The following is a 57,671-nucleotide window of genomic DNA, read 5'->3' as shown; positions in this document are numbered from 1 at the left end:
GGAAGGATTTTTTTGATGTTCATTTTTTTGTGTTTTGTATTTTCGTTTCAATGGTTAAGAAACAATGTTCTTATTTATTCTTATTCATTTAGGAGCAACTCTAGATCAGGATTTGTAGCCATCATGTCTTCAATGGTTTTATCTTCCAGAGCAATTGTTGTATTTATATTATCAATATCTTCAGACTCTAATACGTTTATTAAATCAAATTGAGTCATATTAGTTTGATAGCTTAGGTAATTTTCCAAGGTAGCTTCGTCTAATTCTTTATTAGCCGTTGTGTTGTATAAGATTGGAACCATCAATGCCATAATTAAAATGGCTGCTGCAATCATTAAGGACTTTTTTCTTCTCTGGAAAATCGATATTATTTTTGGTTCATTCGCAGGCAAATTCTGCATTAACTTTTCTGAAAAATTTTCAAAGTAATGCTCTGGGGTTTTGAACCCAGATTCGATTTTTGGCTTATTTTCTAATTTAAATTCTTTCATAACAATGGTTAGACTTAATTATTGACAAAAGGTTTAATCGGCTATGATAAAGACTTCAATTTTTTTTACTGCATGATGATAGGAGGCTTTTAGCGCACCTACCGAAGTTCCTAAAATTTCTGATATTTCTTCGTATTTCAGTTCTTCAAAATATTTCATTTTGAAAACTAATTGTTGCTTTTCAGGAAGTGCCGCAATCGCTTTATGTAATTTAATTTGAACATCATCTCCATCAAAATAAGGATCAGATTTAAGGTTGTCTATTGTTTTATTCTGCAACGATTCAGATGAAATCCCATTTTTTTTAGCTTTTTGACTTAAAAAGCTAAGCGCTTCATTTGTGGCGATGCGATAGATCCATGAAAAAAGCTTGCTTTCTCCTTTGAATTTCTTTAAATGTTGGAATACTTTTATAAAGGTATTTTGCAAGACATCATCAGTATCGTCATGATTCAACACGATGTTACGTATGTGATTGTACAAAGGTTTTTGATAAGCTAACAAGAGTTTTTGAAACGCTTCATTTTGCGTTTTCGGATTCAATAGCTGTTGAATAAATTCCTCTTCTTCTGACAAAGCTTTTATTTATGTAGTTAGAATGGAATTTTTCAAATTGGTTTAATCAAATAAAAAATAATAATTAAAATTCGGATGGTTCTTCCTCTTTAACTTTAGGTGCAACTGGTTTTTTAGGCTCGCTGGTTTTTATGGGTGTTTTAATAACTTTTGCAGGTTCTGCCACGCTCGGCACTACTTGCTCCGCAGAAGGTTCTGCAGTTTTTGTTGCTACTGGAACATATGCTTTTACAGGAATAATTTTAGGAATCAGTGGTACGTAAATTTCGGTAACCCATTTTGAAGGGCTTTTTATATCAACTTTTGACGTAGAATAAATTTCGATATGTGAAAAAACAGGGTTTATTGTAAGTTGATTTTTACTCATGTATTCTATCGTCTTGTCATAGCCTTTTTTGTTATGTGATATGTCGCCAACCATAGTAGTTTTTACAGCTTCAAATGCTTCCAACTTTCCAGATAGAATATCGCTACCCGCACTTGTGAATATCTCACTTTTTATAGGAAGGCAAATGGATATTTTTGCTAACCCGCTTGTTAAGTCATAAGTGTGGTAAATCACGAACGGCTTTCCATTAATTTGGACATTGTTTTCTTGACAAAAAGCTTCGATTTTTGGGATTACAACTTTGAAGTTTTTATTGATCTTTGCAATTTCAGAGGTAAAAGTCTGACTCAAATAAAAGAGTTGTGGTTTTTTTACTAAACCGTCCACTTCTATTGAAAAGGTGTTTATTTCATAATCAAGAGCCTTATCTAAATTAGCTAGACTTTTTTCATACATTGTGCCTATAACTTTGTCTACGCCACCATTCAGAGCAGCATAGATCTTAAACATAAAACTCATTTTTCCAGCTGATCTCCAAGTCACTTTTGTTCCTCCAATAGTATCCTTAAATCTCCAAGAAACCTTAGCTTCGGTACCGTTAAAATTCATTTTTTGAGAAATACTGTCGTTCTCTTTTACAAAAAGGGTACGCATCTGACCTTCGCCTTCTTTTCCTTCCCAAGAATAAGAAGCCCCGGGACCAATTGTTTTTTGAGGGTATGATATTTTTATTTCAGGATCTTCAGTAGTCCAACTTCCAAAATCCTCCCAGTTTTTATAATCATTTACATAATTATAAACTACGGGTTTTGCTGAATTGATAAACTTACTTCTCTCAACATTAAAATCACCTTTTTGTGTAGCCATAAAAATAGACAAGGCCACTAAACTTAGTAATAATAAAAGAAATATGTATTTTAAAATTCTCATAATAAATTGGTTGTTTTCAGATGTAAAGTTAAAATTTTTATCAATATGTAGGACGAATCATAAAAAAATTATAGGGAAGCTGTTTTTATGGACAATTATTTTTTTAGAAAGTGGTTTTAACTTAATTAGCTGCATTCAATATAGTGAGTTTAAAAGGCATTAAATGAATGTGTAACGATTTTAATGGAAAATAAATTTTGCACTTTCCTTATTATTGGCGTGCTGATTGATATGTTTTTTATGGTTTATTTATAGAATGTGTATATTTGTTGAATAATAGTTTAATTAATCTTTAAAAAATATAATAATGAAATTACTAAGAATCACAGGCATTTTTATAGCTCTTGCGGTTTCTACTAGTTGTTCGGTACAAGTAGTTAAAACAGCAGACGTAGATAAAAAAGAAAATGCAGCCTTTGAATACGTTGTCGAGCAATTTTCCGACATAAAAGTATTACGCTACCAAATTCCAGGTTGGGAAGATTTAACGCTTAAAGAACAAAAACTGGTCTATTACCTTACACAAGCCGGAACATCTGGGCGTGATATCATGTGGGATCAAAACTATAGATACAATCTAACAATAAGAAAAGCGCTAGAGAATATTTATCAAAATTACAACGGGGATAAAAGCACTGAAGATTGGAAAAACTTTGAAATTTATCTTAAAAGAGTTTGGTTTTCAAACGGAATCCACCATCATTATTCAAACGAGAAAATTCAGCCTGATTTTTCAGAAGCCTATTTTGCTGTTTTGATGAAAGCAACCAATACGAAATTAGAACCGAGTATTGCTGCGGTATTATTTAATGACATCGATACCAAAAAAGTTAATTTGGATGAATCTAAAGGATTGTTAGCTGGATCTGCTATCAATTTTTATGAAAAAGGTATTAGCTTGAAAGAAGCGGAAGATTTTTACGCTAAAAAAACAAGTCCAGATGCTAAGAAACCGTATTCTTATGGATTGAACTCTAAATTAGTTCGCAACTCAGAAGGACAATTAGAAGAAAAAGTTTGGAAAAGCAATGGAATGTATGGAACAGCAATCGATAAAATCATTTATTGGTTAGAGAAAGCCCAAAGTGTTGCAGAAAATAAAAACCAAGGAGATGCTTTAGGGTTGTTGATTTCTTATTATAAAACGGGTAGTTTAAAAACTTGGGATGAATACAACATAGCGTGGTTAGCAGCTACTGAAGGAAATATCGATTATATCAATAGTTTTATCGAAGTCTACAATGATCCATTAGGATACAGAGGATCTTATGAAGGAGTTGTTCAGATTAAAGATTTTGACATGTCTAAAAAGATGGAAGTAGTGTCAGGAAATGCACAATGGTTTGAAGATAATTCTCCATTAATGCCACAACATAAAAAGAAGAATGTAGTGGGTGTTTCTTATAAAACGGTAATTGTTGCAGGTGAATCTGGCGATGCTTCCCCAAGTACACCAATTGGGGTTAACCTTCCAAATGCAGATTGGATTCGTGCCGGTCATGGTTCAAAATCAGTTTCATTAGGAAATATTATCGATTCGTATTCTAAAGCAGGTGGAAAAGGGAAGTTGCAAGAATTTGCAAATGATGAAGAAGAAGTTGCTTTAGCTGAAAAATACGGAGAGATAGGTGATAAGTTGCACACTGCACTTCATGAAGTTGTAGGTCATGCTTCAGGACAAATTAATCCAGGTGTAGGAACGCCTAAAGAAACTTTGAAAAGTTATGCGTCTACTCTTGAAGAGGGAAGAGCTGATTTAGTAGGTTTGTACTACTTATACAACCCTAAAATTCAAGAATTAGGTCTTGTAGATGATTGGAAGAAAACAGGAATGGAGTCTTATGATAGTTACATCCGTAATGGATTGATGACTCAATTATTCCGTTTAGAGTTAGGTGCTAACATCGAAGAAGCTCATATGAGAAATCGTCAATGGGTAAGTGCTTGGGCATTCGAAAAAGGATTAAAAGACAATGTAATTGAAAAGTTAAACCGTGATGGTAAAACGTATTTCAATATTACGAACTATGAAAAATTACATGATTTATTTGGACAGTTGTTGCGTGAAGTACAACGAATCAAGTCTGAAGGAGATTATGAAGCGGGTAAAGCATTAGTAGAAAATTATGGTGTAAAAGTGGATCAAAAATTACATGGAGAAGTTTTAGAGCGTAACAAGCAATTCTCTTCGGCGGCATATAGTGGTTTTGTAAACCCTATGTTAGTTCCAAAATTAGATGCAAAAGGAGCAATTATTTCGATAGATGTGAAACAGCCAAGTTCATTCGCTGAACAAATGCTGTACTACTCTAAAAACTTCGGTTTTTTACCTCTTACAAATTAAGGAGAATTAAATTGATTATATTACAAAAGGCCACATCACGTGGCCTTTTGTTTGTTTAAAAAAGAAAGATTATCTCTTAAAATACACTTTTATCACAAATAGAATCCCAATAAAAACGATGAAGGCGATCAGAATCTTGTAACTTCCTTTATAAAATAGCTTGTGTAATTTTACATCTTTTCGGTAGGCGTAAATCATTGCGATAGCAAACGCAACAAAAAAACAAGCTGCAAATATTAATTGTCCTTGACTAAACATAGTTTGAATTATTTTGGACAAATTTAGCTAATAGTTTAGAAATAGTTGCTAATTTGCCTTTTCATTTAATATAATTAGTTATGCAAAAGCAAATAAATTCAGTCAAGGAATTTCATACGGCATTTAAAATTGGACATAGTGAGACCCCAGTCGCATGTTTGGGCGAAAGCAAAAACACTCTTCGTTACAGTTTGATGAAGGAAGAGAACGAGGAATATTTAGAAGCAGTTCAAAATAATGATTTAGTCGAAATTGCAGATGCCTTGGGTGATATGATGTACATTTTGTGCGGTACCATTATAGAACATGGTTTACAACACAAAATAGAAGCTGTTTTTGATGAGATTCAACGAAGCAATATGAGCAAGTTAGACGAAGACGGAAATCCGATTTATCGTGAGGATGGAAAGGTAATGAAAGGGCCTAATTATTTTAAGCCAGACTTCTCTAAAATACTCAAATAGTATTCTGAAAACGTTTGTTTGATTATAATTTCTTAAAGTCCTTGAAGGCAAATATAGATCTTGCTGCAACAATTTTCTTTTTGGAAGTTAAAATAAGCAGAATAAAAAAAAGGTGATTTTCAAATTGAAAATCACCTTTTTTTATGGAATATTTAGAACTAAACTTTTACAGTCCAGCCAAAAGTATCTTCAGCTAGTTTGTGTTGTATGTTCGTTAATTCTTCTTTTAATTGAGAAGCATATGAGTTTTCAATTTTTGGCAATTCATAATATACATCCTGGTAAGAAAATCCAATGATAGGATTAACTACAGCAGCAGTACCTGCACCAAAAATTTCTTTTAGGGTTCCGTTTTTAGAAGCTTCAACCAATTCTGAAACTAGAACCGGACGAACTTCAACAGTAATACCATCTTTTTTGGCCATTTCGATAAGACTCTTTCTAGTGATTCCATCAAGAATTCTTTCGCTTGTAGGTGCAGTATATAAGGTGTCATTTATTCTAAAAAACACATTCATTGTTCCTGCTTCTTCTAGTTTAGTGTGAGTAGCATCATCAGTCCAAATCACTTGTTGGAAACCTTCTTTATTAGCTAAGCTTGTTGGGTAAAATTGCGCAGCGTAATTACCTGCAGCCTTTGCAGCTCCAATTCCACCATTTGCTGCTCTACTGAAATGCTCAGCAATCAATACTTTTACCTCACCTGAATAATAAGATTTAGCCGGTGAAAGGATAATCATAAATTTATAGTCATCTGATGGGTTTGCAATTACACCTTTACCGGTAGCAATCATAAATGGACGTATATATAAGGTGTTTCCTTTTCCTTTTTTAATCCAGGCTTCATCTAATTGTAATAATTGATTAAGACCATTCATAAAAACATCTTCTGGAACTTCTGGCATTGCCATTCTTACTGCAGAACTGTTGAAACGTTTGTAGTTTTCATCAGGTCTAAAAAGCCAAATCGCATCTTCATCATCTTTGTAAGCCTTCATTCCTTCAAAAATAGCTTGACCATAATGGAAAACTCTAGCAGAAGGATCTAATAAGAATGGCGCATAAGGTTTGATGACCGGTTTTTGCCATTCGCCATTTGTATAATCACATTCCATTAAATGGTCTGTAAATACGGAGCCAAAGCTTAAGTTTTCAAAATCAACTTCGTTTATTTTTGAAGTTGGGGCTTTTATTATGTCAATTTTGTTGGTGTGAGTTGTGCTCATAATACTATATAGGTTTTATTTTTATTATTGTATGAAAATTAAGCAAAAGCCTAAAAAGTTCATTTTATTGCAAATTGAACTTTAATTCATGCAAAATTAAATAAAAATCAATGAATTCCTTGTGAAAATATCATTAAATATAGCGTTTAATTGTGATTTAATTATATTAAAAAAACGAGACTGATTTATGTGAAATCTGTATAATTTGGGATATTTTGAACTTTCTATATTAGTTTTTGATTAGTTTTGACGTGCAGAGGAAGGATAAAATAAAAATAAGAATTAAAAATAATATTTTGGAAAGAGAAATAATACAAACACTAGATGGCTCGACCACTATACAAATAAAGGAATGGGATGAGTGTTACCATTCTAAACACGGCGCCATTCAAGAAGCGCAGCATGTTTTTATAAAGAATGGACTTTCCCTTTTTCAAAACAAGGAAGTTTCAATTTTGGAAATTGGATTTGGAACAGGCTTGAATGCGTTCATTACTTTTTTAGAAGGAAGAAAAATGAATCAGTCTATTGAATATGTTGGAGTAGAAGCGTACCCCATTTCGCCTGAGGAGTTAATTTCGATGAACTACGTGGATGAATTAAACGCTATCGATGACAAGGCGACTTTCGAAAAAATGCATCAGTGCAATTGGGAGGAAAAAATGGTGCTGAGTGCGGACTTTACATTAACGAAACGAAAACAATTATTTGAAGAAATTGATGATTTGAATCAATATGATTTAATTTATTTTGATGCTTTTGGATATAGAGTTCAACCTGAATTATGGAGTACTGCCATATTTAAAAAAATGTATGACGCCCTTAAAGACAATGGAGTATTAGTGACTTATGCTGCCCGTGGTGTAGTAAAAAGGAGTATGATTGAAGTTGGATTTACCGTAGAAAAACTAGCAGGACCTCCAGGGAAAAGAGAAATGTTTCGTGCGCGAAAAGCCCAATAAATGCTTTTTATTGGCTTAAATAATTCATCAAAAATAATTGCGAGTGATAAAATAATATTCAAAATTATACGTTAAATTAATAGATTCTAATTATAATAAATGTATTTTTACTAAAGAATAAGAATCATAATTTAACCTAAAAACCATAATTTATTATGTCGAAAATCATGTTTGATTACACAAAATCAATACTAGAAAGAGTAAGTTTCGATCCGATACTTTTTTGCAAGGAGTTAGAAAAAGCCATCAAATCATTATTACCCTATGAAATGGAGCAATTAAGAGAATGGTTGTCAAATTTTATAATTGAAAAACCAGAATTACAACAATGTTTACTAATTGTAAATCAATAGATAGAAAAAGGAACCCCTAAAAAGGTTCCTTTTTTATGTTCTTATATGGTGTTTTTTAAAAATTTTAAAAGTGATTTTTCTATTTAATTATTTGTAAGATTTTTTATAAAATAAATCTATAAAAGAGTGTGTTAACGTTGTTTTATGCATTTAATCGGATATTGTCATAGAATTAAGAGCATAAACCTTTATATTTATACTGTGCTTTATTAAGAAAACTTTTTAAACCGTATAATTATGTCTAGAATGATTTATGATTACACAAAAGAGATACTCGAAAGAGTTAGTTTTGATCCACAGCTTTTTATTAGGGAACTAAAAAAGGCGGTTAAAACTTTGTTACCCTATGAAATTGACCATTTAAGGAAATGGCTTTTATTTTATACCAATGAAAAACCAGAATTAAAAAAATGTTTGTTTATTATCAATGAATAAAAAAAAGGAACCTTTGTGGGTTCCTTTTTTAATTTATATGAATGATCTGAAAATGTGAAAAACTTTTAAGGATGAATGAAATACATTAATGAAAGACTAATGTTCTTTTAATATATCCAGTTACTGTTTATTACACTTTGGCCTCGCTTTTGCAATAGAGAAAATAAGTGATAATTATATTCATGCTATAATTAGATCAATAACTCTTTAAATAATATGCTATGTCAAGATTAATTTATTTTTACACCAAGGATTCTCTTGAGAAAGTCAGCTTTAATCCTGAATTATTCAGTAAAGAATTAAAAAAAGCAATAAGAAACTTATTGCCTTATGAAATGGAACATTTAAAAAATTGGCTCATGTTTTATACTGACAGCAAACCAGAATTAAAAAAATGTATTTCTTTAATCTGTGAATAAATAGAACATTGTAAAAGTCTATTTCTTCTGAATTGGACTAACTATTTGCACATTTTGAAAAACGATTGCTCCTTTTATAACTCCTGCTATTGTGCTTCTAAGGGCATCAATAATTTGGATTTTTAATTCGCTTTTAGGAAATATTAAGCTCACCTCTCGAGCAGGTTTTGGCTCTTTAAAGTGTCTTAACTTCAACTTATCTGCTTCTTTTAAGTCTAATGTGTGTAGGTAAGGCAGTAATGTTGTACCTAATCCTTCATCAGCTAGTTTTATTAAAGTTTCAAAGCTTCCGCTTTCTATTTGAAAATGACTAAATTCATTTTTCGGATTGTTTTTACACAAATTCAATATTCCATCACGAAAACAGTGTCCATCTTGCAAGAGCAGGATTTCGTCTAAATTTAAGTCGGATACTTCAATCTCTTCTTTTTCAAAATCACGGTGACTTTCTGGGATGTAAGCAACAAATGGTTCAAAGTACAAAACTACTTCCTTAATTTTCTCCTCCATCAGCGGGGTAGCTGCTATTGCTGCATCAAGATGACCGTTGTTTAGTTTTGTGATAATTTCCTCAGTATTTAATTCCTCAATGATGAGTTTTACTTTTGGATATTTTTTGATAAAATTATTTAAAAACATTGGTAGTAAAGTAGGCATGATAGTTGGGATTATCCCTAATCTAAATTCCCCACCAATAAATCCTTTTTGCTGTTCGACAATATCTTGTATCCTACCAGCTTCATTAACAATGTTCTTGGCTTGATTTACGATTTTTTGGCCAATATCAGTTAGTTGGATCGGCTTTTTTGATCGGTCAAAAATCAGAATATTTAATTCCTCTTCAATTTTTTGTATCTGCATGCTCAATGTGGGTTGAGTCACAAAACATTTTTCTGCTGCCAAAGTGAAGTTTTTATGTTCCGCAACTGCAAGCACATATTTTAATTGAGTAATAGTCATGTATAGTATTTTATGATGCAAATATAAAAACAATCAATTTACTTTATAGTGTAAAATCCTGTTTTCTTGCTTAAATTTGATAAAAATAAAAAACATGAAAACAAATATTTTAGGTTTACCAGTTAAAGAATCAGAATTAATAGTAACGGAATTAAATACTTTATTATCAAATTACCAAGTGTACTACCAAAATTTGAGAGGAATTCATTGGAATATTAGAGGAAAACGTTTTTTTGATTTGCATGTTAAATTTGAAGAGCTTTATAACGATTCGCAATTAAAAGTGGATATGATCGCTGAACGTGTTCTTACACTAGGAGGTACACCGCTTCATACTTTTGAAGATTATATCAAAAATAATAAATTAGAAGTAGGTAAGAATGTATCCAATGATGAAAAAGCAATTCATTTGATAGTAAGTTCATTGTCAGATTTATTGAGAATGGAAAGAGAAATTCTTAATAAAGCAGGCGCAATAAATGATGAAGGAACAAACTCTATGATGAGTGACTTTATAGTAGAACAAGAAAAAACCTTATGGATGATGCAAGCATGGCTTGAAGAATAAAGGATTTTCTTTGTTAAGATTAAACAGCAGTATACTAGTAAATTAGAATGCTGCTGTTTTTTTAAATGTTAAATTTTTATGAATTTTCGTAGAGTTCCTATTGGTTCTCTAAGTTAAAATTTACTTTTGTGCTAATGAAATTAATAGCTCGCATATTTTTATTCTTATTTATAGTCTTTTTGGCAACGCCTACGGTTGTGACTATGGTAAAAAAATCATGCGATACCTCAAGATTTTTTAGTCTCTCAGAAGAAGAGCACACTCAAAAAGAAATCAAAGTTTTTACTCGCTACGACGAAATTCAAGTTGGATTCTTAATTGGTAAAAACAATAAATCAAGCCTTATACTTTCAGAAAATTTATCTAAACACGATAATGTTACTGCTAGTATATTCTGTCCCCCGCCAGATTTGGCATAATACTTCCGATTATATTTCAAAAAAAATTAACTTGTTACATTTTTCAATGTAACAAGTTTACATATAATTTATTATAGTATTATGACAAAAAAAATTAATCTTTTTGCCAACCTTAAGTCTGATTTCGCATCTGGTCTAGTGGTTTTTTTGGTGGCGCTACCTTTGTGTTTAGGAATTGCAATGGCTTCTGGTGCACCGTTATTTTCAGGAATTATTTCAGGAGTTATTGGGGGGATCGTAGTTGGTTTCTTAAGTAAATCTCACATCAGTGTTTCAGGACCAGCAGCAGGTTTAACGGCAATTATATTGACCGCAATTACTGATTTTGGTGCTTTTGATATTTTTTTAACAGCCGTTTTTATTTCGGGGCTTATTCAGCTTGCTCTAGGGTTTATTAAAGCAGGAAGTATTTCAAATTATTTTCCTACTAATGTTATTGAAGGGATGCTTGCGGGTATTGGAATTATCATTATTTTAAAACAACTGCCACATGCTTTTGGTTATGATGCCGATTTTGAAGGGGATCAGTCCTTTATTCAAAGTAATGGAGATAATTCTTTTTCTTCCTTATTCGAAGTTTTTAATCACATTCAAATGGGAGCAATTGTGATCACTGTGATATCTTTAATTATTCTAATTTCTTGGGATAAAGTTCCTTTTTTAAAGAAATTAAAATTAATTCCAGGTGCTTTGATAGCAGTAATTTCTGGAATAGTTTTAAATGAAATTTTTATTAGTACAGGAAGTTCTTTGGCAATATCTAATGAGCACCTTGTTAGTTTACCTGTACCTACATCTTTGGATGAATTGAAGTCAATCATTGTAACGCCTAATTTTTCAGGTTTTCTTAACCCACAAGTTTGGATAGTAGGTTTAACAATAGCTATAGTAGCTTCTATAGAGACATTATTGTGTATCGAAGCTGCCGATAGAATGGACGTTCAAAAAAGATATACTGATACAAATGTTGAGCTTAAAGCTCAAGGTATTGGTAATATGTTAAGTTCGCTTATTGGTGGATTACCAATGACTTCTGTTGTTGTGCGCTCGTCAGCAAATAATAATGCTGGAGCAAAATCTAAAATGTCTACTATAATTCATGGTGTATTATTGTTAATCAGTGTACTAGCTATACCGGTTATGTTAAACAAAATTCCATTAGCAACCTTAGCTACGATACTAATTTTAGTAGGTTATAAATTAGCAAAACCAGCAACATTTAAGCACTTTTGGGAAAAAGGGAAATACCAGTTTATACCTTTTATTGCTACCTTAGTAGCTGTTGTAACAACAGATTTGTTAAAAGGGGTACTATTGGGAATTGTGATTAGTATTATTTTTATTCTAAAAGGAAATTTAAAAAGAGCTTACAGTTTCAAAAAGGAAGAGTATATAGATGGAGATATCATTCATATTGATTTAGCTCAAGAAGTGTCGTTCTTAAATAAAGCTGCAATAAAAAGTACTTTAAATGACATTCCAGAAAATTCTAAAGTGATTATAAACGCGCATGATACTGTTTATATAGCGCATGATATCTTAGATCTCATTAGAGAATTTAAAGAAACAAGGGCAATTGATGAAAACATCAAAGTGAAGCTTAAAGGCTTTAAAAATGCCTACGATCTTGACAATAGTCCTGATGTTGCAAACCATGTTTCTTTTGAGCATTATTATGATGTTGCTAAAAGAGTTATGGTTAAGAAAGAAGTTGTAAAAGAAGTTTTCCAAGAATAATATAAAAAAAGAAGAGGTCATGTAATTTAAACCTGAAAAAGGATTTTCTTTACACTGTTTTTAAGGTTAAATACTGACTTGGATATTTAAAAAATAAGCTAATGAGTGATTTTTATAAAAAAATATTAGATAATAATAAGGAGTGGGTTGAAAAGGCTTTAGAAAAAGACCCTAATTTTTTCGCAGACTTAGCCAAAGGGCAAACACCACCATTATTATGGATAGGATGTTCTGACAGTCGTGTTCCTGCAAATGAAATCATAGGTGCTAAACCAGGTGAAGTTTTTGTACACAGGAACATTGCTAACATGGTGGTACATTCTGATATGAATATGTTGAGTGTATTAGATTATGCTGTTAATATTCTGAAGGTAAAACATGTTATTGTATGTGGTCATTATGGTTGTGGTGGTATAAAAGCTGCAATGGGAAACCAGTCGATAGGAATTATTGACAACTGGATTCGTCATATTAAAGATGTGTATCGCTTGCATAATGCGTATTTAGATTCAATTGAAGATGAAACAGAACGTTTTAATACTTTTGTTGAAATTAACGCTAAAGAACAAGTTTTTGATTTATCAAAAACATCGATTGTACAGTCGGCATGGAAAAACGGTCAAGAACTAAGTATCCACGGTTGGGTTTACGGATTGAATTCTGGTTTTGTAACTGACTTGGGTGTTAACATAAGTTCCAATAAAGATTTAGATGAAGTCTTTCAATTACAGTTTTAAATAAAAAAAAATCCGCTGAAAAGCGGATTTTTTTTATTCTATATCTAAATTTTCGTTAAAAGCCGAAGGCAATAGTTTGGGTATAAACTTAATTAATATTGGGAGTAAAAGACTTCCTCCAGGCAATAGAAATATAGTTAATGAGGGAACAGATTTACAAATATCTAATAACTGCTTTTTTACTTTTTTCTTTTCTTTTTCGTCCAAATCTCGGCGTGTAGAAATAGCTAATAAAATCATTAACTCTTTACTTTGGATTATTTCTTTAACCAGTCTGTTTTTATTGCGGCTTATTGGTGTAATTACACTTTGTGTAGCCTGGTCATAGAAATGCTTAACGGGGTTAGAATAATTAAAGTAGGCAATCTCTTTTTTATGATTTGTAATAAATTCATCAGTGTTTTTTATGCTCTCGGTTACAAAGTCATCGGGTACTGAAATTTGTTCAGCCAATTTATGTAAAAAGTACACTTCCTCATTTTCAATTTTCCCATCACTCCATAACGCCATTCCGGCCATGTCAATCAGGTAAAACTTTTCCAGTTCGGAATTGAAATAGCTTAAATCAAGTTCTTCCAGATTTTGAGTGTTTATTTTTGAAAATTTACTGTAGCGAACTGAGGCTTCAAAAAGTTTAATTAATAAATCATCGTAATTTGATTTATTGGTTTTGGTTTTCAATGCAAGTGAAACAATACTGATAACAGCTTCCTCAATTTTTTTAAGGTATTTTTCAGGAATAGATCCATGAATTAAATATTGGCGAAAAGCCAAAACATCAATAAAGAGTAACGCATTAGTTACAATATGCGAAAAGTTCTTACTAATAATATCGATATTGGTTTGAACTCTTTCATCAATTATTTTTTCCAAATTTAAAGAAGGTGAACCATTAGGTAGTACTTTTTTGAACAAGCTAAATCCTTGTGGATTCATTTCGTCATAAAAACCCAAAACTTTTGCTATGAAGGCGGCGGGATTAGTTTCCTGGGTTGTTAAGCTATAAATGGCATTTAAGGTATTTAGTAATGCGACTTTAGGGATCTCATTTTGCACCCAACCTTTAGTTTCAATTGGGACGTTTGTCTCGAATGAAACAATATGACCATATATAAAACCTGTTTTTCTGATATTGTGATAAAACAGTTCGGGACTCTGGTATACAGTTTGTTCCGTTAGTTTTTGTTTAAGAAAATATTTGTCTATCCAACCTGTTGCCGAAGGGTTAATCATTGTTTTATTTTAAAAATGTAAAGCTAAGTCTATTTTTGAATTTATTTAAAAAAGGAAGCTTCAATTAATGTTTAAATTGCTGTTAATTTCTTGCTTTTATATTGTTTTTGCAGCAATTGATTATTTCTATAATTCTATTGTTTCTGGTTGCTTCTCGTTTAGCCTGATTGAGCCAGTATAAGTAGCTTTTCCGGTACGATGGACTAAAAGCCTGATAGTTTTCAAAGGCAATTTTGTTGTCGTCGAATGCGATTTTTAAATCGGATGGTACAATTAAATCTTCTACTTCATCTAGCGAAGTCCAAGAACCATTTATTTTGGCAGTTTCAATTTTGCTTAATCCACTTTCATGCATCAGATTTTCAAGAAGTAGTTTTTCGACGTATGATTTATTGAGTTTACTCCAAACACTTTTATCTTTTCTTGGTGTGAATACTTGCTTTCTCTTTTCGGAATCTAATCTTTTTACTGTAGAATCAATCCAACCGTAACAAATAGCGACCTGAACGGCTTCTTCCCAACGCATACTCTCAAATGGGCTGTCTACTTTATAAAAAATTAGATATATACCTGTGGAGTTCATATGATTTTCATGAAGCCAATTCCGCCATTCTATTGCGTTTTTGAAATAATGCAGTTCCTTTTCTTCCAAATCGTTTTTCTCTTTATTTAATAATTGCTGAACAAGCGACTCTTGCACCTGCATCTCCTGAGGGTTGCGAAACAAAATCATCTGCTCCTTTATGTACGATCAATCCTTTTCCTAGAATGTCTTTTGTAGGATCGCCAGAACCTATATTCCATTCGTCCGTTGTTAAGCTAATAGTTCCGTTTCCGTTTGCATCAGCGGTAAAATTACCAATATCTCCTTTGTGGTATTCTCCAATACCCCATTTGCCGTGCTTTTTGAATGTAGGATTCCAATGTCCTCCAGCAGAGCTTCCGTCTGCTGCTGAGCAATCTGATTTTTCATGAATATGGATCGCATGAATTCCTGGCTGTAAGCCTGCTAATTTCGCAACAAAAGTAACTTTACCGTTTTTTTCTACAAAAGTGGCAGTACCAGAAACATTACTATCGCTTTTAGGTTCAAAAGTGATTTCTAATTTTTTAGAATCAGTAGAGTTGCTATTTGTTTTACAACCAATAAGGACTGCAATGATAACTGCTGTCGAGAGTATGATTTTTTTCATGATTTTTGTGTTTTGCAATTTTTATATAAAATTACATATAAAATAGCATCATAAATTAAAATGTTGGGTTAAATATGAATTAAGAATGTAGAAAAACAACCTTTTTTAATTTTATAAGCCGAAAGGGAATTAGTTGTAGTTTTAGAACGATATAGGCCGTTTAAGTCAAAGTGAAATAGGGTTTGTTTTGACAATAGTTAAGGTAATTAGCTCAATTTGAAGTTTTTGATCTGTTATAATGTCTTTTTTTAATAAAATAAATGTAAATTACATAAAATTAGGTTTTTTTTAGTGTCATATTCTCTGAAATAACTGCTATTACGGAATTATGGCGGTTTAGGCTTCTTTTTTGACTAAATTTGCAGTCCAATATTTTGCTTTTTTAAGACTGTTTTTAATTAAACAGGTTGACATTGATTAAAGATCTTTAATCATTTACTCATTTAAGTTTTTTCTATATACACGCTAGGGCTTTTGGTCTTTAGTTATGCTGTTATTTTGCTTTTTTCGCAAAAAAGGTTCCTGATTTACTGTTTTTTATAAGAATGTAAGCAGAGATTTAGTCTCTGCAGGAAGTGTACATCCTTTTTTTGAATACTATGGGAGGCAGTTTTTTCTGCTTTTAGATTAATATTGGTTGGTTACTATTATTAGGTTTTATATATAAATGGAGGGTTTTAACCCCTCAGAGAGATTAAATTACATTAAATAACAAAATGATTTATGGCTAAGAAGATTATAAGAAGTGATGAGAGGAAATCCATATTTGGATTGGATGTTAATGGGCCTGTGTTTTTTACATCGGCGATTATCATCATCATCATAATAGCATTAACACTGATGTTTAAAGACGGTGCAGAACACGTTTTTACTGCAATTCAGAATTTTGTCGCTAACAAAGCAGGTTGGTTTTTTATCTTAAGTGTCAATATTTTCTTGATATTTATGGTTTACCTGGCCTTCAGTAAATTTGGTCACTTAAGAATTGGAGGGCAAAATGCTAAACCTGAGTTTAAAACGCTGTCTTGGTTCGCGATGCTTTTTAGTGCGGGAATGGGAATTGGATTGTTGTTTTGGAGTATTTCAGAACCCGTTTATCATTTTCTAAGCCCACCAATGGCAGAAGGCGGAAGTGCTGAAGCAGCCAAGGAAGCAATGAGATTTACCTTTTTGCACTGGGGCTTTCACGCCTGGGCAGTTTATGCACTGGTAGGATTATCCTTAGCTTATTTTACATATTCACGTGGGCTTCCACTTACGATCAGATCTATTTTTTATCCTTATTTAGGAGATAGAATTTACGGAAGAATTGGAGATGCCATTGACATCTTCGCTGTAATTGCTACTTTATTTGGTCTTGCTACTTCTTTAGGAATGGGAGTTCAACAAATTGCAGCAGGATTAAATCACCTTTGGGGAATAGATAGTGGTGTTCAAACTCAAATTCTTTTAATTGCAGGAATAACTGCAATTGCAACCGTTTCAGTTGTTTTAGGAGTGGATAAAGGGGTGCGAATCCTGAGTGAATGGAATATGAGAATAGCATTGACTTTTCTTCTAATAGTTGTGATATTAGGACCTACAATCTTTATTTTTAAATCATTCGTACAAAATACAGGAAATTACTTATCTAGTATTCTAGAACTTTCAACTTGGACAGAAAGTTATACGGGTGCTAACTGGCAAAATGCCTGGACCGTTTTTTACTGGGGATGGTGGATTGCATGGTCGCCTTTCGTAGGGATGTTTATCGCTCGTATTTCAAAAGGACGTACAGTACGTGAGTTTATTTTGGGAGTTTTATTAGTGCCTTCTCTTGTAACTTTTTTCTGGATTACAGCTTTTGGAAGCACAGCCTTACATATGACACTTCTGGGTGATGATACTATTGCAAATGCTGTGAATGATAACGTTGCTACTGCACTGTTTGTGTTTTTAGAAGATTATCCTTTCGCATTTTACCTTAACATTATCGCTATAATTTTAATTGCAGGATTCTTTATTACCTCTTCAGATTCAGGATCTTTAGTAGTTGATAATTTAACTTCTGGAGGTAAAATTGATGCACCAGTAGGACAAAGAATCTTTTGGGCACTTGCTGAAGGTGGTGTAGCTGCTGTTCTATTAATAGGTGGTGGATTACAGGCACTTCAAACCGCAACCATAGTTACCGGATTGCCTTTTGCCGTGATTTTAATAGTCATGTGTTTTTCACTTTACAAAGGTTTAAGTGAAGACCTGAAGAAATTACAAAAACGAGAATCGCAAAAAGACCTTGAGAATTACGAGGAAATAGTTTCGGATATCGTTAAAAAACAAAATAGTATTAGCAAAACAAAATTAAACAATCCCAATAATGACTGAAATTAAAAACATCTTGGTCGCCTTAGACCTTTCGGATATTGATAACGCCCTAATTGAGTATGCATCATTTATTGCAGATACGCTTAAGGTTAAAAAAGTGTACTTTGTACATAATATCAAAAAATATGAGATCTCAGAATTATTTGAAGAGCAGTTAAAGGATATTAACCTTGACGAAATAATAGGGGACGAGTTAAATGAAAAGGTAGAAGAAAAATTTAAGTCTTCAGTAGAATGGGAAGTGCTTATTTCTGAAGACCCTTATTCAGAATCTTTGATCAATTATATCGTCAACAAATATGAGGTTCAGTTGGCTTTGATTGGAAATAAAAATAAGGTAAAAGGTACTGGAGTAGTTAGTGGAAAATTATTGCGTTTGTTAAAATGTAATATTCTGTCTATTCCTAAAAATGCGAAACCAGTTATTAGCAATATTTGGGCTGGAACAGATTTTTCAAGTGCTTCAAATAAAGTTTTTGAAGTGGCTGAAAGCTTGCAGAAAAGTACAGCAGCTAAAGTAAAAGCAGTACACGTTTACAATGTGCCGTTGCAATTCTCTCCTTATATTCCAAAGGAACACCTTGATACGAAGATTGAGAATCACCTAAAGGAAAAATATGAGAAATTTATAAAAAAGGTGGGGTACAAAGGGGAACTAACTACTGAAATTATTCCTGGAAGAGATAGTGGGGTTGCCGAGAAACTGCGTGCTAAAGCTGCAGCTGCTAAGGTTGACCTTATCATTGTAGGAGATAAAGGTAGAAATACTTTCTCTTCTTTACTTGTAGGAAGTGTTACTGAGGAACTTTTTAATCAAGATCTGGAAGTGCCTTTATGGATTGTAAAGTAATAGATTAAAATAAGGGAGAGTTTGACATTGATATTAGTAAGTTTACGTTTTATAAAACAAGCTGAATTCAATAATAACATTCATGTCCTAATAAATATAATGAGCCCATGATTTTGATCGTGGGCTCATTTTTTTTTGAATAAACATGTTTCAATTCCGTTGAAAAAAACCGTCTACTATAGAAATTAAAAATCAGTAATCATCGGGTCGATTGCGGCTTTTTCAAATAAATTCAATTAAAAACTATCTTTTTGCTTAAAAGCAGAACGAATTTTTAGCTACTAATTTTGATGGTATTGCAATTAAATTTTAAAACGTCTTTTTTTTATAATAATGTACAACAGTTATGATTTTGGCAATGTTATTGCTTTAAATACTAAAAATAAATCTCATGAAAAAACTAATTTTGTCACTGACCATTTTCTGTTCGGTACTAATTTCTTGTAATTCTGTAAAAACATCTAGCAGTAAAATGACTTCACTTGAAGGCTTTTGGGAATTAAATTACATATCAGGGCCACGTATAGCTTTTGAAGGGTTGTATCCTAATGATAAGCCAACTATTGCTTTTGATTTGAAAGAGAGCAGAGTCTTTGGGAAAAACAGTTGTAACAGTTACTTCGGACCGTTGGCTGTTGACGGCAACAAAATTAATTTCAAAGGACCAATGGGAGCTACAAAAATGTTTTGCCCAGGCGAAGGTGAAAATGTTTATATGACAACACTTGAGAGAATAGATTCTTATTCTGTTTCAAAAGATGGAAAAGTATTAACTTTAATGATGGACGACATCGCAATGATGCGTTTTGAGAAAAAGTAAAGTTATGAAAAAAAGTATAGTTGCCTTGCTAAGTGTCTCATTGTTCTTTTTTAGCTGTAAGAAAGAAATAAAAACGGAAGAAGTAAAAATAGATACAGATACAATTACAAATGTTGTTGATGAAATTACAGCAGATATGCATAATTCTCAAAATGCTTTAGATTGGTCAGGAACCTACAAAGGAATGACTCCTTGTGCAGATTGTGAGGGAATTGAAACAGAACTAATCTTGAGTAAAGACCTGACTTTTGTTCTCAAAACAAAATATTTGGGTAAAGAGAAAGAAAATGTTTTTGAGGAAAAAGGGGATTTTACTTGGAATGAATCTGGCTCCTTTATTTCTTTAAAAGGAATACCTTATCAATATAAAGTAGGAGAAAATACGTTGACGCAATTGGATTTGGATGGAAAAGTAATTGCTGGTTTATTAGCAGATATGTATATTCTAAAGAAGTAAAATTAAATAAAAAAAATGAGCCCATGATTTTGATCGTGGGCTTATTTTTTTACAAGAAAGCAGTTCCAATTCAATTGAAATAAAAACCGTGGAGTTTAGAAATTAAAAAGCCGCAATCATCGGGTCGATTGCGGCTTTCTAAACAAATTTAACTAAAAACTATCTTTTTGCTTAAAAGCAATATTCATTTTCTGCCACTAATTTTGATGTAATAGTCTCTCTTAATCCAACAACATTTGGCATATTAGTATATTTTGTGAAACGTCTCAAGCCCATAAGCATCATACGTTGTTCGTCACCTTCAGCAAAAGAGATAATGCTTTCTTTTCCTTTTAGAGTCACAACATCCACTGCTTGGTACAAGTATAATTTTGCCATTGCAATTTGCTCTTGTATTTTGTCTTCACCTTCTTTTTTGGCCATTTTTTCAGTTCTTAAAATGGTACTTTCTGCCATATAGATCTCGATCAAAATATCAGAAGCCGCCATCAATAACTGTTGGTGTGCATCTAAGTCTGGTCCGTATTTTTGAACGGCACCACCTGCAACCATTAAGAATGCTTTTTTCAATTTAGCAATCATTTCTTTTTCTTCGGCGAATAATTGAGAGTAGTCAGGAGTTTCAAATGATGGTATTCCCATTAACTCTTCTTGTACTTTTGAAGCTGGTCCAAGTAAGTCAACATGACCTTTCATTGCTTTTTTAATCAACATTCCTACTGAAAGCATTCTGTTGATTTCGTTAGTACCTTCGTAGATACGAGCGATACGAGCATCTCTCCAAGCACTTTCCATAGGTGTGTCTTCAGAGAATCCCATTCCACCAAAGATTTGAATTCCTTCATCAGCACAGTTTTGTACATCTTCAGAAACCGCTACTTTAAGTACAGAACATTCGATAGCATATTCTTCAACCCCTTTTAATTCGGCATCTTGATGCGTAGCACCTTCAGCTTCACGAGCAGAGATTCTGTCTTCAATATTTTTTGCTGCTCTATAAGTAGCACTTTCACCAGCATAACAAGAAGTTGCCATTTCAGCTAATTTGGCACGAATCGCTCCAAATTGTGAAATTGCAGTGTTAAACTGGATTCTTTCGTTTGCATATACAGTTGCATTAGTAATTACTCTACGTTGTGCGTCAAGACAGGCTGCAGCCAATTTGATACGACCAACATTCAACGCGTTCATTGCAATTTTAAAACCATTCCCTCTTTCAGAAAGCATGTTCTCAACAGGAACTTTAGTTTCGTTAAAGAAAACTTGACGAGTTGAAGAAGCACGAATTCCTAATTTGTGTTCTTCTTCACCCATTGAGATTCCATTGTCATCAGAATTTTCAACGATAAAACCAGTGATGTTTTTATCATCTCCAATACGTGCAAAAACGATGAATACGCTACAGAAACCTGCATTCGAAATCCACATTTTTTGACCTGTGATAGAATATGATTTTCCGTCCTCAGATAAAACAGCTTTTGTTTTTCCTGAATTCGCATCTGATCCTGCACCTGGCTCAGTAAGGCAGTAAGCACCAAACCATTCGCCAGAAGCTAATTTAGGTACGTATTTTTGTTTTTGTTCTTCGGTACCGTATAAAGTGATTGGCATAGTACCAATTCCTGTATGTGCTCCAAAAGCAGTCGAGAATGATCCCGTTGCACCTGAAATATAATCACAAACCAAAACCGTGTTTACAAATCCCATTCCCATTCCACCGTAAGCTTCAGGAACTGCAACGCTTAAGAAACCTAAGTCTCCCGCTTTACGCATTGTTTCTTCAGTTAAGGCGTAATCTTTCTTTTCAAAACGGTCTTTATTAGGCCATAATTCTTTGTCTACAAACTCTTTTACAGAGTCACGCATCATTAATTGTTCTTCATTGAAATCTTCTGGTGTAAAGATGTCTTCACACTTGGTTTCTTTTACAAGGAATTGACCTCCTCTAGTTACGTCGCTCATTTTTTTTGTTTTTTTTAGATAAAAGATTTTAGAGTAAAGAATATAGAAAATAGATTAGTGAGTAGTGCCGACAGCATTATTTCAATCCATTTTGAAAACCCATAGTCATTCTTTGAAATTCTTCTATTTTTGTTTCTATTTTATTAAATTTTTTGTCGTTAATGTATTTTCTATGCTTTGCAACTATTAGTTGGGTAATGAGTTCAAATGAAGAGCCTAAAGAGATATCTATAAAGTGACTAAAAGATTTATCAGTTCTTGACGAACCTTCAGCAATATTGCTAGGAATTGAAACTGAACATCTGCTTAATTGAGAACTCAAATCAAATCGTTCATGTTTTGGGAACTCTAAAAGAATATCCGATACATCATTTGCGATTTCGATCCCTATTTGCCAAATTTTTAAATTCTTATAATTATGGCGCATACACTGTCTTTTTTAAACAATATCCTTTTCTCTATACTCTTTGCTCTGTTCTCTCTATTCTTTATTCTCTGTTCTATGATCTATATTCTTTACTCTCTACTCTTTGCTCTTTATTCTATACTCTTCTTTACAACAGTTCATAAACCCCGGCACTTCCTTGACCTGTACCTACGCACATAGTAACGATTCCGTATTTGTTACCACGACGTTTCATTTCGTCAAATAATTGAACGGATAGTTTAGCACCTGTACAACCTAGTGGGTGTCCCATTGCGATTGCACCACCGTTTACGTTGATGATATCAGGGTTTAAATCAAGTTCTCTTATTACTGCTAGCGATTGTGAGGCAAAAGCTTCGTTTAATTCTATTAAGTCAATATCATTTATAGAAAGTCCTGCTTGCTTCAATACTTTTGGTATTGCTTTTACAGGTCCAATTCCCATGATTCTAGGTTCAACACCTGCAGAGGCAAAGTTTACTAATCTAGCGATAGGTTCTAGATTCAATTCTTTTACCATTTCTTCGCTCATTACAAGTACAAAAGCGGCACCATCACTCATTTGTGAAGAGTTACCAGCTGTTACGCTTCCACCAGCTTCAAAAACGGGTCTTAAACCTGCTAATGCTTCTTTTGAAGTTCCAAATCTTGGTCCTTCATCTTTGTTTACTACGTATGACTTTGTTTCTTTTTTACCGTTTTCATTGATAAACGTTTGTTCTACCGTGATAGGAACAATTTGTTTGTCAAATTTACCATCAGCTTGCGCTTTCAAGGCTTTCATATGAGAGTTGTAAGCAAACTCATCTTGGTCTTCTCTAGATACTTTAAATTGTTGCGCTACTGCTTCGGCTGTTAAACCCATTCCCCAGTAGTAGTCTTCGTTTCCTGCTTTTGCAACAGCATAATCCGGAGTTGGCTTGTAACCTCCCATCGGAATGAAACTCATACTTTCAGCACCACCTGCAATAATACAATGTGCCATTCCTGATTGAATTTTGGCTGTAGCCATCCCAATTGTTTCCAATCCAGACGCACAGTAACGGTTAACCGTTACACCAGGAACATCTTCGATTTTCAATCCCATTAGGGAAATCAAACGCGCGATGTTCAATCCTTGTTCCGCTTCCGGCATGGCATTTCCTACCATAACGTCATCGATACGAGTCTTGTCAAAATCAGGCAGTTCATTCATCATAAATTCGATGGTTTCTGCTGCCAATTCATCAGGTCTTTTAAATCTGAACACTCCTTTTGGGGCTTTCCCCACGGCTGTTCTGTATGCTTTTACTATATAGGCTGTTTTCATAATGTTTTCTTTTTAAGAGTAGAGAATATAGAGAATAGAAAATAGACTTTCCGTGTCGTCTTTGATCTATATTCTATTCTCTTTTTTCTATTTTCTAATTTCTAAGTGGTTTCCCCTTGGTTAACATAAACTGGATTCTTTCTAGTGTTTTTCTTTCTGTACAAAGTGACAAGAAAGCTTCACGTTCTAGATCTAATAAATATTGTTCACTTACCATTGTAGGCTCAGATAAATCACCACCAGCCATTACATAAGCCAGTTTGTTTGCGATTTTCTTGTCGTGTTCTGATATGTATTTTCCAGCTTCCATTTGGTCTGTTCCTACTAAGAACATTCCCAATGCTTGTTTTCCTAATACCTTAACATCCGTTCTGTGAATAGGTTGTGTATAACCTGCTTCAGCCATAATCAACGCATGTTTCTTAGCTTCCGCAATCTGACGGTCTTTGTTTACTACAATGATATCTTTTCCTTTTTGTAAAAGTCCAGTATCAAAAGCTTCGTATCCAGAAGTAGATACTTTAGCCATAGCGATAGTCAAGAAATACTCTTGCAATACATTCAGCTCCACATCATTTTTGTGGAACAAATCAGAAGCACGCAAGGCTAGTTCTTTTGAACCTCCACCACCAGGAATTACTCCAACACCAAACTCAACTAATCCCATATAAGTTTCTGCAGCAGCGACTACTTTATCAGCATGTAAGCTCATTTCGCAACCACCACCAAAAGTCATTCCGTGAGGTGCAACCACTACTGGAATTCCAGAGTAACGCACGCGCATCATCGTGTCTTGGAACATTTTGATAGCCATGTTCAATTCGTCATATTCTTGCTCAACAGCCATCATAAATATCATTCCGATATTAGCACCAACAGAGAAATTCGCTGCTTGGTTACCTATAACTAGACCTTGATATTCTTTTTCGGCTAAGTCGATTCCTTTATTGATCGCTTGTAAAACATCACCACCAATAGTATTCATTTTAGACTGGAACTCTAAGTTCAAGATTCCGTCTCCTAAGTCTTGTATAATTGCACCGCTATTGCTCCATACTTTTTTGCTTTCGCGTATGTTGTTCAAGATGATAAATGAATCTTGACCAGGAACTTTAGTCTGTGCTTTTGTAGGGATATTGTAGAAATAAGTAGCACCTTCTTTAATAGTATAGAAACTTTTACTTCCGGCAGCTAGCATGTCATTTACCCAAGCAGCAGGAGCAAGGCCTTCCGCTTTCATGATTTCGATTCCTTTTTCGACACCTATAGCATCCCAAATTTCGAATGGACCATTTTCCCAACCGAATCCTGCTTTCATAGCATCATCGATTTTGTAAAGTTCATCTGAGATTTCTGGAATTCTGTTTGATACATAAGCAAACATACCAGCAAAACTTTTGCGGTAAAATTCACCTGCTTTGTCTTTTCCTTTTACAAGAACTTTAAAGCGGTCAATAGGTTTGTCAATTGTTTTGGTAAGTTCTAAAGTAGCAAACGATGCTTTTTTAGACGCTCTGTATTCTAAAGTGTTTAAATCCAAAGTCAGGATTTCTTTTCCTTCTTTTTTATAAAAACCCTGTCCAGTTTTGCTACCAAACCATTTGTTCTCCATCATTTTATTGACGAAATCAGGTAGTTTAAACAATTCGTGTTGCTCGTCATCAGGGCAGTTTTCGTAGATTCCGTTAGCAACATGTACTAAAGTATCTAATCCTACAACATCTACCGTTCTGAAAGTTGCTGATTTTGGTCGGCCAATAACTGGTCCGGTCAATTTATCTACTTCTTCAATAGTCAAGCCCATTTCTTTAACCAAATGGAACAAGCTTTGAATTCCGTAAATACCAACACGGTTCCCAATAAATGCAGGAGTATCCTTAGCAACAACCGAAGTTTTACCTAAGAATTTCTCTCCGTATATAGTAAGGAAGTCCAAAACCTCAGATGAAGTTTGTGGTCCAGGAATAATTTCAAATAATTTTAAGTAACGCGCAGGGTTGAAAAAGTGAGTTCCGCAGAAGTGTTTTTGAAAATCTTCGCTTCTTCCTTCACTCATAAAGTGAATTGGAATTCCAGATGTGTTTGAAGTAACCAAAGTTCCTGGCTTTCTGAATTTTTCGATTTGTTCGAAAACCATTTTTTTGATGTCCAAACGCTCTACTACCACCTCAATAATCCAGTCTACATTGGTAATTTTAGCCATATCATCCGTAGTATTTCCAGTCGTGATTCGGTTAGCGAATTTCTGACTGTAAATAGGAGAGGGCTTTGATTTCAGGGAATTAGCTAAATGCTCGTTTACCAATCTGTTTCTAACGATTTTACTTTCTAAAGTCAGACCTTTTTTAGTTTCGGCATCAGTAAGTTCTCTTGGAACAATGTCCAAAAGTAAAACTTCAACTCCAATGTTGGCAAAATGGCAAGCAATTCCTGAACCCATAATTCCGGATCCTATCACTGCAACTTTTTTAATTGTGCGTTTCATACGTGGTTTATATTTATTTTATATTAGATCCCAATAGGTATTGGGAGTATTGACATTCTTAATTTTATTTCAGACTGATAGTACTATCGCTTTCTGAATTTTCAGTTTGAGTAAATATGTTTTTCTCTTGAATCAATTCGTTGATCGTCTCGGCTACTTCAATGAAGTGTTGGAGTTTTTCGTCAGAGATATGTTGTTTCACAGTTTCATTAAATTTCAAAACGGTATTCTTTGACAATTCCCTTTTCTCTTTACCAAAATCAGTTAGGTAAATCAAAACACCGCGACCATCCTCTGGATTTTTCTTTCTAATGATCAATCCCTTATCTTCCATAGATTTTAAGGTTCTGGTCAAACTAGTGGCTTCCATACCCATTTTAGGTCCCAAAGCTGTCGAAGGAGTTCCTCCCTCTTTATCAATGCTCAGCAATGCAAAACCTGTGGCCATACTGGCATCGTATTTTGAAGCTTCTTCGTTATACATTCTTGCAACCGCTTGCCAAGTAGCGCGGAGGATGTAATCTATTGTTTTGTCTTTCATAGGTAACTATATCGATTTCAAATATAAGAAATAAAATACTATGCACGCATAATAAATTCAATTATTTTTTTATAAAAAGTATTAAATATAGAAAAATACCACTGAATAAGAGAAAATTAGGTGGTTTATTAACTTGTTTTTTGGGCATGTCCTTTCGTTAAAACTACAGGTCGGGCTGTCCGTTGTATCTTTTATATCGCTATCGCGCTATAAAAGGATGCCACTTCCATCCCTCATGCAGCTCTGGGTTCAAGGGAAAAAGAGTGCTAAACAGCTGAAAGAAATTACAGCGCTTATTTGAATGGCAAGAAAAGTTGTATACATTTGATGTTATATACTAGTTGTGCGACATTTAACCAAAAAACCAATGAAAATCAACATATTACTTTTATTTTTGATCACTTTTAACTCATTTTGCCAAACGAATACTGATAGTGTTATTGTGAAAAATAAGGTAAAAGAAGTGAGAATTTTTGATAACAAAAACAATCTAGTTTCTTTATCTAAATATGATTTAAAAGGTAATGTTTTATTTAAATCAATGGACAATTTTACTTCTGCTGTATTTTTAAAAACATCTGAATCTAACGAATACAATGACAATGGAAAATTAATTAAAAAAACATCCACGCATTCCTCATTTAAAGAACCAACAATATGGATAAAGGAATATGATAAAAATCAAAACCTTTTGAACATTAAAGATGAAAAAGGTAATTTAATATTTCAGTTTTTTTATGATGATTCAAATTTTAAGAATAAAGAAATAATGTATTCTGAAAACAAAATATCTCAAACTACGATATTTGAAAAGCGAAATAATGGAAATGAAATAATTTCGTTAATAAATGGAGATTTTCTAAAAAACAGAAAAAATATTTCGTTTTTTGATGAGAACAAAAATGAATTTAAAACAGAATCTTATAACAATGAAAAATTAAGATTTTCTTCAAATTCAACTTACACAAAAAATCGAATAACGAAAATTATTTATAATGAAACTAATGGTCAAAATGGAAACAATTTCTATTATGATTCAAAAAACAGGCTAATCAAAAGAGAATTATTTGACATAGAAAATGGGAAAGAAATAAATGGAAATTATGAAGTTTATGAATATTTAGAAAATGATTTAATCAAAAAGTACGTTGAAAATATATATTCATTATCTGGCTTAAATGAATATAGATATGAATACGATTACTACAAATAAACGTCGCACAACCGCTGTTTTGATATAGCTGGAATTTAGTGGAATTATCGTTTCGCACCAAGTTTTCGTTAAGCCGAAAATTGAGCGGTTACGAACTTTCAGCCATCTCAAAGTGGCATAACGTTGGCGGTCATTTAAAAAAACGGAATTAGAAATAACAATACTTTCATGAACGAAAAAGAACTTACCTTAAATATAGAGTGGAAATATGAAGACTATATTTATTCGCATAATTTTAGTTTAGAAAGAGTTGGCGGTTATATTTCTTCAATAACAAAACAAGGTGAACAATTCATAAACCCAGAACATTTATATAAATTTTATGGGAAAAATGAATTAAGTTTAAATTCACTTTTAGATGGCTATTTATATTTCTCAAGTCCAAAACATTTTAATGATCCTTTTGATTGTTTGAACAATAGAGAAGAATACATAATTAAAGGAGGTGAAGGCATAAAAAAACATCGCGAAAACATAGGTGTTTGTTGTTTTAGTCTTGTAAATAATAATCCATTAATGTGGGGACATTATACAAATAGTTATTCTGGATTTTGTTTAAAATTTGAAAACAAATCATTACTTCAAAATACAAATATTGCAATTAAAAGTCATGTTGCGTATCTAAAAGATTACAAACCTTCAAACGACAATATTTCGAAAGTTATTTCAGAATTAAAAAATGTGGCAATAAAAACTGATGTTAAGGAAATTATCCAAAAATCATTAACTATGGTATTTGAATATTGTTGGAAATATTATGATTGGAAATATGAAAAAGAATTTAGAGCAGTCTCTATAAATTCTAATTCATTTGACCGAAAAATAAAGTTTGATAAAAAGGATGTTAAAGAAATTTATATTGGACAACTTATGAAAAGTAAAGATCCTCATTATTATAATTTACTTATGCATATCCTAAAAAAAGAATACCCACATATTAAAATATATGAAGTAAAACCACATCCTTTAGTAGTAAAATTAGATTTTGAAGAGATAACTAACTAAGTAAACTATCTGCCAACACACGCTACAAGTAATTTGAGTATTAGGCTTAATTTGAAATTGGTTTTGTATTTGGGATGATTTGGCAAATCCGAAAATAGGGCTTAATTTAGTCCCAAACTGCTTGTAGCGCTGGAACGTTATACTAACCACTACTCAATAAATAGCATTAAACAAAATAAACAATGACAAACAAAGAGCTTTCAGAATTAACTGACCAAGAATTATTAGACGAAGCAAAAAAAACGAGATCATTTTCAATTACGAATGCTTTGATTATTGGGATTTTAGTAGGGGTAATATTTTATAGTATTGTTAAAAACAGTTGGGGAATGCTTACATTAATCCCTTTGTATCTTATCTACAAAATGATTAATGACCCTAAAAATAAAAGAAGTAAAGACTTAGAAGAACTTTTAAAGGAACGAAATTTGAAATGACCAATAATAGAAAGAGACTACTTATAGGACTTTTAACAGGTCGATAATTTACTGACAAAAATATGGCAACAGTATTTCATTATCAACTGGCTTAAAGGCGAAACATTAGCGGAGGTTTTATCTCTACCTTGGATTTCAAAAAAACTAAAATACACAAGGACTGAGGTGAATCCTTCGTCAGCATGACAACATTGAGGATAAATTTTTGGTGAGTTTTTAGTAAGCTATATCAAAATTTTTTTTTCTACTTTGAAATCCCCAAAAGCCTAGCAAACCAACTTTCAAAAAAAAACATAAAAAAACCACGAATTGCAATTCGTAGTTTTTCATTTTGTTTAATTATATATTTTATGGAATAGATCGATGTATTTTTCCATCACTATTTTTCGTTTCAGTTTCAAGGTTGGAGTCAATTGCCCTCCTTCAATAGACCAAATCTCTGGTGTGAGTTCGAATCGTTTTATTTTTTCCCAGTTTCCAAATTTCAAATTTAAGTGGTCAATTTCTTCTTGGATTCTTGCGATTACTTTTTCATTAGAAATGATTGCTTCATTGCTCACTCCCACATCGATTCCGTGAATGGTTGCCCATTCTTTTACAAAATCAAAATTAGGCTGAATGAAGGCAGCTGGCATTTTTTGTCCGTCACCTATAACCATGATTTGATCAATGAAACGAGATTGTTTCATCGTGTTTTCAATGATTTGTGGTGCAATATATTTTCCCCCTGAGGTTTTAAACATTTCCTTTTTACGGTCAGTGATTTTTAAGAAACCATCTTTGTCAAAAATCCCTATGTCACCTGTATGGAAGTAACCGTCGACGATTACCTCATTAGTTAATTTTTCGTCTTTATAATAGCCCATCATCACGTTAGGTCCTTTGCAAAGGATTTCTCCGTCTTCGGCAATTAGTACTTCCACGTTGTCAATCACTTTACCTACAGTTCCTACTCTAAAACCGTGATTTCTCATGTCATTTACAGAGATTACTGGCGAAGTTTCTGTTAATCCGTAACCTTCCATTACTGGAATTTCAGCTGCAGCAAAAATACGCGCTAGTCTAGGTTGTAATGCCGCACTCCCTGAAACCATCAAATCTAAATTACCACCTAAACCTTCTTTCCATTTACTGAAAATTAATTTACGTGCAATTTTAAGTTGCATTTCATACCACATACCATTTGCACCATAAGGCTCATAACGCAATCCTAAATCAATAGCCCAAAAGAAAAGGTTCTTTTTGATGCCAGTTAATTCAGTACCTTTTGCATAAATCTTGTCATACACTTTCTCTAAAAGTCTAGGAACAGCTGTGATAACGGTAGGTTTTACTTCTTTTAAATTGTCACTGATTTTATCAATGGCTTCTCCAAAATAGATTGATACACCATAATATTGGTATAAATACAAAATCATTCTTTCGAATATATGGCAAACGGGTAGGAAACTCAAAGCTCTGCTGCTTCCTGCCTCAAATGGAATTCTAGGAGCACTATTTAGTACATCAGAAACGATATTTTTGTGCGAAAGCATTACTCCTTTAGGTTTTCCTGTTGTCCCTGAAGTATAAATGATAGTCGCTAATTCGTCTGTTTTAACGTTGTTTTTTCGAGCTTCAACCTCGTCTTGGTTGCTTGTGTCAAGACCAAGAATTAGTAATTCGTTCCAGTTTTTACAGCCTTCAATGTTGTCAAAGGAATACACTTCTTTTAGATAAGGAACTTTATGTTTTATTGCATTTACTTTTGCTAATACTTCAACATCAGACACAAAACAATACATGGCTTCAGAATGATTCAGGATGTACTCGTAATCATCCTCAGTAATAGTAGGGTAGATGGGAATAGTTTGTGCTCCAGTTTGTAAAACACCAATATCCATGATGTTCCATTCCGTCCTGTTACTGGATGAAATAAGGGCGACTTTATCATTTTTTTGAATACCCATTCTCAAAAGTGCCCTCGAAACGGCATTTGCTTTTGCGATATATTCTTGTGTTGAAGTCTTTACCCAAACCCCATCGTGCTTTGTTACTAAAGCGTCAGGAATTGAAGTGAATTTATCTTGCTGATAATAAGGAAAATCAAAGAGTCTGGTTATAGAAGTCATTAATCAAAATGTTGAATTGACTCGCAAATTAAATAAAAAATAGTGAAATTTTTTGTTTTTGAAAAAATAAATGTAAAAAATTAACCACATTATCATATTTTAACGAAATCGATTTCTTTTACCACTGTTTAAGTAGTTGATTATCGTTATTATGGCTGTTTATGGACTAGTTAGCTATTTCTGTTGCCGGATCTGAGTAGTCTTTACTTCTTTCGCCTGAAATGAACATTTTCTTCTTTTGGAAGTGAATAGAGAAGTGGGCGTAAGTCCATTCGGCATCATTTTCCTCTCTGTTTTTGTACCAAAGTGAGTACACAGCATAATTAAAACCTTTTTGGTATTTGGGTGTGCCGTTTTCAAAACATTCCATTCCCCAGTCGATGTTGGTTTTTGACAAATCATGCAACTGAAAAATCCCTGTTCCATCTGGATTGAGTTGCACGATAGGTTCTGCTTCTCCTGAAAATAAATAAGTTCCCGTTATGGGATAATCAATTGATGTGGTGATGTAATGGATTCCGCCTTTGGCAGTGATTTTTTCTGCTTTTTGTGCATAACTAGCAGTAGCTAAAAGTACTAAGGCTACAATCAGGAAATTAAGGTTTTTCATACTAGATTTGATTTTAAAGAAGGAATCAAATCTAGGTAAAGCTATTTTTTTGAGCAAATAGTATCGCATAAAAAAAGGCGACAAGAAAGTTTTGTTCATTGAATTTCGGAATCTATTCTTTGCTGAGAGATTCCATCATGAGGACTAATTCGATCGTTTCCGGGATTGTGTTTGCAGTTTTTCTTGTTTTACCCTCTTTTTAATAAGGCGATTAAGATTTTTTTCTTTCAATGGCGCTCGATTCTGAATGCAATAGTCCGTATGGTAAACGTGTGATTGCAGGAAATTAATTTGCATTTCGTTCCATTCATCTAAGCTAAGATTAGGATGAAAATGTCTCAGTTCTAAATATAGAATATTTCCTAGGTGCTCAAAATTAGTGGTTCCCAAGTATTCAAGATCTGCATCAGCAAGGATACATTCTAATTTGGTTTTCGGTTGTTGAGGGATAATAGTGGCTCGTATCATATCAGCAATGATTTCAATTTCTTTTATGTTGTATCCGTAATCGGGTAATATATTTTCAGCCATTCGTACGCCTTCTTCCTCGTGTCCCACGTAAATGCCACTGATAAATCCAGCATCATGGAATAGTGCAGCCGTTTTTAGCAATAGAAGTTCATCTTCAGTAATATGCTCATGCTTTGCAATCTGTTCTGCTAATTCTATCACATGTTGTGTGTGTTTCCAGCGGTGATACATTAGAAATGGAGACAATTGCATTTTCAGACTTTCTAGGACGTTTGCGTACAAGGCATTCCAGTTTTTCATAATTTGATAGTATTACAAGGGGCTAAAAATTGATACGTAAACGGCTGATTTTATTGTGTTTTCTGGCTTCTCGATATTATTTAAAGAACTAATGTTTTTGCCTGTTCCTCAGAATGCCGCCACTTGCTTCTTTGATGTATTGAATAAACATAAATGCTCTGGGATCTAATTTTCGTATTTCATCTTTGATTCGAAGGAGTTCAAGTCGGGTGACTACAGTAACGATGATGTCACAATCTACTTTTTTGTCAAAAGTATCTGGCAAATAGCCGCGCTCGCCTTTGATAACTGTGATTCCTTTACCAAATTTTTGCACAATAATCGCTTTAATTTCGTCGCTTTTAGATGAAATAATGTTTAAGGAAGTGTATTGTTCTAAACCATGGGCGATATAATCAAGCGATTTAATGGCCGAAAAATAAGTAACTATTGAATATAAGGCAGTGGCAATCCCAAAGGACCAGGCTGCTGTCAAAAACAACAAGGTATTCATGGCAAAGATAACTTCAGATACGTTTAGACCAATTTTTCGTGTAGTTAACAAGGCCAGAATTTCTACACCATCAGCAGTTGATCCGCTGCGGATGCATAAACCCATTCCAATCCCAATAAGACAACCACCAAAAAGTGCAATCAAAAGACGGTCAGTGGTTACGGCATCAATATGAACAAAAGTCATACTTGCTGCTATTAGTAAAAACGTCATCAAACTTTGTATAGCAAATGTTTTGCCCAGCAACATTTTACCTAAATATAAAAACGGTGAATTTAAACCGAGTACCAGAATTCCAAAAGGTAAATGTGTGATTTCATGTACAAGAATTGAAATACCTATTATACCGCCATCAAGAAATTTATTAGGAATCATAAAGCCTTTTAATGCCAAGGTAATAAACGCCACACCCACTAAATTTAATAGAATATTTTTAGGATGAAGTATTTCTTTCCAGTCTATTGATTGATGGGCAATATTCATGAGGATTAATTTGGATTAAAATCCAATAAATATACCACTTTATTTTAAAAATAAATATTATATTTACCTCGTAATTAGACAGTTGAGTAATTTTTTACTCCTTGGTACCCCAGCCATTTTTAAATTAATAGTTTCTACAGCAGAATATATTAACCTTTAAATAGAGTAATCATGGCAGATGTAATCGTCACACTACATGTTGACACCAGTAAAATTTCAGAAAAAAATGTAGATTCTTGCAGCAATTTTGGGCAAGAACCGGGAATTAGTAACGAAGACTTTTCAACTTTGGCAAAAGTAGGGGATACTATTATCTGGAAAGGAGTATCCAGTAGCACCCCAGAAACGGATATAGTCAATATTACCAAAGTGCATCACCACAGTGGTAATAATGTTTTTAAAGAAGATAACATGAAAGGGCATGGCCATCCTGAAAAAGTTTCTGCAGCTGTGAAGAAAGATACCAATGGTAATCATGAAACGTATACTTTGTTTTTTACAGTTTATAATGGCGAAAAAAAGCGTGGAGGTCAGTACCATATAGACCCCAAACTAGCGATAAATCCATAATGAAACCGCGTGTTTTAAAATATTACTTTAAAGTCATCCTTTTTTTGTTTTCTTTTCATTCGTCTATGTTCGCGCAGGAACAAAAAGTGGCTGATAGCCTTGTTAAAATTTACAGGGAAGGGAACCTTGGAAATATTGAAAAACTCGAATTACTACGAAATTTATCTTTTAATGAAGTAAACGATCTCGACTTATCGCTACGATATGCTGAAGAGCTGATTAGACTATCAAAATTAGAAAACAACTATTTATACCTGCATCGAGGGTATTTTCAAAAAGGAACTAAACTTAGAATTACAGGGAATTTGAATAAGTCCTTAGATGCTTTTTTTAAAAGTGAAGAGGCTGCCACCAAAGCAAAATATATTGCAGGACAAGGAACTGCATTTTCCTCAATTGCTGATGTGTATTCCGTGATGGGGAATTCTAAAAATGCGATGGAATACTACGACAAAGCAATCAGCTTATTGCGAAAAACGAATAATCCTATTGGCTTAGCTTCGGTATTATTAAACGCTGGTGATGAATATTTAAAAGATAAGAAATATGATTTGGCCTTAGCCTATTTTGAAGAGTCAGGAGGTCTTTTTAAAAAGGCTGACTACTTAATTGGTTCTGCTTATAACCTTGGAAACATTGGGATGGTATATGCTGAGCAGGGGAAAAATGATCTAGCAGAAACCTACATAACTGAAGCCATAAAAATTCTGGAAGAGCTAAAGGATTATTACGCGATTTCAGATTATCTAACTTATATGTCAGATATTTATTTGAAGAAAAACGAATGGGTTATTGCAGTCAATTATGCGCAGAGGAGCCTGATACTAGCCCAAAGATATGGCTTGAAGGAACAAATAAGCAACTCTAATCTTAAACTTTCAGAACTGTATCAAAAAAAAGGAGATGACACGAAATCTTTCCAATATTATAAAGATCATATCGCTTATAGAGATAGTGTTACCAATATAAAGTCAGTGCAGCAAATGGCTGATTTAAGAACTGATTTTGAAGTTTCAAAAAAGCAGTCTGAAGTCGACTTACTAAATCAGGGAAAAAAAAACCGACAGATTTTAATGACTTCATCACTTATTTCGCTATTTCTTGTTTTTTTACTTGCACTAGGAATGTACAGGCGGTATAAGTTTGTAGAGAAAACCAATGTCATTATTGAAGAAGAAAAAAATCGATCAGATAGTTTATTGCTTAATATTCTACCGCTGGAAACAGCTTATGAGTTAAAGAAAAACGGAAAAGTATTAGCCAAAAAATTTGAATCAGTGACTGTTTTGTTTACTGACTTTGCAGAGTTTACTCATTATGCTGAAAAGCTTCCTCCAGAGAAATTAGTAGAAATTGTGGATTATTATTTTTCGAAATTTGATACAATTATTGAAAAGTATAATTTGGAAAAAATTAAAACGGTAGGTGACTGTTATATGTGTGCAGGCGGATTGCCTTTTCCAACGAAAGACCATGCTTTTAAAATGGTTTTTGCTGCTTTTGAAATGATTGAATTTGTTAGAGATTCAAGAAATAATAATCCATTAAATCACACCCGTTTTGAAATCCGTATCGGAATTAATTCAGGTCCAGTTGTTGCTGGAGTGGTGGGAACGAAGAAATTTGCTTATGACATTTGGGGTGATTCTGTCAACATCGCTTCCCGCATGGAATCAAACTCTGAGTCCGGAAAAATCAATATTTCTGAAAACACCTATGAGTTGATAAAAGATAGTTTTGATTGTGTTTATAGAGGTGAGGTTGAAGTTAAAAATAGGGGAATGATGAAAATGTACTTCGTAAATAATCCAAAAGCCAATCAATTAACTATTGTTTAATGAAGTAGAAATTTGATTGCTAGCAAGAATGCTTCTACTAAACATTTGTTTTGTCTGACGAAAATTAGGAAATGGAATTCAGGTGTCGTGCAAGATATACACCCATGCTAAAGCAAGATTGAAGTAAATAGCCTCCCGTGGGAGCATCTAAGTCTATCATTTCTCCAATACAATAGTGGTTCTCCATCATTTTCAATTGAAAATTGTCATCTAAGGCATTTAGTTTAATGCCGCCAGTCGTTGATATGGCTTCATCCAATAGTGCAGAAGCCGAGATTTCTATAGGGAGTTTTTTGATGTTTTGTGCTAAAAGTTCCGAGTTGAGGTAGGTTTCTTTCGAAAGAAATATTTTCAAAAGTCCAACTTGCGCAGGGGTCAATTTGAGCTCTTTTTGTAATTTCTCGCTCGTCTTTTTTATGTTTGACTTTTTTATCTTTTGAAGCAAATCATCATAACTCAATGTTGGTTTCAAATCCAGATAGACCGTTGCTTTTTGCTTGTTGTTAAGCTCTTCCCGTATTTGCGGGCTGATGGCATAAATAGCATTTCCCTCTAAACCAAAACGCGTAATCACCATTTCTCCCTTTTGACTTTTATCACCGCAGCTTATGGCTATATTTTTAAGCGCAGTTCCCTCAAATGTATCGATGAAATTACTTTCCCAGTTGACAGCGTAAGCGCAATTTGAGGCTTTAAAAGGAACAACATCAACCCCTTTATTATGGAATAAATTAAGCCAAGTTCCGTCAGAGCCAGTTATTTTCCAGCTGCCGCCGCCAAGGGCAAAAATAGTGTGGTCAGCCTTAATTGCTGTGGAATCATTAAAAACAAGATCATGGTTTGCATTCCAGCCCTTCCAACTATGTTGGTATTGAATAGCAACACCTCGTTTATTGAGGACATCAAGAATTGCGTTTAACACGGCAATTGGCTTGATTCCGCTTTCAGGATATACACGTTTGCTGCTACCTATGTAAGTAGGGATTCCCATGAGGTCAATCCATTTTTGAAAATCGTCATTATCAAAATCGAGTAGGGCTTCCTGAATAAAATCAGATGGAGTATAGCGTTCTATCAGTTGCGCTATGGGTTCAGAATGGGTAAGATTAAATCCGCCTTTTCCGGCCACAAGGAATTTTCTTCCAAGGGTTTTATTTTTTTCAAAAATGCTAACATTGAACTTCTGCGGATCGAGAAATGCGGCGAGTAAAAATGCTGCAGGTCCTCCTCCAATAATTGAGACTGATTTCTTCACCCTGCAAAAATACTCTTTGTTTAAGGATTAAAGCCGTAATCCTTTTTTTATTAGTTGATACGATAGCAAATCAGATATAATCGATCGTGGTTTTGTTTGAATAACTTAAATAGAATCAACGGAGAATTAATTAGTAGGCTCGCTGAATGAATGATGCGTGATAGGGAATTCTGCTGTATATGGAAGTGGTTTTTAGATATAAAATGGAAAGTACGGTCATTCACTGTGAATAGTAGTCGTAATTGGAACAATTGTTAATAATAAGTTAAAGAAATCTTCTTCAATCAATATATTGCCGTTAAAAGATATTTTTGATTCCGAAAACTATAAATAACCAGTAAGTGAATAAATTTCTCGTTTTAACCGCAGTCGCAGCAATTATGCTCGCGCCAACATCGCAATTTGCACAGTCAAAGCGCAAGAAAAATAAGAAAACGGAAGTGGCTGCACCAGCTCCTCCCGAAAAAAAGTCTGAAGTTACCATCAAAGAGTACAGTAAGGTAATTACTAAAGACGCAATTTCTGATCCGGGACTGTTTACAGTTCACAAAGTAGACAAGAAATATTATTTTGAAATCCCTAATGTTCTATTAGATAAGGATATGCTTTTAGTAAGTCGTTTGTCTAAACTCCCTTCTAATTTAGGTGGTGGTTATGTAAATGCAGGTTCAGAGACTAATGAACAACTAATTGTTTGGCAACGTTTTCAGGATAAAATACTTATCAAACTGAAGTCTTATAAATCAGTTGCTAATGATAGTTTGCCCATCAGTATTTCAGTCAAATCAAATAATTACGAACCTACCTTGTTTGCCTTTGATATTGCCGCTTTTAGCAAAGATTCAGCTAACACCGTAATTGATGTAACTAAATTTTACAGTACTGATATGAAATCGATCAGTGGGTTGTCAGGAGCTATGAGGGAGGCCTATAAAGTGAAAGGACTTGATGATTCGAGAAGCTTTATCAATACGATGCGCAGTTTTCCAATGAACATCGAAGTTGTTCAAGATTTTACTTATAATGCTTCAAAACCACCAGTTTTAGAAGATTCTGAAACGATAAGTATTCAGATGAATCAATCGATGATTTTGCTTCCTGAGAAGCAAATGCAACCTCGATTAGCTGACCCAAGAGTAGGATGGTTTACCATGAGCCAATTCGATTATGGAAGCGATGAATTAAAATCAGACAGTAAAACCTATATCCGTCGTTGGAGACTGGAACCTAAAGATCCTGAAGCGTATGCTCGAGGAGAATTAGTGGAACCTATAAAGCCAATCGTATATTATTTAGATCCTGCTACTCCTGAAAAATTGCGTAAATACATCAAACTGGGAATCGAAGAATGGCAAAAGCCTTTTGAAGGAGCTGGATTTAAAAATGCCATCATTGCCAAAGACGCACCAACAAAAGAGGAAGATCCTGATTTTAGTCCAGAAGACATTCGTTATTCAGTGATTCGATATGTTGCGAGCACAACTCGTAATGCGGTAGGTCCAAGTGTAACAGATCCAAGAACGGGAGAGATAATCGAGAGTGATGTGATTTGGTATCACAATCATTTGCGTTCGTACAGAAATAGATATTTATTAGAAACAGGAGCAGCCAATCCTTCTGCACGTACCTTACATACCAGTGACGAAGAAATGGGAGATATGATGCGCATGGTGATAGCACATGAGGTAGGGCACGCACTTGGTTTTCCTCATAATATGGGAGCCAGCTGCGCTTATGAAACGGAAAGCTACAGAGACGGAGCGTTTACGCAAAAAAACGGAATTGCAGCCAGTATAATGGATTATGCGAGATTCAATTACATTGCACAACCAGGTGACAAAAACATTCGTTTTATACGTCAAATGGGAGCTTATGATCATTATGCCGTTAACTGGGGATACCGTGTAATTCCAAATTCAAAATCGCCTGAATCGGAGAGAGCGACATTGGATAAATGGATTTTGGAAAAAACGGCTAATCCAATGTATAAATTCGGAAAACAGAGCAGTAGTTTTGATCCCACTTCACAAACAGAAGATATAGGTGACAATTCTATGAAAGCCAGTACCTACGGTATGAAAAACTTGCAGTTTGTTGCATCTCATTTGTCTCAATGGACTAGTGATGTAACCAATAACTACGAAGATTTAGACGAGTTGTATAAAGAAATGTTAGATGTATGGAGTAGGTATGTGGGGCATGTTGTGACTAATGTGGGTGGAGTACATGAAAACCTTCAAAAGCCGAACCAAAAAGGCAATGTATATGAAATTGTTCCCAAATTGCAGCAACAACAAGCGATGCAGTGGTTGCAGGACAATGCATTTAACGCTCCAACTTGGTTAGTCAATGTTTCGACTTTAAAAAACATAGATTATTCGGGCTATACTGAAATGTTCAGAAATCTGCAGGCACGCCATTTAAATAATGTTTTGAGTTTTGGCCGTATAGGCAGATTAATGGATGCAGAAGTAATGGGGGCCAGTAATTATAAGGCACTTGATTTGCTTCGTGATATGAGAAAGGGGATCTGGAAAGAAGCAATTACGGGAACAAATACGGTTATATACCGTAGAAACCTGCAACGTGCTTACATTGAAAGGATGAACTATTTAATGACCGAAGAAATAAAATCAGATAAATCAGAAGGATATTATAATGTATCGCAATCAGACCTTCAAGCATTAGTGAGAGGAGAACTGAATGTATTAAAAACGATATTAGTTAAAGCAAAAAGTGGCATCCTAAATACTGAAACTAAATACCATTATGAAGACATTATCAAACGAATTGAACTTATTTTAGACCCTAAGTAGTATAAATTGTACATCAATTTGTACAAGTGAATTGTTATTTAAGATTCATTTATTTGATAAATATATATATAAAGCACTTCTGCAAAGAAGTGTTTTTTTGCTTTATAGTTTAAAATAGATAGCGTATAAGCTTTATGTTTCAGTTTTTCTACTATTTTTGTGAGTTATAAAAATAAATTCGCAACAAAAAAAGATAATAATGAAAAAGTCAATTGTAATAGCTTGCTCGGTTCTGGCATTAATGAGTTGTAAAAAAGAAGATAAAGTTCAGGAAATGAAAAAGGAAGTGGCATACGCTACTTTTGGTGATAGTATTTCAGATGAAAATGCTTTGTCAAAAGAAGAGATGTTAGCCAAATTTGGTCAACTTGCTCAGGGAGATACAATTGATGTAAAATTCAAGTCTAAAATAAAAGAAGTTTGTAAGGAGAAAGGATGCTGGATGAGTTTGGATCTATCCAATGATAAAGAAGTGTTTGTTAAGTTTAAGGACTATGCTTTTTTCGTTCCTAAAAATGCTACCGATGAAGAAGTTGTAATTAGCGGAAAAGCGTATGTAAGTGTTGAAAGTATCGAAGATTTGAAACATTATGCCAAAGACGGCGGTAAATCTCAAGCTGCTATCGACAGTATCGTTGCGCCAAAAACAAAGTATTCACTTATGGCTGATGGTGTTTTAATAAAAAAATAATTGAAAAAAAGTATCGGATAATACGGATTTGCAATCAGTGAGCAGTTCAATAATCAATACCAAGATGTATTGATTATCAGTTTTCTTGAACTTTTTCGCTAAGCAGATTCCCTTGGTTTATATACTTAGTAAGCACGGATAAACAGATCCGTGCTATAAGATTAATTTTTATAAAACTTGTTCCTCGACCAGTTCTGCTTTATCTTTTGTTTTAACAATTTTATTTACTTTTATAAAATCAGGCTTCTTACTTTGTGATTCTTCTTTTTGATTTACTTTGAAATTAATCGAATTGAATTCAGTCTTTACAGCTTCTAATTTAGAGGGGCTTGTAAATAGCATTGCATATGCTTCTTTTAATGACCTACTTTTAATTACATCAGAGGAAATGTCCTTCCATTCGTGAAAATTTAAAGTAATCGGGTTATAAGAGTTAATTGGTACCGTAATTCCATAAAGGGTTTGTTCTTCCTCTGCTTCAAAAGTTCCAAAGATTCTGTCCCAAATAATAAGTGTTGACCCAAAGTTCTTATCTAGGTATTTATCATTTGTTGAATGATGCACTCTGTGATGAGAAGGTGTAACAAAGATGTATTCTAGGGGAGCCGGTAATTTTCTAATATATTCCGTATGAATCCAGAATTGATAGAGTACTTCGATTTGATGACATATAAAGAAAAGCACAGGGTCAAATCCCATTAAAACTATTGGAATAAAGAATATGAATTTGATGTGTTGTGTCCAACCCAGCCTAAAAGCCACAGACAAATTGTATTTTTCTGAATTGTGATGTGTAACATGAGTTGCCCACCAAAAACGATTAACATGGGTTAATCTATGTGACCAGTATCTAAAAAAATCTATAGTAATAATGCAAAGAATATATGCCCACCATTCACGTGGGATACTCCAGGGAACGACATTATAAAAAAATAGCATAGTTGCAAAAATCCCTATTTTTAATAAAGCGGAGATACCCACATTCACAAGACCAATAAATGTAGCCGATACAGTATCTAAGCTATTATAATAATCTTTTTTTTGAACAATTGTTAGAATCCACTCTAAGACGACAAGTAAAATCATTGGAATGGCTGCAAGTTCGATAATGTTCAATCCTATTAGTTGATCTAACAGCATTTCCATAGTTAATGGATTTTCTTTCATGTAGTAATATTATAATGGAGTTATTTGGGGTCTTGTTGAGCTTGCTCATTTTTTTAAGGATTCGAAATACGAAACTAGTGAGGGCTATCTGGCTGAATATCCTATTTTGTAAATAGTATGGTGTTTTGCTGTTTCTGCTATAAATTTCGGGCCAAAGCAAAAAAAAAGCTCTTATCTAACTGAATAGATTGATTTTTTCGAAGATAGTTTTTTATACTTTAATGCTACGACAATGTTACGTTAAATTAGTGTCAACGTTCTCAAGCCATTAATTATTGAGAGTTATGAAAACGGTGATTGCACTAAAATCCAGAGCTACGTAAACTACTGTTGGTGGTTTGCTTGCTGTTATTCGAATAATGAAATGCTAGGAGTAAATTAAGTATAATCTTGTCCTGCTGTTGAAGGAAGACAGTAGAGGTAAAGAGAATTAGTAAAGGAATCTCATAAAAAAGAGATCCCTTTTTTTATAAGCCAGTTACAAGTGCTGCGTATTGCTTTTTAATTTAAGTAGGAACTCACTGCAAGCAAGCAACAGAATGTACATTAAGTATAGAAAATAAAGCTTTTATTAAACACATAACACACGAAAAGATTCATTCGCCAGTGGGAGACCTGCTTAGTTCTTGTTATCTTCTGCGATAATTAATTTCAATGAGTTAATATAATCAGTGTCAAATTCGATTACTCTTATTTTGTTTAGCTTAAAATCCATTTCACCGTCAAATTTCCCTTCAGCTCCCAAGAAATCGATAATCAGTTCTTCATCATTGAGTTCAATAAGTTTACCAAGATAAACCGCTTTGTCAGATTTTTTTGCAATTTGGAAAATCTCGTACTTGTTTGCGAGAAAATTAATAATTGTAGGTAAATCATTAAGTGGAATTATTTCTTCAGCACTTGTTTTTAAACCTTTAAGTTTGATTACTCTTTCTGTGAATTCATAATCTTCATCTTGAATAATGGACTTCACATTTTTATTTTTCAAAATGGTGTAACCATCAATTATAAAATCAACGGGATTATTCTTTAGTAGTATCCAATCTTCGGTCCAGTCAATTAGAAAACCAGTAAAGACTTCTTTTTGATCTTCAAATACTATTGAAATTAATTGGCGCAAATATTTTTCCATGATGTTCTGGTGGTTCTAGCCGTTTTTCAAGTTATTAAAACGAGCCTTTTAAGTTTTACGAAAATACAAATTAAAACCGTAATTCTATTCAATTTACAAAGGGATAAATAGATGTTTTAGCTGTAGGTGGATAGCGAGTATTGGGGATTACTATCAATTCTAGCTGCATAAAGTTTCCTGACTTTGCGCTAATTTAAACATTCCAATGATCTATAACAATATGTTATCAGGAGTGTTTTTTGGAACTTTTTAGTTTATAGAATTTTTTTATCGACTTACTATTTCAGGCTAAAAGAAACCAATCTGTGTGGTTACCTTAATTATCAGCCATGTAAACGCTAGGTTTTCATTCTAATTGAAATAGATACTCGATACAATCGAGCATCAGAAGGGAGGAGTATTGTAATTACTTTTCAGAGTCTGCTAACTTCTTCGTATCTACATATTGCTGAAAGGCAGTAATTGCACCTTCGTCATTAAGCGTCCATAGATGTGCGGCTTGTGCATTATAGGTTTTTCCTGTTGCCTTTACTTTACCATCATATCGTAGGGTAGCTAAGACTTTATTATCACTCATGCTGTGAGTTTCAACATCTTTTAACGCAAAGTATTCGTGGTTCGCTCCAAGACGTGCAAATACGCCTTCTAAAATTGCATCTGGACCAATGTAGGGATTGCCGTCTGCAAGCGAATTACTTTCGGCTTCATTCCATTCGATTTTAGAATCCATTGATCCCAAAACAGTGGGCATATCACTAGTTGAAAAAGCTTTGTATAAATTGTCAATTACTTGAAGGTTTTGATTTGCTGTCATGATTTTGTTTTTAGTTTAATTATATTTTTCTAATTATTATTTAAGAACTCAATAATTGCCAGCTGGCTGTAGTAGATTTGTAAGTTTATGAAAGCTAATGTTTTAGGGTATGTAAAAATACGATAAAAAACTGGAATTAAACTAAACATGGAAATGGATAAAGAACTGTTCTGGTGGTAGTTTGGCAGTTTTTAGTTGAGTAATGTGGCGCAATGGGTAAATAGGGGAGATTTCAATGCAACTTTACCAAGCTGAATGAGGAAGCTACGAATGGCTACTAACTGGCAAAGTAATATCATCGGCCAAGATTCATTTTTTTAATGAGCCGCGTTGCAAACGCTATACTTTGTTTTCAAAAAAAAGTAGGTCCTCATTGTAAATGAGAACCAGAGGGGCATAATCATTTTATTGCGCTAGGGCATCACTTTCCAACTCAACAATAATCTCGTTTTTACGATTAAAAAATTCAAATGGAGGATTGTATCCTAAAAAGTAAAATCGATTTGTATAGGCTATTCCTTCGGCATCTAAAGCTGATTTTAATCGCTGTTTGTACTTTTCTATTTTTTCATCATTAGCCCAACCACCAAAGCTGATTGCAGCGACAGTTTTTGCAGGTTCTTCCCGAAATTTAATCTGTGATTGGTTAGGCTGTGGAAGCGTTTCTTTTTTAAATTTCTTTGGAACCATAAACATCATCGTCATGGAGTCGTCCAAAGACATAGCTACAGGCGAAGTCATCGCTATTTTTTCATTCTTTTTATTTCCGCCAAAAATGTATCCTGCTAAAATGGAAAACCCTTTACTAGAAGCATCTTTATATTTATTACCGGATAGTTGCACAGAAGTAAACAAAGTTGCTTCATAGCTGCGTATTTCAAAAGCATCATATTTTTTATTGACTACATAAGGATAGCTTTCAATATTTCTTTGTCCATTTATGGCATAGAGCTGTACAATAATAAAGGCCAAAACGACTACTGCGAGTATGATTAATATTGTTTTCATTGCTTAAATTTAAGTATAAAACTATTTTTGTTTTTAATGACTACCTACATTCTTGCTTCTCAATCAGTTTGCAGCTTATGTAACCGAGTATTTTCGGCTAAACGAAAATACGAATTAAAAATGGTGATTCTACTAAATTTCAATCTACAAGAACAACTGTATGTGCTTTTAGTCGAATAAAGTAGCGTAACGAGTAAATGTGAAGCAATATCTTTGGTCAAGATTCTCTATTTTGGAATGAGCCGCGTTGCAAACGCTACGATTTACCTTTTAATTTAAGTAGGTACTCGCTGCAAGCAAGCACCAGAGTTACGGACAAACGAGCGCCAGAGGGGACGAAGATTCCACTAAACCCGCAGTAAGTACAAACGTGTGTTACCATACATACGGTTTCTCTTTTCGGTTTGATTTTGTCACTTTTAAAAAACAATAATAATGAATAAAAAAGATTTAACACAATTAATTAAATTCTGCGTTGTTAGTTTTCTGTTTTGGTTTTTTTTCTAAGTCTTATTTCTCATTACTTTTAGTAAACCTAAAAGACATAGATATAAGGTTATTGCTAAATAACCACCAAAAACATATTTGTCTGATATTTTGCTTTCTGTCAAAAGATTATATGCAATCATTCTCTTTTCTTTTGGAATAGTTTTTTCAAGTATCGAAAAAGACTTTTCAAGAGTTGAATTATAAACATTTAAACATACAAAACTTGAAAATATTAAAAATAAAACAGAATCTATTTTTCTTGCGTAAAAATCAGGATGATTATATGCTATAAAAGCAAGTCCGCTTACAATCATTAATATTAATCCTGATATAATCGTTTCTAACATATTTCTGTTTTTTTTCGGTTTTCTAAACTTTATGGTAGCGTGTGTTATAGGGCGGTTGTTTTGTCGAAATTGCAATTAAATCGCAAATTTTATACGTTTGTTTGTAGAGTTACAATACTTCAAAATCGTTTATATAACTCTTTTAATATAGAAAAAACACCAATTAGAATCATTATTACAGCACCACGCAACCTAACTTTTGATAATAATTCTCTATATTCTCCTTCAATTTCACACTTTTTTGTTTCATACATATCCCACTTAACAATAAAAAAACAGATAATCACAAAAACAATGAAAGTAACAATTAACGTTGATGAATTTTCATCTTGAATATATTTCATTCTTGCTATTAATTAAAGTTTCGTCGAACAATTTATTGCTTCCTTTTCAAGTTCCAACTTTCACGCTTTAGTTTTTCGTATGTTTATGTTCAGATTCCAACTTTCCGACTTCTGTTGTCGATTCCAATTTTCACGCTTCTGCTTTGTAAACTTTCGGCGGAAACAAATGCTTATTTTCAAATTGGATATACCTGCGTAATTTCGGCACAACTGCCCTATAACTAGTATACAGGACTGGCTCTATCAGACCTATCATCCTTAAATTGGGTAGATAGGTCTGATAAACGGCAGACTTTAGTTATGTTCAAATATAATAATTATTTTCTGACAAATATTGTAATAGCCTTTAATTCACCCATAAAAAAAGCGCTCCTTTTCAGGAACGCTTTCTATATAGTAAATCAACGAAATTATTTTTTATCTATCCACAATCTTGCATTTACAAAAGCTTCGTGCCAAGGAGAAACTTCATCGTTTCTACCTGCCGGGTAATTCGCCCAGTTCCATTGGAAATTAGAACGCTCAATATGTGGCATCATAACTAGGTGACGACCTGTAGTGTCGCAAAGCATTGCTGTATTGTAATCAGATCCGTTTGGATTTGCTGGATAGCTATCATAACCGTATTTACCAACAATTTGGTATTGGTCTTCGGCTAATGGCAAGTTGAATTTTCCTTCACCATGTGATACCCAAACTCCTAATGTCGCTCCAGAAAGCGTAGACAACATCACTGAATTGTTTTCTTGCACCGTAACTGAGGTAAAGATGCTTTCGTGTTTATTGCTGTCATTATGAAGCATTTTTCCGTGTACTTCATGCTCTGGATTAATCACTTCTAATTCCATAAACAACTGGCAACCGTTACAAATTCCAACAGATAAAGTGTCCTCTCTTTTAAAGAAGTTTTTCAATGCTGTATTGGCTTTTTCGTTGTATAAAAATGCTCCTGCCCAACCTTTGGCTGAACCTAAAACATCTGAGTTAGAGAATCCACCTACAGCTCCTATAAATTGAATGTCTTCTAGAGTCTCACGTCCTGAAATCAAGTCAGTCATGTGAACGTCCTTAACGTCAAAACCAGCAAGGTACATCGCATTAGCAACCTCACGCTCAGAGTTACTTCCTTTTTCACGGATAATTGCCGCTTTTGGACGTGGTTTTGAGAAGTCGATTACGGGTTTCTTTCCTGTAAAATGTGCTGGGAAAGTAAACTGTAAAGCTTGGTTTTTATAATTGTCAAAACGCGCTTGCGCTGTTCCGTTTTTAGATTGCTTTTGGTCTAACAAAAATGAAGTTTTAAACCAAATGTCTCTGTATTGTGGGATGCTTAATCCACAAGGACCAAAGTCTAATCTTTCATCAGAGGTTACCGTTCCTAATTTATAGAAAGCAACATCGCTTTGTTTTAATTTATTTTCTAAAGTAGCATCGTCTTTCGCTTGGAAAACAATTCCTATGTTTTCAGCAAATAAATATTTGATGATGTCTTTTTCTTCAAAAACAGAGAAGTCAATTTTAGCTCCCAAATTCAAATCAGCAAAACACATTTCTAATAAAGTTGTGATCAGTCCACCACTTCCTATATCATGTCCAGCAAGAATTTGATCGTCAAGAATTAATTCTTGCATCGTATTGAAGGCTTTTTTGAAAAAAGCGGCGTCCTTAATTGTTGGTGCATCTTTCCCAATAGTATTCAACGTTTGTGCAAAAGACGAACCACCTAATTTGAAATCATCCTGAGAAAGATTGATATAATAAATAGAACCACCGTCTCTTTGTAAAACAGGCTCTACTACTTTGTTGATATCAGTACAATTTCCACCTGCTGAAATGATAACCGTTCCTGGTGCAATCACTTCTTCGTTTGGATATTTTTGTTTCATCGAAAGTGAATCTTTTCCTGTTGGGATATTGATTCCTAATTCAATTGCAAAATTAGAACAGCTTTCTACCGCTGCGTATAAACGAGCGTCTTCACCTTCATTTTTACAAGCCCACATCCAGTTAGCCGAAAGTGAAATTCCTTCCAAACCATTTTTGATGGGTGCCCAAACAATATTTGATAATGCTTCGGCAATGGCAGTTCTGCTTCCTGCAACAGGATCAATCAATGCCGCAACGGGCGAATGCCCTATTGAAGTCGCAACACCTTCTTTACCTAAATAATCCAAGGCCATTACACCACAGTTATTTAATGGTAATTGCAAAGGTCCGGTAGTTTGTTGTTTGGCTACTTTTCCACCTACACAACGGTCTACTTTGTTTGTTAACCAGTCTTTACAAGCCACTGCTTCTAACTGCAATACTTGTTCTAAGTAGGTTGATATTTTTTTAATGCTGTATTCTAAATCAGCGTAATTTCGATCGATTGTTTTATCAGTCATTACCACTTTAGGAGAACTTCCAAAAAAGTCTTCCAATGCAAAATCCATCGGTTTAGCACCAGTTGTTTTTGATTCGAAAGTAAAACGATGGTCGCCCGTCACGTCACCTACTTGATACATTGGAGAACGCTCTCTGTCAGCGATTCTTTGTAAAGTGTCAATGTCTTTTTGACCAATAACTAATCCCATTCTTTCTTGAGACTCGTTACCGATTATTTCTTTTGCTGATAGAGTAGGGTCACCCACTGGCAATTTGTCTAAATCAATTAATCCACCTGTATCTTCAACTAATTCCGAAAGACAGTTTAAGTGTCCTCCAGCTCCGTGATCATGAATCGATACAATTGGGTTGTTGTCGCTTTCTACCAATCCACGAATGGCATTAGCAGCACGTTTTTGCATTTCTGGATTCGAACGTTGGATTGCATTTAATTCAATACCTGAACTAAAAGCACCAGTGTCAGCAGAAGAAACTGCAGCACCACCCATTCCGATTCTATAATTTTCTCCACCCAAGATGACAATTTTGTCCCCTGTTTGTGGTTTTTTCTTGATGGCTTGGTCTAATTTTCCGTATCCAATTCCACCAGCTTGCATAATCACTTTATCGAAACCTAATTTACGAGCATCTTCTTCATGTTCGAAAGTCAGGACAGAACCTGTAATTAACGGTTGTCCGAATTTGTTTCCAAAATCAGAAGCTCCGTTAGAAGCTTTAATCAATATATCCATTGGGGTTTGGTACAACCATTTTCTTTCGGTCATTCCGTTTTCCCAGGGTCTGTTTTCTTCTAATCTTGAGTAAGAAGTCATATAAACCGCTGTTCCTGCTAATGGCAAAGAACCTTGTCCACCTGCTAAACGGTCACGAATTTCTCCTCCTGAACCTGTTGCCGCTCCATTGAAAGGTTCTACAGTTGTTGGGAAATTATGCGTTTCAGCTTTTAATGAAATAACAGAATCAAAATCCTTTACTTCATAAAAATCAGGTTTGTCAGCGCTTTTTGGAGCGAATTGTTGTACGCGTGGTCCTTTTACGAATGCCACGTTATCTTTATATGCTGAAACAATATCGTGTGGATTTTCAGCAGAAGTTTTCTTGATTAGTTTGAATAAAGAAGATTCTTTTTCAACACCATCAATTATAAATTTCCCGTTGAAAATCTTGTGACGACAATGCTCTGAATTGGCTTGTGAAAAACCAAAAACTTCAGAATCCGTTAATTTACGACCTAATTTAGTTGCTAAATTATCCAAGTATTCCACTTCTTCCGGGCTCAAAGCTAAGCCTTCGGCTTTATTATAAGCTGCGATATCATCAATGTCCAAAATAGGTTCTGGTTTGATATCGATGGTGAAAATATCTTGATTTAATTCGGAATATTTTTGAGAAAGCATCGGGTCAAAATCAGTGAAATCAGCCGTTGCTTTGTGAAATTCTTCGATTCGAATGATACCTGAAATCCCCATATTTTGAGTAATCTCAACAGCATTGGTACTCCAAGGCGTAATCATTGTGGCACGAGGACCAACAAAAAAATCCGTCAATACGGATTTTTCTATTTTATGGGAGTCGGCAAAAAGCCAATTGAGTTTTGAAATGTCTTGAGCCGAAATTTCGTTTTGCGATTGTACTGCAAAAACAGTTTTGCTTTGGTTTTCAAAGAAATGGATCATTGTTGTGTAGTTTGTTGTATTACGGTGCAAATTTAGTTTAAAAAAGTAGTAAGAGCAAATGTGAAATACAAAGTATTTAACAAAATCGAACAATTAAATAAATACTGAAAATCGCTTTATTTATCTTTGAGTTTTTAGCTTTTTAATTTTCGAATTTGCGGTCTTTTTTTTATTTTTCGTTTGTGAAAATCACTTTATTTCGGAAATGGTTTACTTTGATAGGCTCCCAAATCTGGAGGCAAAGTTCTGCTGTTTCCTATAATGTCAATTGGAATCAGGAAAGCCGAATTCCCTTTTGCGAAAGCGGCAGAAGCAGCTTCAATATTGAGTTTGTTCTGAGCTAGGTTATAAAACTTCGGACTTTCATTTAAAACGATGGCGTTGTAATGAACAGCGTCTGTTTGAAATTGATAGTCGGGATTCGTTGTAGCCGAATCATATTTAATCAAACAATTGTTGAATTGGTAGTTAAAAGCAGCGGTCGTTTTTTTGCTTAAAGCCAATTCGTTAGCATAAGAACCGTAAATAATGCAGTTGTTAAAAGTGGCTTGTGTCAAATCTTTAGCCTCAGGAATAGCACCAATACTGTAGTTATTTATGGAAACGGCAACTTGCGAGGAGCTGTTCCAGTTATTATTGAAGGTAGAATGGGTAAATTTATAATCTCCACCGTAAGAACAGCTTAATCCAGCCAAACCAGCAGAATTGATTACAATGTTTTCGCCTTCTATTTTTGCGGTCTGCGCCAAAATACCATAGTTGGATGAATCGTAAATTTGGGTGTTTTTAATCGAAACTTTCGTTCCGTTATTGTTTTGAATTAACAGTCCAATAGTGGCGTTTTTAATCGTTAAATGATTTATAGCATTGTTTGTGCTTCCGTCAGTAAGCCAGATTGTTCCCCATTGTCCAGGAACATTAGAATATTCTGGCTCCAGGCGGTCGCCTTCAAAAATCACTTCTTTTTCCAAGGCTTCAGTTATTGATTGGGTTCCGTTTACGTTTATAGTAGCATTGTTGCTTACAATGAGTCCTGAATTGGCGTGAAAATGAACGCGGCTTCCCGCTTCAAAAACAGCTTTTTTTCCTGAAGGAACAGCTGCGTAACCATAGATTACGTACGGTTTTTTATTGGTAAATAGGAGTTCGTTACCATTTACAGGATCATTTTCATCGAGGTAAAAACCTTCAATTTTTTGATCACCAATAGGAAGCGTTTCTTTAGTTCCATCAGCAAAACGTTTTGGATATAAGAAAACTGCATCTTGTATGAGTGTCACCAGTTCTACTTTTTGGAGATTAGTTCCGGCATCAAACTCAATCTGGTCTGTATAAAGAAAATCAGTTGGGTTTGCGTCAGTAATATCGGCGGTAGTTTCTATGAAAATATAAAGACTGTCTTTAGCTAAAAGAGTAATGTTATCGAAAAGCTTTCCTTGGGTACCTTGCATACCATCAACAGTCATGCGATATTTAGAGTTTAATCCCTTTGCTAGTTTTATAGTAGGAATGCTGATATCGTTTTTACTGTTATTATACACTTTTAGTCTGTAAGTGCTGGAACCAATATTTGTAAAAACGGTATCCAAGTATATGGTGTCTTTTGAAAAGGTCAAATCGCCCGAGCTGGCTACCGTTTCAAAATCAGAACGGCAAGAGCCAAGAGCTAGAAATAAGCCAATAAAAAGTAAAAAGGAGATGGAACGCATTTAGTTTCATTTTTTGTAAAAATAGGAAAAATCTATTTTGAAATCAGAATAACAATTGTAATTACTGTTATGTGTATCATCTTTTATTTATTTTTACATTCTATAAAATGAGACAAATGACATTAGACAAAGATAAAATGCTTCAGTATTGCAATGATTTTTCAAAAAACACGCTGATGCAAACCTTAAATATTGAGTTCATAGACGCTGGAGAAGGCTTTCTTGTTGCTAAAATGCCTGTTAATCCATCTGTTCACCAACCAATGGGATTATTGCACGGTGGAGCTTCAGTGGCTTTGGCCGAAAGTGTGGGAAGTGCAGCTTCCCATTTTTTTATTAATGATACCGAGCAGGAGGTACGCGGAATCGAAATTTCAGCCAATCATTTAAAAAGTATTCGAGAAGGTGTAGTTTACGGAACGGCTAGAATTATCCACAAAGGAAGAACGCTGCATCTTTGGGAAATTAAGGTTACTGACGAGGCTGGTAACTTAATATCGCTCTGTAAATTGACGAATATGGTTTTGACCAAAGAAAAAAAACAATAAAAAAGAGTCGTGAATTTGGTGAAATTTAATTTTAAACAAATTAATTATGATTGATTTTTTTATAAAAGTAAAACAGCAGGAATCGCAAAACTTACCTTTTGTGATTTACAGGAAACCCAGCAAAACAAAGTTAATTGGTCTTTTTCAGAAAAATGACCATTTGTATTTTGCGGAAGATTTTAAGGAAACGGGATTTGTATTTGCGCCTTTTAACGGCAATCAGAATATTCTTATTCCCAAAAAAGAGTCCGTATTATGGGAAGCTGAGTTAACTGCTTTTAAAGGGAATTGCGATGCAAATATTGAATATCCTGAAAATAATAAAGACCAAGAACATTTTGAATCACTGGTCCAAAAAGGAGTTGATGCTACAGCAAGCGGTGTTTTTAAGAAAGTAGTTTTATCAAGAAAGGAAATTATTGACCTGCCTAATTTTGATTTGGTTTCAGTCTTTAAAAAATTAATATACAGTTATCCTGATGCTTTTTGTTACTGTTGGTACCATCCTAAAATTGGTTTATGGATTGGCGCTACACCAGAACGGTTGTTGAAAGCCAGTAAGAAGAAGTTTTTTACAATGGCTCTAGCAGGGACACAAAATTATGAAGATACTATTGATGTTGCCTGGGAGAAAAAAGAAATAGAAGAACAGCAATTTGTGACTGATTTTATTTTGGATAATATAAAAACTCTAACAAGAGAAGTCGCAATTTCAAGTCCATATACTTTGAAAGCTGGTGGTGTATTGCATATTAAAACAGATATTGAAGGTAAACTAAATAAGGATTCTAATATGAAACAAGTAGTTTCTGTTTTGCATCCAACACCTGCCGTTTGTGGTTTGCCAAAAGAATCTTCCAGAAATTTTATTTTAGAAAATGAAAAGTATGATAGAGAATATTATACTGGATTTTTAGGAGAGATAAATAAGAAGGAGTTTTCTAAAGACACATCTAAAACTGATTTGTATGTGAATTTAAGATGCATGCAAATTACAAACAAAGAGGCTCATTTATATGTGGGCTGTGGTATTACTAAAGACAGTATCCCTGAAAATGAATGGAAAGAAAGTGTCAATAAATCAATGACAATGAAAAGGGTGTTGTAAAGGAGAGAATAAAGAAAATAGAGTATAGAGAAGAGAATATTGAGGAAAGAGAGTATAGAAAAGAGAGTAAAGACAATAGTTGGTCGTGAGAAGATATCATTCAACAATAATAGGAATCAATAATAAAAGAAGAATAAAATGAAACTAGATATATTAGCTTTTGGAGCACATCCAGATGATGTGGAATTGGGTTGTGCAGGAACTATTTTAAAAGAAATCTCCTTAGGAAAAACAGTAGGGATTGTAGATTTAACACGTGGGGAATTAGGAACACGAGGTTCAGCAGAAATTAGAGATCAAGAAGCTAATGCTGCTGCTAAAATTCTAGGGGTTTCTGTAAGAGAAAATCTAGAGATGCGTGATGGGTTTTTTGTAAACGACGAAGAACACCAATTGCAAATCATAAAAATGATTCGCAAGTATAAACCTGAGATTGTATTGTGCAACGCAATTGATGATCGTCATATTGACCACGGAAAAGGAAGTAAGTTGGTTTCTGATTCTTGTTTCTTGTCGGGGTTGATGAAAATAGAAACGGAACTAGAAGGGGAGAAGCAAACCGCTTGGAGACCTAAACTAGTTTATCATTACATTCAATGGAAAAATATTGAGCCTGATTTCGTAGTAGACATTACTGGATTTACCGATAGAAAAACGGAATCTATTTTGGCTTACGGCTCGCAGTTTTACGATCCGTCTTCAAAGGAACCGGAGTCGCCAATTTCGTCTAAAAATTTCTTAGAAAGCCTTAATTACCGTACTAGGGATTTAGGAAGGCTTGCTGGAGTAGATCACGCTGAAGGTTTTACTGTAGAAAGATATTTGGCAGTCAATAGCTTAGCAGATTTGAAGTAAATTTGCTGAATTTTTTTAAAAAAAATATTTGCAGAAGTAAACTTTAGTTGTATCTTTGCCACCGCTAAGCAAATGGTGGTTGTAGCTCAGTTGGTTAGAGCATCGGTTTGTGGTACCGAGGGTCGCGGGTTCGAGCCCCGTCTCCCACCCAGAAAGCAAAAGCTTCGAAGAAATTCGAGGCTTTTTTTGTACGCCTATTTTGAGCAATGGGCAGTCATAAAAAAACCTGCAACTAATTAAAGTTGCAGGTTTTTAGTTTTATAAAAGGGAGCGCTTATTTCAAGCTTCCTACCATATCTTCAGGTTTTACCCATAGATCAAAATCCTCTGCAGTTACATATCCTAAACGAACTGCCTCTTCTTTTAAAGTGGTTCCGTTTTTATGTGCTGTTTGAGCAATTTCAGCTGATTTGTAGTATCCTATTTTAGTATTTAAAGCGGTTACAAGCATCAATGAGTTGTCAACTAGTTCTTTGATACGTTTGTAGTTTGGTTCAATACCTTGAGCGCAATGTTCGTCAAACGACATACAAGCATCTCCTAATAAACGTGCCGATTGCAAGAAGTTAGCAGCCATTACTGGCTTAAACACATTCAATTCATAATGACCCTGCATTCCACCAACAGTGATAGCAACATCATTCCCTATAACTTGAGCGCAAACCATTGTCAATGCTTCACATTGTGTAGGGTTTACTTTTCCTGGCATGATTGAAGAACCAGGCTCATTTTCAGGGATGATTAATTCACCAATTCCTGAACGTGGTCCTGAAGCAAGCATACGGATATCATTAGCGATTTTGTTTAATGAAACGGCTAACTGTTTTAAAGCACCATGAGACTCAACAATAGCATCATGGGCAGCTAGGGCTTCAAATTTGTTTTCGGCTGTTACGAAAGGATGTCCTGTGAATTCAGCGATGTATTCTGCTACTTTCGCATCATATCCTGCAGGTGTATTCAAACCTGTTCCTACTGCAGTTCCTCCTAATGCTACTTCAGATAAGTGAGCTAAGGTATTTTTAACAGCTTTTAAGCCGTAATTCAATTGTGCTACATATCCTGAAAGCTCTTGACCAACAGTAAGCGGAGTAGCATCCATAAGGTGCGTACGACCAATCTTCACTACGTTTTTGAATTCAGTAGCTTTAGCGTGTAAAGTGTCTCTTAGTTTCTCCACTCCCGGGATTGTGATTTCAACCACTGACTTATAAGCAGCGATGTGCATTCCTGTAGGGAAAGTATCGTTTGAAGACTGTGACTTGTTTACGTCATCATTAGCTTTGATGAATTGCTCGCCTTCGCCAATTTCAAAACCTTTCAATACTTGGGCGCGATTCGCAACCACTTCATTTACGTTCATGTTACTTTGAGTACCTGAACCTGTTTGCCAGATAACCAATGGAAATTGATCGTCTAGTTTACCTGCAAGGATTTCGTCGCAAACTGCTGCGATTGCATCTCTTTTTTCTGCTGGTAAAACACCTAAATCACAGTTGGCGAAAGCAGCTGCTTTTTTTAGATAAGCAAAACCTTCGATAATTTCTTTTGGCATTGAAGCCGACGCACCTATTTTAAAATTGTTTCTAGAACGTTCTGTTTGTGCTCCCCAATATTTATCAGCTGGAACCTGCACTTCACCCATGGTGTCTTTTTCTATTCTGAATTTCATTTTACTGTTTATTTGTGTGTTTAATTTTTAGTTGAATTTCCATTGCTTCCAATGGTGTTTTTTAATGTTCGAATTTTTTTTTAGCCCCGATAGCAGTGGAAATCCCACGTTTTTACGTGGATTGAAACGAATAGCGGGAATAGCTCCTGAAAAAATCAGTACAAAATCCTTATAATTGAGCTCAAAAATACGGATAAATACTATTTTATGAAAATTGATTTCGATTTTTATTGCTAAGAAAAGATATTACACTTATATTTGTGGCTACATTCAAAAATTCCGGAAAACATGTTTGAATTTTCACAGTACTTAGGCTTTTTACTTTTTTTATCAATTCTAACATTAGGATTTTGGTTAATGTTTTTTTTAGTTAGTTTCGTATCCTATTGGGTAGGTGGCGCAACTTGGGAAGCATATAAAGAAAAGAGAGATAAAAAGAAGCAAGAACAATCAGTTTAGTTTGATTGTTACTTAAAAAAGGACCCGTTTACGCGAGTCCTTTTTTTTATGCCTTATTTTTAGATAAAAAAAATACGGGTCCGTAATGAAACGAACCCGCATTTATGATGAATTAATTAACCCAATTAAATCATTTATTATCCTGGAAAACCACCACCTTCTTCTTCGTTGTTTTTTGGAGCATTTTTATCTCTATCCGTTTTCTTTTTATTCAAACGGTAGGTAAATGACAAGTTAAATTGTCTTTTTCTCCACTGAAACTCGCTATAGTTACTTACACTTAGTAAATTAGTCTCCGATTTCATTTTACGTGAATTGAAGATATCACTTACGTTAAAAGCGATTGTAGCATTGTCTTTTAAGATATCCTTGCTAAATGCAGTATTTACCATGTATTGACCTAAACTTTTCCCTTGTGCCGTATTACTAGGTCCAAAGTACATTCCGCTTGCTTGCCATTCAATTTTGTATGGTAATGTTAAACGAGAGTTCACTCTTGCGAACCAAGAGAAAGCTTCGTTGTCAAGATTTTGAACAACCACTTCATTTTGTGAATTGGTGTACATGAAATCTCCAGTTGTGTTTGTGTTATAAAGATTGAAACTACTGTTTATTTTCCATTTTTTGATAGGAGAATAATTTAGGGTAAATTCAAATCCAAATTTTTGTTCTTTTCCAATGTTGATAGGAGTACTAAGAATTACCGGCGTACCATCTACAAACTCACCGCTCTCATAACGTACAAAAGAAAATACATCAGTTGTGTTTTCAAAATACATAGAAGTATTAAAAGTTACTTTGTCCCAACGTTTGA

54 protein-coding genes, 1 tRNA gene and 1 pseudogene (2 of these 56 cut by a window edge) are annotated in these 57,671 nt (G+C 34.0%); 26 read left to right on the top strand and 30 right to left on the bottom strand.

Features of this window, described 5'->3' with window-relative positions; all coding sequences use genetic code 11:
• The 4 genes from BLV91_RS02685 to BLV91_RS02670 all read right to left on the bottom strand — a co-directional run.
• Positions 1–23, bottom strand: partial view of a sensor of ECF-type sigma factor gene (locus tag BLV91_RS02685; RefSeq protein WP_175513936.1) — the 5' end (the start) only. It extends 436 nt beyond the left edge of the window; only the first 23 of its 459 coding nucleotides appear in the window; the start codon lies at positions 21–23; its stop codon lies beyond the left edge, outside the window.
• Between the two features lie 57 nt (positions 24–80).
• Positions 81–491, bottom strand: coding sequence for a hypothetical protein (locus BLV91_RS02680; RefSeq protein ID WP_091429358.1), 411 nt, complete (start codon positions 489–491; stop codon positions 81–83).
• Positions 492–524: 33 nt separating this feature from the next.
• On the bottom strand, positions 525–1,067 hold the full coding sequence (locus BLV91_RS02675; protein WP_091429355.1) for an RNA polymerase sigma factor: 543 nt from the start codon (positions 1,065–1,067) through the stop codon (positions 525–527).
• Positions 1,068–1,131: 64 nt separating this feature from the next.
• Entirely contained in the window at positions 1,132–2,325 is a 1,194-nt protein-coding gene (locus tag BLV91_RS02670; protein WP_091429353.1) for an SRPBCC family protein, read from the bottom strand.
• A 307-nt stretch (positions 2,326–2,632) separates the two neighbouring features.
• Here BLV91_RS02670 and BLV91_RS02665 point away from each other — a divergent pair, with 307 nt between their 5' ends.
• Positions 2,633–4,669 carry a dipeptidyl-peptidase 3 family protein gene (locus BLV91_RS02665; RefSeq protein WP_091429350.1) on the top strand — a complete coding sequence of 679 codons (2,037 nt, stop codon included), beginning with the start codon at positions 2,633–2,635 and terminating at the stop codon, positions 4,667–4,669.
• Positions 4,670–4,738: 69 nt separating this feature from the next.
• Here BLV91_RS02665 and BLV91_RS17165 read toward each other — a convergent pair whose 3' ends face one another.
• The gene (locus tag BLV91_RS17165) at positions 4,739–4,927 is read right to left on the bottom strand and encodes a hypothetical protein (protein WP_091429347.1); all 189 of its coding nucleotides are present in this window, start codon (positions 4,925–4,927) and stop codon (positions 4,739–4,741) included.
• A gap of 80 nt (positions 4,928–5,007) precedes the next feature.
• On the opposite strand from BLV91_RS17165, the gene BLV91_RS02655 reads away from it, so the two are divergent.
• Positions 5,008–5,391, top strand: coding sequence for a pyrophosphohydrolase domain-containing protein (locus BLV91_RS02655; RefSeq protein WP_091429345.1), 384 nt, complete (start codon positions 5,008–5,010; stop codon positions 5,389–5,391).
• Positions 5,392–5,549: 158 nt separating this feature from the next.
• Here the strand turns inward: BLV91_RS02655 and BLV91_RS02650 are convergent, their stop codons facing one another.
• Positions 5,550–6,617, bottom strand: coding sequence for a branched-chain amino acid aminotransferase (locus tag BLV91_RS02650; RefSeq protein WP_091429343.1), 1,068 nt, complete (start codon positions 6,615–6,617; stop codon positions 5,550–5,552).
• A gap of 296 nt (positions 6,618–6,913) precedes the next feature.
• On the opposite strand from BLV91_RS02650, the gene mnmD reads away from it, so the two are divergent.
• From mnmD to BLV91_RS02630, 4 genes are all read left to right on the top strand, one after another.
• Positions 6,914–7,579: a tRNA (5-methylaminomethyl-2-thiouridine)(34)-methyltransferase MnmC2 gene (mnmD, locus tag BLV91_RS02645; RefSeq protein WP_091429746.1), complete on the top strand. Its 666-nt coding sequence runs from the start codon at positions 6,914–6,916 to the stop codon at positions 7,577–7,579.
• Between the two features lie 155 nt (positions 7,580–7,734).
• On the top strand, positions 7,735–7,932 hold the full coding sequence (locus BLV91_RS02640; RefSeq protein ID WP_091429341.1) for a hypothetical protein: 198 nt from the start codon (positions 7,735–7,737) through the stop codon (positions 7,930–7,932).
• A 237-nt stretch (positions 7,933–8,169) separates the two neighbouring features.
• Positions 8,170–8,367: a hypothetical protein gene (locus BLV91_RS02635; RefSeq protein WP_091429339.1), complete on the top strand. Its 198-nt coding sequence runs from the start codon at positions 8,170–8,172 to the stop codon at positions 8,365–8,367.
• A gap of 221 nt (positions 8,368–8,588) precedes the next feature.
• Positions 8,589–8,786: a hypothetical protein gene (locus BLV91_RS02630; RefSeq protein ID WP_091429337.1), complete on the top strand. Its 198-nt coding sequence runs from the start codon at positions 8,589–8,591 to the stop codon at positions 8,784–8,786.
• Between the two features lie 18 nt (positions 8,787–8,804).
• Here BLV91_RS02630 and BLV91_RS02625 read toward each other — a convergent pair whose 3' ends face one another.
• Positions 8,805–9,746 (bottom strand): LysR substrate-binding domain-containing protein, encoded by a 942-nt coding sequence (locus BLV91_RS02625; RefSeq protein WP_091429335.1) that lies wholly within the window; start codon positions 9,744–9,746, stop codon positions 8,805–8,807.
• Between the two features lie 94 nt (positions 9,747–9,840).
• Between BLV91_RS02625 and BLV91_RS02620 the strand changes: the two genes are divergently transcribed.
• The 4 genes from BLV91_RS02620 (at position 9,841) to can (ending at position 13,207) form a co-directional block, all read left to right on the top strand.
• Positions 9,841–10,314 (top strand): Dps family protein, encoded by a 474-nt coding sequence (locus BLV91_RS02620; RefSeq protein WP_091429334.1) that lies wholly within the window; start codon positions 9,841–9,843, stop codon positions 10,312–10,314.
• Positions 10,315–10,448: 134 nt separating this feature from the next.
• Positions 10,449–10,733, top strand: a complete 285-nt coding sequence (locus BLV91_RS02615) for a hypothetical protein (protein WP_245709591.1) — start codon at positions 10,449–10,451, stop codon at positions 10,731–10,733.
• An 81-nt stretch (positions 10,734–10,814) separates the two neighbouring features.
• Positions 10,815–12,470, top strand: a complete 1,656-nt coding sequence (locus BLV91_RS02610; protein WP_091429332.1) for a SulP family inorganic anion transporter — start codon at positions 10,815–10,817, stop codon at positions 12,468–12,470.
• 101 nt (positions 12,471–12,571) lie between these two features.
• On the top strand, positions 12,572–13,207 hold the full coding sequence (gene can, locus BLV91_RS02605) for a carbonate dehydratase (RefSeq protein WP_091429330.1): 636 nt from the start codon (positions 12,572–12,574) through the stop codon (positions 13,205–13,207).
• A 33-nt stretch (positions 13,208–13,240) separates the two neighbouring features.
• On the opposite strand, the gene BLV91_RS02600 is transcribed toward can, so the two are convergent.
• The 3 genes from BLV91_RS02600 to BLV91_RS02590 all read right to left on the bottom strand — a co-directional run bounded on the left by BLV91_RS02600 (position 13,241) and on the right by BLV91_RS02590 (position 15,633).
• A complete protein-coding gene (locus BLV91_RS02600; RefSeq protein WP_091429327.1) occupies positions 13,241–14,440 on the bottom strand; it encodes an LETM1-related biofilm-associated protein in 1,200 nt (399 codons plus the stop codon).
• 82 nt (positions 14,441–14,522) lie between these two features.
• Complete coding sequence (locus BLV91_RS02595; RefSeq protein WP_091429325.1) at positions 14,523–15,146, bottom strand: YdeI/OmpD-associated family protein; 624 nt, start codon at positions 15,144–15,146, stop codon at positions 14,523–14,525.
• The gene (locus tag BLV91_RS02590) at positions 15,106–15,633 is read right to left on the bottom strand and encodes a superoxide dismutase family protein (protein ID WP_091429323.1); all 528 of its coding nucleotides are present in this window, start codon (positions 15,631–15,633) and stop codon (positions 15,106–15,108) included. The genes BLV91_RS02595 and BLV91_RS02590 overlap by 41 nt, the downstream gene beginning before the upstream one ends.
• A 469-nt stretch (positions 15,634–16,102) precedes the next feature.
• Here BLV91_RS02590 and BLV91_RS17315 point away from each other — a divergent pair.
• The 5 genes and pseudogenes from BLV91_RS17315 to BLV91_RS02570 form a co-directional block, all read left to right on the top strand.
• A pseudogene (locus BLV91_RS17315) lies at positions 16,103–16,159 on the top strand (GlyGly-CTERM sorting domain-containing protein); the annotation flags it as partial.
• 197 nt (positions 16,160–16,356) lie between these two features.
• The gene (locus BLV91_RS02585) at positions 16,357–17,997 is read left to right on the top strand and encodes a BCCT family transporter (RefSeq protein WP_091429320.1); all 1,641 of its coding nucleotides are present in this window, start codon (positions 16,357–16,359) and stop codon (positions 17,995–17,997) included.
• Positions 17,990–18,847 carry a universal stress protein gene (locus BLV91_RS02580; protein WP_091429317.1) on the top strand — a complete coding sequence of 286 codons (858 nt, stop codon included), beginning with the start codon at positions 17,990–17,992 and terminating at the stop codon, positions 18,845–18,847. The genes BLV91_RS02585 and BLV91_RS02580 overlap by 8 nt, the downstream gene beginning before the upstream one ends.
• Positions 18,848–19,238: 391 nt before the next feature.
• Positions 19,239–19,667 carry an META domain-containing protein gene (locus tag BLV91_RS02575; protein WP_091429314.1) on the top strand — a complete coding sequence of 143 codons (429 nt, stop codon included), beginning with the start codon at positions 19,239–19,241 and terminating at the stop codon, positions 19,665–19,667.
• A 4-nt stretch (positions 19,668–19,671) separates the two neighbouring features.
• Entirely contained in the window at positions 19,672–20,124 is a 453-nt protein-coding gene (locus tag BLV91_RS02570; RefSeq protein WP_091429312.1) for a copper resistance protein NlpE, read from the top strand.
• A gap of 171 nt (positions 20,125–20,295) precedes the next feature.
• Here the strand turns inward: BLV91_RS02570 and BLV91_RS02565 are convergent, their stop codons facing one another.
• From BLV91_RS02565 to BLV91_RS02545, 5 genes are all read right to left on the bottom strand, one after another.
• Entirely contained in the window at positions 20,296–22,086 is a 1,791-nt protein-coding gene (locus tag BLV91_RS02565) for an acyl-CoA dehydrogenase family protein (RefSeq protein WP_091429308.1), read from the bottom strand.
• 76 nt (positions 22,087–22,162) lie between these two features.
• On the bottom strand, positions 22,163–22,513 hold the full coding sequence (locus BLV91_RS02560) for a four helix bundle protein (protein WP_091429305.1): 351 nt from the start codon (positions 22,511–22,513) through the stop codon (positions 22,163–22,165).
• Positions 22,514–22,640: 127 nt separating this feature from the next.
• Complete coding sequence (locus tag BLV91_RS02555; protein WP_007138927.1) at positions 22,641–23,822, bottom strand: acetyl-CoA C-acyltransferase; 1,182 nt, start codon at positions 23,820–23,822, stop codon at positions 22,641–22,643.
• A gap of 94 nt (positions 23,823–23,916) precedes the next feature.
• Positions 23,917–26,307 carry a 3-hydroxyacyl-CoA dehydrogenase/enoyl-CoA hydratase family protein gene (locus BLV91_RS02550; RefSeq protein ID WP_091429302.1) on the bottom strand — a complete coding sequence of 797 codons (2,391 nt, stop codon included), beginning with the start codon at positions 26,305–26,307 and terminating at the stop codon, positions 23,917–23,919.
• A gap of 64 nt (positions 26,308–26,371) precedes the next feature.
• Positions 26,372–26,848 carry a MarR family winged helix-turn-helix transcriptional regulator gene (locus BLV91_RS02545; protein WP_091429299.1) on the bottom strand — a complete coding sequence of 159 codons (477 nt, stop codon included), beginning with the start codon at positions 26,846–26,848 and terminating at the stop codon, positions 26,372–26,374.
• Between the two features lie 442 nt (positions 26,849–27,290).
• On the opposite strand from BLV91_RS02545, the gene BLV91_RS02540 reads away from it, so the two are divergent.
• From BLV91_RS02540 to BLV91_RS02530, 3 genes are all read left to right on the top strand, one after another.
• Positions 27,291–28,061, top strand: coding sequence for a hypothetical protein (locus tag BLV91_RS02540; protein WP_139262258.1), 771 nt, complete (start codon positions 27,291–27,293; stop codon positions 28,059–28,061).
• Between the two features lie 168 nt (positions 28,062–28,229).
• On the top strand, positions 28,230–29,066 hold the full coding sequence (locus tag BLV91_RS02535) for a DUF2971 domain-containing protein (protein ID WP_091429292.1): 837 nt from the start codon (positions 28,230–28,232) through the stop codon (positions 29,064–29,066).
• Between the two features lie 182 nt (positions 29,067–29,248).
• Positions 29,249–29,503: an FUSC family protein gene (locus BLV91_RS02530; protein WP_091429290.1), complete on the top strand. Its 255-nt coding sequence runs from the start codon at positions 29,249–29,251 to the stop codon at positions 29,501–29,503.
• Positions 29,504–29,838: 335 nt separating this feature from the next.
• Here BLV91_RS02530 and BLV91_RS02525 read toward each other — a convergent pair whose 3' ends face one another.
• The 4 genes from BLV91_RS02525 to BLV91_RS02510 all read right to left on the bottom strand — a co-directional run bounded on the left by BLV91_RS02525 (position 29,839) and on the right by BLV91_RS02510 (position 33,971).
• The gene (locus tag BLV91_RS02525; RefSeq protein ID WP_091429288.1) at positions 29,839–31,614 is read right to left on the bottom strand and encodes an AMP-dependent synthetase/ligase; all 1,776 of its coding nucleotides are present in this window, start codon (positions 31,612–31,614) and stop codon (positions 29,839–29,841) included.
• Positions 31,615–31,780: 166 nt separating this feature from the next.
• Positions 31,781–32,224, bottom strand: a complete 444-nt coding sequence (locus BLV91_RS02520; RefSeq protein ID WP_091429285.1) for a hypothetical protein — start codon at positions 32,222–32,224, stop codon at positions 31,781–31,783.
• Between the two features lie 144 nt (positions 32,225–32,368).
• The gene (locus tag BLV91_RS02515) at positions 32,369–32,995 is read right to left on the bottom strand and encodes an HD domain-containing protein (protein ID WP_091429283.1); all 627 of its coding nucleotides are present in this window, start codon (positions 32,993–32,995) and stop codon (positions 32,369–32,371) included.
• Between the two features lie 88 nt (positions 32,996–33,083).
• On the bottom strand, positions 33,084–33,971 hold the full coding sequence (locus BLV91_RS02510) for a YitT family protein (RefSeq protein ID WP_091429281.1): 888 nt from the start codon (positions 33,969–33,971) through the stop codon (positions 33,084–33,086).
• Positions 33,972–34,142: 171 nt separating this feature from the next.
• Between BLV91_RS02510 and BLV91_RS02505 the strand changes: the two genes are divergently transcribed.
• Together BLV91_RS02505 and BLV91_RS02500 are read left to right on the top strand one after the other, a co-directional pair.
• A complete protein-coding gene (locus BLV91_RS02505; RefSeq protein WP_091429279.1) occupies positions 34,143–34,541 on the top strand; it encodes a hypothetical protein in 399 nt (132 codons plus the stop codon).
• Between the two features lie 86 nt (positions 34,542–34,627).
• Complete coding sequence (locus tag BLV91_RS02500; protein ID WP_317039672.1) at positions 34,628–36,379, top strand: adenylate/guanylate cyclase domain-containing protein; 1,752 nt, start codon at positions 34,628–34,630, stop codon at positions 36,377–36,379.
• Between the two features lie 64 nt (positions 36,380–36,443).
• Here the strand turns inward: BLV91_RS02500 and BLV91_RS02495 are convergent, their stop codons facing one another.
• Positions 36,444–37,634 (bottom strand): BaiN/RdsA family NAD(P)/FAD-dependent oxidoreductase, encoded by a 1,191-nt coding sequence (locus BLV91_RS02495; RefSeq protein ID WP_091429275.1) that lies wholly within the window; start codon positions 37,632–37,634, stop codon positions 36,444–36,446.
• Between the two features lie 341 nt (positions 37,635–37,975).
• Between BLV91_RS02495 and BLV91_RS02490 the strand changes: the two genes are divergently transcribed.
• A complete protein-coding gene (locus BLV91_RS02490; protein ID WP_091429272.1) occupies positions 37,976–40,450 on the top strand; it encodes a zinc-dependent metalloprotease in 2,475 nt (824 codons plus the stop codon).
• Between the two features lie 199 nt (positions 40,451–40,649).
• Positions 40,650–41,141 carry a DUF4920 domain-containing protein gene (locus tag BLV91_RS02485; protein ID WP_091429269.1) on the top strand — a complete coding sequence of 164 codons (492 nt, stop codon included), beginning with the start codon at positions 40,650–40,652 and terminating at the stop codon, positions 41,139–41,141.
• Positions 41,142–41,309: 168 nt separating this feature from the next.
• Here the strand turns inward: BLV91_RS02485 and BLV91_RS02480 are convergent, their stop codons facing one another.
• The 8 genes from BLV91_RS02480 to BLV91_RS02445 form a co-directional block, all read right to left on the bottom strand.
• Positions 41,310–42,308: a sterol desaturase family protein gene (locus BLV91_RS02480; protein ID WP_091429267.1), complete on the bottom strand. Its 999-nt coding sequence runs from the start codon at positions 42,306–42,308 to the stop codon at positions 41,310–41,312.
• A gap of 619 nt (positions 42,309–42,927) precedes the next feature.
• Positions 42,928–43,440: a hypothetical protein gene (locus BLV91_RS02475; RefSeq protein ID WP_091429265.1), complete on the bottom strand. Its 513-nt coding sequence runs from the start codon at positions 43,438–43,440 to the stop codon at positions 42,928–42,930.
• A gap of 406 nt (positions 43,441–43,846) precedes the next feature.
• Entirely contained in the window at positions 43,847–44,254 is a 408-nt protein-coding gene (locus BLV91_RS02470) for a nuclear transport factor 2 family protein (RefSeq protein ID WP_091429261.1), read from the bottom strand.
• Positions 44,255–44,659: 405 nt separating this feature from the next.
• Positions 44,660–45,262, bottom strand: a complete 603-nt coding sequence (locus tag BLV91_RS02465) for an SOUL family heme-binding protein (RefSeq protein ID WP_091429259.1) — start codon at positions 45,260–45,262, stop codon at positions 44,660–44,662.
• 503 nt (positions 45,263–45,765) lie between these two features.
• Entirely contained in the window at positions 45,766–46,098 is a 333-nt protein-coding gene (locus BLV91_RS02460) for a hypothetical protein (protein WP_091429257.1), read from the bottom strand.
• 119 nt (positions 46,099–46,217) lie between these two features.
• Positions 46,218–46,442 (bottom strand): hypothetical protein, encoded by a 225-nt coding sequence (locus tag BLV91_RS02455; RefSeq protein ID WP_091429255.1) that lies wholly within the window; start codon positions 46,440–46,442, stop codon positions 46,218–46,220.
• A gap of 410 nt (positions 46,443–46,852) precedes the next feature.
• Positions 46,853–50,506, bottom strand: coding sequence for a phosphoribosylformylglycinamidine synthase (purL, locus tag BLV91_RS02450; protein WP_091429253.1), 3,654 nt, complete (start codon positions 50,504–50,506; stop codon positions 46,853–46,855).
• Positions 50,507–50,700: 194 nt separating this feature from the next.
• Entirely contained in the window at positions 50,701–52,215 is a 1,515-nt protein-coding gene (locus BLV91_RS02445) for a hypothetical protein (RefSeq protein ID WP_091429250.1), read from the bottom strand.
• 116 nt (positions 52,216–52,331) lie between these two features.
• Here BLV91_RS02445 and BLV91_RS02440 point away from each other — a divergent pair, with 116 nt between their 5' ends.
• From BLV91_RS02440 to BLV91_RS02425, 4 genes are all read left to right on the top strand, one after another.
• Positions 52,332–52,763 (top strand): PaaI family thioesterase, encoded by a 432-nt coding sequence (locus BLV91_RS02440; protein WP_091429248.1) that lies wholly within the window; start codon positions 52,332–52,334, stop codon positions 52,761–52,763.
• 46 nt (positions 52,764–52,809) lie between these two features.
• Positions 52,810–53,871, top strand: coding sequence for an isochorismate synthase (locus BLV91_RS02435; RefSeq protein WP_091429245.1), 1,062 nt, complete (start codon positions 52,810–52,812; stop codon positions 53,869–53,871).
• A 138-nt stretch (positions 53,872–54,009) separates the two neighbouring features.
• Positions 54,010–54,726, top strand: a complete 717-nt coding sequence (gene bshB1, locus BLV91_RS02430) for a bacillithiol biosynthesis deacetylase BshB1 (protein ID WP_091429243.1) — start codon at positions 54,010–54,012, stop codon at positions 54,724–54,726.
• 74 nt (positions 54,727–54,800) lie between these two features.
• Positions 54,801–54,876, top strand: a tRNA-His gene (locus BLV91_RS02425).
• A 124-nt stretch (positions 54,877–55,000) separates the two neighbouring features.
• Here BLV91_RS02425 and fumC read toward each other — a convergent pair.
• Together fumC and BLV91_RS02410 are read right to left on the bottom strand one after the other, a co-directional pair.
• Positions 55,001–56,398, bottom strand: a complete 1,398-nt coding sequence (fumC, locus tag BLV91_RS02420) for a class II fumarate hydratase (RefSeq protein WP_091429241.1) — start codon at positions 56,396–56,398, stop codon at positions 55,001–55,003.
• A 596-nt stretch (positions 56,399–56,994) separates the two neighbouring features.
• Positions 56,995–57,671 carry the 3' portion of a TonB-dependent receptor gene (locus BLV91_RS02410; RefSeq protein ID WP_091429238.1) on the bottom strand. 1,798 nt of this gene lie beyond the right edge of the window, so 677 of the gene's 2,475 nt are visible here — the last part of the coding sequence; its start codon lies beyond the right edge, outside the window; the stop codon is at positions 56,995–56,997.

The organism is Flavobacterium degerlachei, from assembly GCF_900106645.1.
GTDB lineage: Bacteria > Bacteroidota > Bacteroidia > Flavobacteriales > Flavobacteriaceae > Flavobacterium > Flavobacterium degerlachei.
This window is presented reverse-complemented; position numbering and strand designations above follow the sequence as displayed.

Bases quoted from the DNA above. Each gene is read 5' to 3' on its own strand.
- BLV91_RS02610 (WP_091429332.1), top strand. From the start codon at position 10,815: ATGACAAAAAAAATTAATCTTTTTGCCAACCTTAAGTCTGATTTCGCA.
- BLV91_RS02460 (WP_091429257.1), bottom strand. From the start codon at position 46,098: ATGTTAGAAACGATTATATCAGGATTAATATTAATGATTGTAAGCGGA.
- BLV91_RS02480 (WP_091429267.1), bottom strand. From the start codon at position 42,308: ATGAAAGAAAATCCATTAACTATGGAAATGCTGTTAGATCAACTAATA.
- BLV91_RS02535 (WP_091429292.1), top strand. From the start codon at position 28,230: ATGAACGAAAAAGAACTTACCTTAAATATAGAGTGGAAATATGAAGAC.
- BLV91_RS02580 (WP_091429317.1), top strand. From the start codon at position 17,990: ATGACTGAAATTAAAAACATCTTGGTCGCCTTAGACCTTTCGGATATT.
- fumC (WP_091429241.1), bottom strand. From the start codon at position 56,398: ATGAAATTCAGAATAGAAAAAGACACCATGGGTGAAGTGCAGGTTCCA.
- purL (WP_091429253.1), bottom strand. From the start codon at position 50,506: ATGATCCATTTCTTTGAAAACCAAAGCAAAACTGTTTTTGCAGTACAA.
- BLV91_RS02445 (WP_091429250.1), bottom strand. From the start codon at position 52,215: ATGCGTTCCATCTCCTTTTTACTTTTTATTGGCTTATTTCTAGCTCTT.
- BLV91_RS02640 (WP_091429341.1), top strand. From the start codon at position 7,735: ATGTCGAAAATCATGTTTGATTACACAAAATCAATACTAGAAAGAGTA.
- BLV91_RS02475 (WP_091429265.1), bottom strand. From the start codon at position 43,440: ATGGAAAAATATTTGCGCCAATTAATTTCAATAGTATTTGAAGATCAA.
- BLV91_RS02485 (WP_091429269.1), top strand. From the start codon at position 40,650: ATGAAAAAGTCAATTGTAATAGCTTGCTCGGTTCTGGCATTAATGAGT.
- BLV91_RS02650 (WP_091429343.1), bottom strand. From the start codon at position 6,617: ATGAGCACAACTCACACCAACAAAATTGACATAATAAAAGCCCCAACT.
- BLV91_RS02520 (WP_091429285.1), bottom strand. From the start codon at position 32,224: ATGAAAAACCTTAATTTCCTGATTGTAGCCTTAGTACTTTTAGCTACT.
- BLV91_RS02530 (WP_091429290.1), top strand. From the start codon at position 29,249: ATGACAAACAAAGAGCTTTCAGAATTAACTGACCAAGAATTATTAGAC.
- BLV91_RS17165 (WP_091429347.1), bottom strand. From the start codon at position 4,927: ATGTTTAGTCAAGGACAATTAATATTTGCAGCTTGTTTTTTTGTTGCG.
- BLV91_RS02525 (WP_091429288.1), bottom strand. From the start codon at position 31,614: ATGACTTCTATAACCAGACTCTTTGATTTTCCTTATTATCAGCAAGAT.
- BLV91_RS02455 (WP_091429255.1), bottom strand. From the start codon at position 46,442: ATGAAATATATTCAAGATGAAAATTCATCAACGTTAATTGTTACTTTC.
- BLV91_RS02680 (WP_091429358.1), bottom strand. From the start codon at position 491: ATGAAAGAATTTAAATTAGAAAATAAGCCAAAAATCGAATCTGGGTTC.
- BLV91_RS02510 (WP_091429281.1), bottom strand. From the start codon at position 33,971: ATGAATATTGCCCATCAATCAATAGACTGGAAAGAAATACTTCATCCT.
- BLV91_RS02575 (WP_091429314.1), top strand. From the start codon at position 19,239: ATGAAAAAACTAATTTTGTCACTGACCATTTTCTGTTCGGTACTAATT.
- BLV91_RS02465 (WP_091429259.1), bottom strand. From the start codon at position 45,262: ATGAAAACAATATTAATCATACTCGCAGTAGTCGTTTTGGCCTTTATT.
- BLV91_RS02565 (WP_091429308.1), bottom strand. From the start codon at position 22,086: ATGAGCGACGTAACTAGAGGAGGTCAATTCCTTGTAAAAGAAACCAAG.
- BLV91_RS02545 (WP_091429299.1), bottom strand. From the start codon at position 26,848: ATGAAAGACAAAACAATAGATTACATCCTCCGCGCTACTTGGCAAGCG.
- BLV91_RS02630 (WP_091429337.1), top strand. From the start codon at position 8,589: ATGTCAAGATTAATTTATTTTTACACCAAGGATTCTCTTGAGAAAGTC.
- BLV91_RS02590 (WP_091429323.1), bottom strand. From the start codon at position 15,633: ATGAAAAAAATCATACTCTCGACAGCAGTTATCATTGCAGTCCTTATT.
- can (WP_091429330.1), top strand. From the start codon at position 12,572: ATGAGTGATTTTTATAAAAAAATATTAGATAATAATAAGGAGTGGGTT.
- BLV91_RS02625 (WP_091429335.1), bottom strand. From the start codon at position 9,746: ATGACTATTACTCAATTAAAATATGTGCTTGCAGTTGCGGAACATAAA.
- BLV91_RS02560 (WP_091429305.1), bottom strand. From the start codon at position 22,513: ATGCGCCATAATTATAAGAATTTAAAAATTTGGCAAATAGGGATCGAA.
- BLV91_RS02440 (WP_091429248.1), top strand. From the start codon at position 52,332: ATGACATTAGACAAAGATAAAATGCTTCAGTATTGCAATGATTTTTCA.
- BLV91_RS02600 (WP_091429327.1), bottom strand. From the start codon at position 14,440: ATGATTAACCCTTCGGCAACAGGTTGGATAGACAAATATTTTCTTAAA.
- BLV91_RS02635 (WP_091429339.1), top strand. From the start codon at position 8,170: ATGTCTAGAATGATTTATGATTACACAAAAGAGATACTCGAAAGAGTT.
- BLV91_RS02570 (WP_091429312.1), top strand. From the start codon at position 19,672: ATGAAAAAAAGTATAGTTGCCTTGCTAAGTGTCTCATTGTTCTTTTTT.
- BLV91_RS02515 (WP_091429283.1), bottom strand. From the start codon at position 32,995: ATGAAAAACTGGAATGCCTTGTACGCAAACGTCCTAGAAAGTCTGAAA.
- BLV91_RS02550 (WP_091429302.1), bottom strand. From the start codon at position 26,307: ATGAAACGCACAATTAAAAAAGTTGCAGTGATAGGATCCGGAATTATG.
- BLV91_RS02670 (WP_091429353.1), bottom strand. From the start codon at position 2,325: ATGAGAATTTTAAAATACATATTTCTTTTATTATTACTAAGTTTAGTG.
- bshB1 (WP_091429243.1), top strand. From the start codon at position 54,010: ATGAAACTAGATATATTAGCTTTTGGAGCACATCCAGATGATGTGGAA.
- BLV91_RS02655 (WP_091429345.1), top strand. From the start codon at position 5,008: ATGCAAAAGCAAATAAATTCAGTCAAGGAATTTCATACGGCATTTAAA.
- BLV91_RS02665 (WP_091429350.1), top strand. From the start codon at position 2,633: ATGAAATTACTAAGAATCACAGGCATTTTTATAGCTCTTGCGGTTTCT.
- BLV91_RS02615 (WP_245709591.1), top strand. From the start codon at position 10,449: ATGAAATTAATAGCTCGCATATTTTTATTCTTATTTATAGTCTTTTTG.
- BLV91_RS02435 (WP_091429245.1), top strand. From the start codon at position 52,810: ATGATTGATTTTTTTATAAAAGTAAAACAGCAGGAATCGCAAAACTTA.
- BLV91_RS02585 (WP_091429320.1), top strand. From the start codon at position 16,357: ATGGCTAAGAAGATTATAAGAAGTGATGAGAGGAAATCCATATTTGGA.
- BLV91_RS02555 (WP_007138927.1), bottom strand. From the start codon at position 23,822: ATGAAAACAGCCTATATAGTAAAAGCATACAGAACAGCCGTGGGGAAA.
- BLV91_RS02505 (WP_091429279.1), top strand. From the start codon at position 34,143: ATGGCAGATGTAATCGTCACACTACATGTTGACACCAGTAAAATTTCA.
- BLV91_RS02620 (WP_091429334.1), top strand. From the start codon at position 9,841: ATGAAAACAAATATTTTAGGTTTACCAGTTAAAGAATCAGAATTAATA.
- BLV91_RS02470 (WP_091429261.1), bottom strand. From the start codon at position 44,254: ATGACAGCAAATCAAAACCTTCAAGTAATTGACAATTTATACAAAGCT.
- BLV91_RS02595 (WP_091429325.1), bottom strand. From the start codon at position 15,146: ATGCAGGTGCAAGAGTCGCTTGTTCAGCAATTATTAAATAAAGAGAAA.